Here is a 57,671-nt window from a genome sequence, read left to right as displayed (position 1 = left end):
GCGGGGTTCTGATGTTGTGACAAAGAAGGTTAACTACTACTATGAAACGCCATTAATTAAGATGATTAGGAGAACCTGTGACGTCGGTATTTATCCGTAATTTTACCTTTGCTGCATTACCCGCCGCCGGTCTGAATGATCAACCCTTGTTTCACGGGCTTCTGGCTAAATGTGATTTTGATGTGAATGAATATCGGGATGAGTTGTTTACCGTATATGGCATCGCGTTTCCGGGCAGTTTACAAAAAGCGGTTGCTAAACGGCGTGCTGAATATCTGGCCGGGCGTTTTGTTGCCAGGCAAGTTCTCAATATGTTGGAAGTGCGTGATTATCCGCTGACGAATGGCATCGATCGCGCGCCACTGTGGCCGACCGGTTTGATCGGCAGCATCAGCCATAATAATCAACGCGCTTTGTGCACCGCACAAATAATAACACCCGCTGCTGAGCCTTTAGAATCCCAGCGCCGATTGCATGGTATTGGTCTGGATATCGAAAGCTTAATTCCTGTAGAAAGAGCCGCCAACTTGTGGCCGGGTATTCTCAATGAAAAAGAATATCAGCATTTACAAGATGGCCCATTACCTTTTAATCACTTGCTAACATTGGCTTTTTCCGCGAAAGAAAGCTTATTTAAAGCGATATACCCACAGCTTGGACGTTATTTTGATTTTCTTGAAGCTCAATTACTGAGTTACTCGCTGGACACGGGGCGTTTTGAATTACAATTATTACGAGAGTTAAGTGGAGATTTTCCCGCAGGGCGCTGTTTTACTGGCTGTTTCACATTAAATGATAGCGATATACAAACACTTATTGCTTACTAATCCTGAGAAACTTGCTGTCACTGAAAAAGAGCTAGCTCTTTTTCATAAGGTATCCTCCCATTTAGGCCCTCAATTTAAAGCTCAACAATAGGTATTTATACCTAAATAATGGGTAGTGCTACGAATTTACTCTTCATATAAACATGATTACCATTCACATGGCTAGATACTTAAATAGCCTAATGCCACAAATCGTTTGGTAAATAAATATAAATAAAACTTCAGTATAAATCGTAAATAAACAAAATATGTAAGGAATACATATAATGAATAGAAATTGCACTTTCGCTATTATCACAGGATTGCTATTAGCCACTTCAAATGTTGTATTTGCCAATAGTATTGAACAAGAAGGTTATTATGGTTCAATCAAAGTATTGAGAACATTCCAGGATGCTAAAAATATGGACACCAGCAGCCGTCCTGGAATTGGTTCATTTGTCTCTGGCCAAGATAGCGATAATTTTTACAATGGTTCAATAGCGGCCGGTTATCAATTTGGTAATGGTTGGCGTACTGAAGGTGAATATGTAGCCAAAAAAAAATCTACTTACACCAGTGGTTCTACTCGCTTCCCAACCAGTTTTAATCATCAATATATCAATGCCGAGCGGTTAATGCTAAATGGCTATCGTGATATTGCGCTAAGTCATGGTTTCGCTTTATATGGCACATTGGGTATCGGTGTTGCAAAAATTAGCTCAGATGGATGGCAAGGTAATCCTACCCGTCAATACGCGAGTAGCACACAGAACAATCTGACCTATACAATTGGCACCGGTGTTAGTTATTCACCTATAGAATCACTGATTTTAGACCTTGGCTATCGCTATACTGATATGGGGGATGTTCAAAGTGGTTTCAATCAGTTTGCAAATGCCAGAGCATTACAAGATGAACAGATGAAAGCACGTTTGGTTTCCAGCGAATTTTTATTGGGTATACGTTACATATTTTAACCTTTCCTATCCCTGCTTTCGCGGGGATTTTATCCCTAATACTAATCAAATTGATATCAAAAATGGGGTAATAGACAGTTATTAAGGTCAAACGACCAGCTTGGTGAAATGGCGTTACTCATGTCAATCCCAATGGTTTTTTCCATAGCGAAGAATACATTTAGTTTGACCACAAAAACGATTCTCAGCAAGGGCCAGGGCCATTAGGCGCGCCTAAACGCCGAGTTTATACATGACTTCAATAGATTGAAGGATAGCTCCTAATCTGCTGTTATCGGCCTTGTCATTATTTTAAATTATTTTTAGTTGGAAAATTTAATGGGAATAGACTAAATATTTAGCTACCAAAAATATTTATTGATAGGACATCATGAAATATATAGTGCTATTGGTTTTCATCTTGTGTGTAGCCTATGTGCATTTCCGTGGGAAAGTGCGTTATAGATTTTGGCGTCAGCTCTCAGACCATTCGACATTTGTTTCTCCGATCAATGTCTTCATGTATTTATTCTCACGCGTTCCCACCACGCCCTATTTAAAGCAGGATCTTTTCCCCGAACTGACCGTGTTGCGAGATAACTGGTTAAAAATTCGGGAAGAAGGTCAGGCGTTAATGGAAATCCAGCAAATCAAAGCATCAGATAAATATAATGATGCTGGTTTTAATTCTTTTTTTAAAACGGGTTGGAAGCGCTTTTACTTGAAATGGTATGAAGACAGCCACCCATCGGCAATGACATTGTGCCCACACACCACCACATTATTAAAAGGATTGCCATCGGTGAAAGCGGCGATGTTTGCTGAGTTGCCGGACGGCAGCCGTTTACCTCGCCACCGTGATCCTTATGCAGGTTCTTTGCGTTACCACCTTGGCTTAATAACGCCGAATGATGACCGCTGCTTTATTGATGTTGATGGCACCACTTATAGCTGGCGTGACGGTGAAGGAATATTGTTTGATGAAACCTATATTCACTATGCCGAAAATCACAGTGGACAAAACCGGCTCATTTTATTTTGTGATATTGAACGCCCGATGCGCTATCGCTGGGCACAATGGATTAACCATTGGTTGGGCCGTCATTTAATGAGTGCCGCCACGGCCCCCAATGAAGAAGGGGATAGAACCGGTGGTGTCAACCGAGCGTTCAAATATATCTATGCGGTACGAAAGGTGGGTAAACGCTTAAAAGCCTGGAACCGCACAATTTATTATCTGATTAAATGGATTTTATTTGGTGGTATTGCTGCACTGATTTTTTATGCGCTGTAATACTGTTTATGTGCTGTAGCACTTTTTACACGCGGTAGTACTTTCCTGCAAAACAAGCTAATCATCAAATAGCCCACTGAGGTTTCCTCCAGTGGGCTATTTATTTTATGTCGCCACACAAATAATTAATCTAGTTAACACTATGATTTAAAAGTAAATATATAAATTTCATATTCCAGCGTATATTGATGGCAACCGTGTTATTGACCACCACATTCGGTGTCCTGGCCAATGAATTTGTGATGGCATCTCGAGACAGTAACTATGGCGAAGCGATGCAATATGCTGCTGATCAATATCAGAAATCACATCCAGACACTAAGATAACGCTGGTTAAGCACCCGCCAGCCGGTGTCGGACATGGCGAAACAAGCGCTGCGGTTACCCGAAAAAATGGTGTGCGGCAGCGGATAGCGGGCACTTTGTCATTAACCTTAAACGGGCTTTTCTCATTCAAAACGGGCAGGTATTAAGGGTTTTGACCCACTCTTTGCTGATGGGATGAATAAAATGTAGCTCACTGGCATGCAGCATCAGCCGCGGTGTTTGCTCGGTGCCTGGTAGCAGGCGACCGCCATATAAGTCGCAGCCCCAAATAGGGTGGCCCAACTGCTGGCAGTGGATGCGGAGTTGATGGGTACGCCCGGTCTCCGGGGTTAGCTGTACCCGTGTCAATGGCAGTAATCTATTGTTTTCCAACTTATTGTCTTCCAACTCGTGATAAAAACGCTCAATGACCTGATAGTGGGAACGGGCGGGTTTGCCGTTGATTGGGCAAATCGACATCAGTGGGAACAGTGCTGGGTCTTTGGCAATCGCCGCGTCTATGATTCCTTCGTTGTCGTCCAGATGTCCACAAAGCAGTGCGCTGTACACCTTGGTTACGGTGCGCTGACTGAACTGCTGGCAGAGGGCAGCATTAATAGCTTTATTGCGGGCAATCACCATCAGCCCGGAAGTCCCAAAATCAAGGCGATGAACCAGAGTACAGCCGGGGAATATTTGTACCAGCCGATGATGCACCGAGTCGAGATTTTGTGGGTTTTTCCCCGAAAGGCTGAGCAGCCCAGCAGGTTTATTGATCAGCACCAAATGCTCGTCCTGATAGAGAATCTCTATCTTGTCATGGCACGGTGGGGCAATAAAGGTATCGTAAATCATAGACATCAGGTTGCCCGAAGGGGAAGTGGGGTGGGATAATAACCAACTTTCAGCTGGCTGGCGAATCTGGCCGCCGATTGCTATAACCGCCCACCAACAGCTAAATAGCAAAAAGCCCGCTTAGTTTCCTAAGCGGGCTTTTCTAATATGGCTCCTCTGACTGGACTCGAACCAGTGACATACGGATTAACAGTCCGCCGTTCTACCGACTGAACTACAGAGGAATCGTGTGAACGGGGCGCATGATATCTAGCATGCCCGATACTGTCAACGCTAAATTGGTACATTTGGCTCGACTGCTCAGCATCTGAGCAAGACAGAGAGAGATAATGGCTAAATCAGGTGAATTCGCCATTTTATGCCTTTATGGTTTAAGGCGTTGAGCCAATAACTAATTCAGTGGATGCAAGATCTCGGCGTTTTTATTATCGTTTTCCCACCGTTTTAGTCTGGCCAGCGGGTCTTGACGATAAAAAGTACAGAAATGCTGGTAAACCGCCGGGAAACGGTTTTCCAATAGCTCAGGTGCACTGAAAAAATATTCGGATAACACCGCAAAACATTCAGCAGGATCACTGGCGGCGTATGCATCCATACTGGCAGCGTCGACACCCACCATATCTATCTCATCTTGAATATTATCCATCGCCTGATGTAGGTCATATTCCCACGCCGCAACATCACGCATGGCAATCGGTGGCACGCCGTTTGAGTGACCGCCATTGCGCATGTCCAGTTTGTGGGCCGCCTCATGAATAACCAAATTAAAACCTGACAAATCAAACGAGTCCTGAATATCTTGCCAATTCAGTACAATCGGCCCCTGTTCCCAACTCTGACCGGACTGCACTGTTTGCCCGGTGTGGACCAAGCCCGCATCATCTTGCCAGTCGTCATCAACCACAAAAGGGGACGGATAAATCAGCACTTCATGGAAACCGTCTAGCCATTTAGCCCCCAACTCCATCACTGGCAGGGCGAATAACAGTGTTAAGCGAGCCTGCATCAACGGCGTTAATACTAACCCTTGCAGTGGTAGCAGGCGTTTTTGTTGCAGCAAATGGCTGGCGACAGAAATCAGCCGCTGTTGCTCCTCGTCATTTAAAGGTGCCAATAGAGGGATATTCAGCGCTTCACGCCACTGTGCAAGCATCTCCGCTTGCGGTTGATTTGCTTTCCACAGCCACTTAATCATCAGGTTGCTCACAAAGTGATAATTCGAACGTCTAAAGCAGGGAAGTGTTGTTGTAAACATGCCGTAAAAAGGGGCATGAACGCAACCGTTTCATGAAGAGATACCCGAGCACTTGAAAGGCCCGCCTCGCAAACTGATGAAGATATCCGTTTTCTGAGGGGCAAAACGCCTCATGCTCTTTCATTATTCAAGCACTTATAGAAAAAAAATTCAGCGATCTTTATCACAGTAAGTTGGCAAAGCAAGGCGATAAATAATACATCCGGCTTGCTCATTGCTTGCTGGTAATCGTTTGCTGATATTCACCCCACAAATCAATACCAGCGCAAATGACCCTATCAGTGTAGCTCTACGCCATTGTGATCAGGTTGATTTTATTGGCGGCCGCTATACCGCAGATGCTTTAGCTGGCAAGGCAACTGGTTGCTGCTTAAGTTGACCACTACAGTTCTGCATAGCCGGGGCGCGGGGATAGAGTGAGGTTATCGACGGATGCCACCAGACACTCATTGAAATGAGTATCAAATAGCATTGATTTAACTTTTGAAATCCCTACGTCAATTCCTAGATAATAATCCATTGGGCATTACCATTATTAAAAATCATAACATTCTGAGTGTAAGGGAGTGAACAGTCAGTAACATACTGATTACATATGCTTTTTATTAAATTGAAAAATTAAAATTTAACTTTATATGGCGATGAGGTGAGTCGCGGAAATGATTTTCTGTGCAAAATCACTCTCGCTATAAAAAGAGAAATGACTATTTGCAGTCAGCAATAAACCGGTAAAGTGGAATTATTATTTATAATAATTGAGTATTAAACTGCTGGTTAATATATTTTTCCATCAGGGGGCCAAATGAAATATAAAATTAAAATAGAGTCATGAAAAAAATAACTGTTATTTATTTAATTGATTTTTATTGTTTTTTTATTTTTCTTTGCAATGATTTACTCGATATATTCTCTCATTTTTTCGTGATTAAAAGTAGATTAAGAGAGTTTATTCGCCAAAATCACGCCATGATTAACCATCGTGTAAGACCTTTCCTACACCAAGTCAGCTTGCAGTCTTATATACAAGGAATGTCTTAAAACGTTTAATAGCTGCATAAACTTTGATTTCATTTTTTTATTTTGGTCAACCCAATAAAAAGTTAATTCAACCCTCAGGCATCAGCCTATAAATTTTGGGTATCGCAACGCGATAAACATTATATCAGGACTATTTAAATGAAAAAGCAACTGGCTAGAATTACTGTACTGTCTTCTTTAATTTTTGGTATTAATGCCGCCAATGCAGAAGCACCGACTGCAGAATTAAAAGTAGTCGGTACGTTGACTGTGCCAAGCTGCACCATTTCACCTCCGGATGAGGGTGTTTACGATTTTGGCAACCTGTCTTCATCTTTAGTTAAATCAGGTACTGCGACTACGGCCCTGACGCCGATGACTAAAACCTGGACAATAAGCTGTGATGCGGAAACTTACCTGAACTTTACACCAGTGGATAACCGCACGGCATCTGCCAGTGTTGCGGGAACAACTAACTTCGGTATGGGTAACGTGAATAACACCGGTAAAATCGGTTATTACACTGCACAGATGAAGAGTGCCACTGTTGATGGCAAAACATCCAACGTCTTCTCATCCGCGACCTCAACTTTCGTTGTAGCAACAACGGCTCCGTTGACAACAGGTCTGCGCACCGGTTGGTCATCTGCTGCTAACACCCAGAGCACCGGTAAAGTGTTTACTGCTGATATTACTGTTAGCCCGATTTTGGCGGGTACCACGACGATGGGTGGCCCGATTACTGAAGATGCAGAAATCGACGGTTCATTGACGATGAACTTTGCATTCGGTATCTAAATAACCTGTTCGTCACGGTATAAATTGAGGGCAGATTTTTATTTCTGCTCTCAATTTTGTCTTAAGAGCATAGTTATGGATAAGTGTGACAATATTCATATATTGGAAGGACTCATCATTTTATGAAAATGCATACTTTCAATTTAGTTCTTTTCACCTCATTAATTCTATCTGCCACCGTACAGGCGGCCCCGCCTTCTGCAGAATTAAAAGTGACAGGAAAGATTGGTATTCCAACCTGTACTATTAATGCACCTGATGGCGGTATTTATAATGTCGGTGAGATTTCATCAAGCCAGATAAAAAGTGGTACAGCAGTGACAGTATTACCATCGATCACAAAAACTTGGACAGTTACTTGTGATAGTGTGACATATCTGAGCTTAAACGCGATTGATAACCGCAAAGCTTCTGTGAGCGATAACACCGGTATTCACAATTTCGGTTTAGGTTTTGTGAATGGTAGCGGGAAACTGGGTTTTTATAAAACCACGATGAGCAATGCTACTGTCGATGGAGTGAGCAGCTTACTCTATTTTATTGATGCTAATAACATATTGCAGGGTGGACATACTTTAGAGACGCTCACCAATAATTTCCGCTTTGGCTGGTCTGAAAATGCGACTACAGCAAAAGCAGGTAAAGTATTCAGTGCCGATTTTACGGTAACACCGACATTGGCTGGCTCAACAAGCATGGGTGGGGCTATCACTGAAAATATCAATATTGATGGTTCTGCGACCATGAATTTTTCTTTTAGTATTTAATTCATAAAAATCCTATACATCAGACTGTTTTCAATTTTTAATAGCTGCTGTACTTTTTATTGCGTAAAGCAATATGTTCTATTAGCCCACCCGTTTTCCTTATTTTTAGGACACCATTGTGTTTGCGCGTTGTGTTGCATTTTCATTTACAGCACTCCTCTTATCCCTCTTTCCTGTAGCGGTTTTCTCCGCAACAAAAGAGGGCGCGGTGACATTTGATATAAAAACACTAGAAAATTTGGGGTATTCAGCGGAGTTAGCGGATTTTTTCAGCAAAAAAGATAAGTTTTTACCCGGTCAGCATGATGTCACCATCATTGTGAATGCCAATAAAACCTATCATATTGAAGTTACCTTCGACAGTGAGGGGAATTTGTGTGTAGATCGAAAGTTGCTGATTGCATTGAAGCTCCGCTACAAAGACAGTGGCGACAGTTGTGAAAATATTGAAGCCTTATGGCCTGGTGTGGCTATAAAACTATTTCCCGGCCAATTCCGGGTGGAAATGACGTTGCCTCAAGAGGCATTTGATCCTGAGATGGAAGGCAGTGATTACCAAAGTGGCGGTCATGCATTATTACTGAACTATAATTTGTTCGGTCAGCGAATTGAGAGCAATAGCGATAATCTTAATTTATTCCAAGGGCAGTTTCAGCCGGGAATTAACTTTAATAACTGGGTACTGCGTAACCGGGGCTCCTATACCTATAATCAAGGAGTAGGCCATTACGATAATCAGGAAACCTACGCATTACGCGCGGTGGAATCATTGAAATCAGTGGTGCAGTTAGGTGAGTTTGGTTTGGTCGGTGACACATATTCCGGCTTACCGATCGCCGGTGCCCAGATATATTCCGATAATGCTCAATTAAATAATACGCAGTTAGTGGTTCCCATTGAAGGTATTGCTAATACCAACGCCACTATTGAAATTCGCCAGCGTGGACGGGTTATTTACCGCACCGTCGTACCTCCAGGCCCATTTTCGTTATCTAATATCAGCAATTTTTCCAGTGGGGTGGTTACGGATGTTGATGTTATTGAGGAAGATGGTACCCAGCAGCATTTTACAGTATCGAATGCGCTGGATCCTAACATTGAACAGCAGGCGACGACCTACCAACTGGGATTAGGCCGTTATCGCGATAGTCTGAATGACAGTGAGAGCAAGTCGCCACTATTGGTATCGGGTGAGATGTCTTTTAACCCGATGAGCGCATTGCGTATGACTTCTGCTGGGCTGCTTTCCCCTGATTATCAAAATATCAATGTACAAAATCTTTATAGTGGGCTGGAGAATGCCTGGTTTTCGGCAGCGGCAAGTTACTCTAATACTAAAGATGTCGGGCAAGGTTACCAGTTTACCTTACAAAATCAGGTCTCCATTAATGGCAATTTGAGTGCTTCATTGTCGACAGTATATGACTCATCGAGTTATTGGTCGCCAGATAATGCCCTGAGCAGTGGCAATAATCTGAATTATCTAGTGTACGGCAAACTGAAAAACTCCACGTCGGCAGCGATGACATGGGCGCATCCTCGCTGGGGCGCTTTTTCCTATGTTTTGTCTAATAATATGTATTATCAGGCGGCTGATAGCGTTTCACATACATTCTCAGCAAGTGAACAATTTGGCCGGGTGACCACGACGCTAAGTTTTCAATCCACTTCACAGGGGCAAAATGCGCTATATGTGGGTATCACTATGCCATTGGGCAACGGATCGCTCAGTGGTCGGATGCAGCGTAATAATGGCAATATGACCTTAGGTAGCACCTATCAAGGCCGCTGGGGAGACAACAAAGGTTACCAAGTGGGTATAACTGGCAGTGATAGTCAGCGGCGCATTAATGGGGCCATGAATATGAATTCGGCGTATACACAATTGGCGGGCGGGGTTTCTCAGGCAACCAACAATAGCCGCTCAGCTTATATTTCTGCCAATGGTTCAATGGCTTATGCCAATAGCACTTTTGCCACTTCTTCGTCAGCAATTGGTGATACTTTTGCGGTAGTGAATATACCGAGTCAGTCCAATTTGCGTATTTCGTCGCCCAGCAGTGGCACATCGATTACTGATTATGCCGGGACGGCATTATTGCCCTCAGTAATGCCCTATACGGCATCAAAAGCACAAATAAGCACTAAAACATTGCCATTGAATATTCGCCTTAACAGTACTAGTGCAGATTTGAAGATGACACGAGGCACAGTCGCTACCCGTAATTTTGAAGCAACAGAAACTCGTCAGTTGTTGCTGAGTATTCGTGATAGCGACGGTGAAATGTTGCCAGTGGGGGCCAATGTGCTTGATGAAAAGGGTAACTTCCTGGGAACCATTATTGGTGATGGCAACTTTATGTTGGAAAACAAAGCGATTGGTGCAACGTTACGTGTTAAAGCCACCAATCGTAATGAATGTGTGGTGAGTTATGTTGAGCCGGATAAGTTTGATCCGGATGCATTATATGAAGTTACTGACGCTGTATGTCATTAATTTTAAATGCTTAACAACAAGCAGGTGCTCAGTAAATATTTTTTTGACATAGGATCTATTATGAAAAATACGATGGTTAGTCATGACAGTATGAGTGCAATGACTGCTTATACTCATATTCTCAAACGTGTTAAATCGTTTTTTATGTTCAATTTACTGGTGTTGTTAAGCTGCTGGAGTTTGGCATCTAATGCATCTTTCAAATTAGAAAGCACCACGGTCATTTTAAAGGAAAGTGATAGCCGCACCAGTTTCACTATTGAAAACACCTCGGCGAACCCGATCTTGCTGGTGACCAAATTGTTTGACTTAGATGGTAAGAATCTGAGTAAGCAAATTTTGATTTCTCCGCCGGTAACACGTATTGATGCCGGGCAAAGTCAGCAAGTTAACTTTGTATTAAAGAAAGGCACGGTACTGGATTCAGAAGTATTGTTAAAAGCTTCATTTGAAGGTGTAGAACAGGTACCGGGTAACGCAACAGTGATGCCAATTCGTCAAGAAATTGGTTTTCTCATTCAGCCAAATGCTGTGCCACAGATTAAAACCCCTTGGCAGGAATTGGTTATCTCTACATCCGGCAACAACTTGATTATTAAGAACCCGAGTAAACATGTAGTCCGCCTTGGCCCGCAGGTGTTTTTAGTGCCGAGCAATGAAGTTGTTCCCTTGGGCAGCCCTTATATTATGCCGGGTGTCACCAAGCAATTCGCGATTAAGTCGTCACCTACATCAGTTAAAGTTACCCCACTGAGCCGCTATGGTTTTGTGCAACCGGAAGTAGCTGTTCCTGTTTCGCGCTAATCAGGATGAGTGAGTTCGTCAATGCGAAAGGCGGCCGATAATGGCTGCTTTTTAATTTTAAGGGCGGCCAGTGTACTCAATAGCCGCACTGAATGTAAGAAAATTCCTACAAATCAATTAGATGTATCTCGCTCTATTTGTTTTTCCTGTTGGTCTCTTGGGTCACAGGTGATACCTTTCTAGAATCATTTGGTGTGGAATCATTCAAATAACCACCCATTAGGCTATTGCTGACTTTCTCAGGTCAATGCACAGGTGTATTTATGACGCTTTATGATATTAAACCGCGGTTTCAGGCGCTACTTCGCCCATGTTTGACTCGGTTATATCGGCAAGGAGTGACGGCGAATCAAGTGACTTTATTGACTCTGATAGCTTCACTGATAGTCGGCATTTCATTAACCATCTATCCCACGCGAATGATGTTTCTCCTGCTTCCCCTATTTCTGTTTTTCCGCATGGCGCTGAATGCTATTGATGGCATGTTGGCGCGAGAGTTCAATCAACAGTCGCGTTTAGGCGCTTTACTGAATGAGATTGGCGATGTTGTTTCGGATATTGCACTTTATCTGCCCTTTGCTTTGCTCCCTTATGCACGCCCTGAGCTAGTAATATTAGCGGTATTCTTGGCCTTATTAACTGAGTTCTGCGGTGTGATGGCACAAACATTGGGCCGCCCACGGGGATATCAGGGGCCGCTGGGAAAAAGTGACCGGGCGCTATTATTCGGTGCGTATGGGCTAGCCGTTGCCGTGTGGCCAAATGCTTTGCTGTATTCCGGATGGTTATTTGCTTTTGCATCAGTTTTATTGTTGTGGACATGTATCAATCGCTGCCGGGCAGCGCTAAGGCTAGAGGCATAATATGAACTCAACGCTAACTTTCAGTCTGGTGGTTATTTTTGCTTTATTAACCCTGGCCAGTTTAATTATTGGGGGGTTGATACTGCGCTATCCGCAAAAAGATTGGCTGGAACTGCGTCAGCGTATTACTAGCTGGTGGCTGATTATTATTGTTTTTGCCGTGGCGATGATTAGCCCCAAATGGCTGTCACTGGTTATCTTTGGTTTTATCAGTTTTCTGGCATTAAAAGAGTTCCTGACTCTTATTTCTACCCGCCGTTCTGACAATATTCCTTTGCTATGGATGTATCTCGCTATTCCTATTCATTATCTGTGGATTGGTATGGGATGGTACGGCATGTTCGTTATTTTTATTCCGATTTATGCATTCCTGTTTCTACCGGTACGCATGGTGCTGATTGGTGATACCAAAGGTTTTTTACATGCGGCATCGAATATGCATTGGGGTTTAATGACCACCGTATTTGCCCTCAGCCATGTGGCATTTTTACTGGTATTACCGGGTGGTATTGGTGGGCAGGGGGCGCTATTAGTGGTGTTCTTGGTGGCGTTGACCGAACTGAATGATATTGCTCAATATTTATGGGGAAAATCATTCGGCCGCATCAAAGTGACACCCACGGTCAGCCCAAATAAAACCCTGGCTGGTTTACTGGGTGGGACAGCAACAACCATGGTATTAGCAGGTATTCTGGGGTCACTATTAACGCCGATGAATCTCACTTTCTCACTATTTGCCGGATTATTGATTGGGTTAACCGGTTTCTGTGGCGATGTAGTGATGTCGGCGGTTAAGCGTGATCTTGGAGTGAAAGATTCGGGCAAATTATTGCCCGGTCATGGCGGTATTCTCGACCGTCTGGACTCTCTCATTTATACCGCGCCGCTGTTCTTCCATTTCATCCATTACTTTTATTATTAAGGGCTGGTCGTGAACCGACTATTACGCTGGATTTTTACATTATGCGTGGCGTATCCGGTAGTGCTGGTATGGCTGGGGGTTTCTGTCTGGCAGCGAAAACAATTGCCCCTCAAAGGGCCAGCTATTGTAGTGGCAAATCATAATAGCCATCTGGATATATTGACGCTGTTTACCTTATTCCCACTCTCAACTTTGTCGCAGGTTCATCCGGTGGCTGCTGCCGATTACTTTTTACGTCATCGTGCTATTGCCTGGTTCGCGATTAAAGTGATTGGCATTATTCCGGTAACGCGTGGTGGCGCAGGTAAGGGCAGTGACCCGTTGGCAGGATGTATTGAGGCGCTAGCCAATAATAAAATTGTCATTCTATTTCCTGAAGGGACGCGCGGTGAGCCAGAGAAATTTTCTGAGTTTAAATCGGGTCTGTGGTATTTGAGCCGACAATTCCCTACCACCCCGATAACCCCAGTATATATGCAGGGTTTAGGGCGGGCGATGGGTAAAGGACAGCGTATTCCAGTGCCATTCTTTATTGATATTTATGTTGATAAACCTTTGTATTTCCATGATGACAAACAGATATTCCGAACCGAATTACAGCAGCGGTTTATCACTTTGCAACAGCTCGCTACAAGGAAAATACCGTGACTCAAGGACATCGTGTTGCTCAGGAACTGACCTTCACCACCAGTGACAAGACGGCATTATTCTACCGTTGCTGGCCCGCGCAGAATGGCCCGGCAAAACGTGTGATAGTGCTGTTTCATCGTGGTCATGAACACTCGGGGCGCTTACAGCATATTGTTGATGAATTGATGCTGCCGGATGTGACATTTTATGCTTGGGATGCGCGTGGGCATGGTCAGTCACCGGGGGACCGAGGATACAGCCCAAGTTTGGCGCGTTCGGTGCAAGATGTTGATGAATTCGTCCGTTTTGCTGCTGTTGATAGCCAAGTGCCGATGCAGGATATTATGGTGGTTGCTCAAAGTGTTGGGGCGGTGCTGGTCTCGACCTGGGTACATGATTATGCGCCCAAAATTCGCGGTATGATTTTAGCCTCACCGGCGTTTAAGGTAAAATTGTATGTGCCGTTTGCTCGCCCAGGATTAACTCTGATGCACCGGCTTCGCGGGCTGTTTTACGTTAAATCCTATGTTAAAGGTAAATTCCTGACCCATGATGCATCGCGAGTGGCCAGTTTTGATAACGACCCGCTGGTTAGTCGCCCGATTGCCGTCAATATCCTGTTGGATCTTTACCGTGCCGCCGAGCGCATTGTGCAAGATGCCGCGGCCATAACCCTACCAACACAATTGCTGATTTCCGGCGATGACTTTGTCGTTCACCGTGCGCCGCAGCAGAAATTTTATCAGCGACTCAGCAGCTCGGTGAAAGAACAGCATATATTGCCCGGCTTTTATCACGATACTTTGGGCGAGCAAGACCGGCAACTGGCCTTCGATAAGATGCGAGTCTTTATTGAACGGCTCTATGGCGAAAAATTGCCTCAGCATAGTTACCGCTATGAAGACCGCTGGAGCGTCAGTGCCGATTGCTATCGTGCGCTGCAAGTGCCGCTGAAACCTTACTCTGCCGAAGGGCTGTACTATAGCGCATTGCGTTATGGCATGAAGACGTTGGGCAGCAGTGCTACCGGAGTGCGTTTGGGATTTGAAACCGGTTTTGACTCGGGCAGTACGCTGGATTATGTCTATCGCAACCAGCCGGAGGGCAAAAATAAGCTGGGGCAGTATATTGATAAACAATACCTTAATAGTATTGGTTGGCGCGGCATTCGCATGCGCAAAGTGCATTTGCAGCAAAGCATTCAAATGGCACTTCAGCAGTTGCGCGATAAAAACATGCCGCTGCGCATTGTGGATATTGCGGCAGGTCATGGCCGCTATGTGTTGGATGCGCTGACTGACCAGCATGATGTTGAGCAAATTCTACTGCGAGATTATAGCGAGCTGAATGTGGATAAAGGGCAAGCCATGATTGCAGAGCGTAATTTGACCGCGGTTGCGCGTTTTGAAAAAGGCGATGCTTTCGATCGAGATTCATTGGCAAGTTTGGCCCCAAATCCGACACTGGCTATTGTTTCCGGTTTATATGAGTTATTCCCCCAAAATGACATAATTGAGGCGTCATTGGCGGGGCTGGCGGCGGCGGTTCCTGCCGGAGGCGTATTGATTTACACCGGCCAACCTTGGCATCCGCAACTTAAAATGATTGCCCGTGCATTGACCAGCCATCAAGGTGGACAACCTTGGGTTATGCGAGTCCGCAGTCAGGGCGAGATGGATGCTCTGGTTGAGCAGGCCGGCTTTGATAAATGTCATCAACTGATTGATGAGTGGGGTATTTTCACGGTCTCTCTGGCGGTGCGCCGTGCTGATGACTGAGGGGGATAGTACGGTAACACGCAAGCAACTCTGGCGGCGTGCTGTGCTGTGGCTGTTGTTGCTGGCTCCACTGTTTTTTATCAGCTACGGCCAGACCAATCAGTTTACTGCCAGCCGCTCCGGGGTAAGTAGTGTGGTGTATGGTTGGGAGCACCATATTCCTTTTTTGCCATGGACGATTGTGCCCTATTGGAGTATTGACCTGCTCTATGGTCTATCATTATTTATCTGCACTTCGTTGCGCGAACAGACTCGCCATGCACTCAGGTTAATCATGGCATCGCTGGTGGCGTGCCTGGGCTTCCTGCTGTTTCCACTCAAATTCAGCTTTATTCGCCCAGTCACTGATGGGCCTTTCGGCTGGTTATTTCAGCAACTCGAACTGTTTGATTTGCCTTACAATCAGGCACCGTCATTGCACATCATGCTGGCCTGGTTGCTGTGGCTGCGCTTTTGGCCACATTGCCAAGGGATATTGCGTTGGCTGATAACCGGCTGGTTTGCATTGATTGCAGTATCTGTCCTGACTACCTGGCAACACCATGTCATTGATATTGCAACGGGATTAGCAGCGGGAGTGATTGTCAGTTATCTGATCCCGATAAAAAGCCATTGGTGCTGGCAACGACCCAGTCGCTCATCCCTGAAACTGGCACTTTGGTACGGTAGCGCCGCCTTATTAGTGGGAGGGCTAGGACTAGGGTTACAAGGTGGGGGTTATGTGCTGGTGTGGCCTGCACTTTCTTTGCTCGCGGTGACGGCGGGTTATTGTGGTTGGGGGATTGGGGTGTTCCAAAAAGAGGCCGATGGCAGACTATCGCCGTCAGCACGGCTGCTATTATGGCCTTATCGATTGGGGGCCTGGCTGTCGATGTATGCGTTCACCCGCCCCTTGCCGCAAGCGGTACCTGTGGCTGATGGTGTTTTTATCGGCAGTTATCCACGAGCACAGCTATTACAGGCAAGCACATTGGATGTCACAGCAGAATTTAGTCGCAGCGATTATAGCCGCAATAAACCTTATATATGCTGCCCATTGATGGATTTAATGGTGCCCAATCAGCAGCAACTGGCTCTGGCGGTCACAAAACTTAATCAATTACATCAGCAACATGGCACAGTTTTGGTGCATTGCGCGCTGGGAATGTCTCGCAGCGCGCTGGTGATTGCCGCATGGTTACTTGATCAAGGGCGAGTTGCTACACCGCAAGCAGCGGCTGAATTATTACGGCAAGTTCGCCCACAAGTGGTATTGCAGCCTCAGCATTTGCAGGCTCTTGCGCAAAGAAGGAAAATTACATGTTAAATCACCCGGTGGCTGGGCAGGTTCTGACAATTCATCTTGCCAGTTGGCGTTATCTTGCTGCGTTGACTGTGCCGCCGATAATCTTTGCCCTGTGGGGTGCCGATAGTATTGTCGCGGGATTGTTACTGCTGTTGGCGGGTGTGACACATTATTATTGTTGGCGCTTATGGCTTGATGAGCGCCTATTTACATTGCTCTATGCCCACGAGCCACAAACGGCAGATTTTGATGCTGCATTGGCACAGTTGTGGGGGAAAAAAACGACGGATGGGCGCTCGTTAGACTCGCGCTGGCTAGGGGCGGCTAAATTGTTGCGGCGTGCGATGGTCAGCAGTTTATTATTGTGGTTGCTAATGGTTGTTGCACCCGTGACTGACTTGATAGCCGTGCAGTGAGAAATTATTATTGGCAAAGATAATAAAACGGCGCAGTATCAGCGCCGTTTTATTAATCAGGGAACAGAAAGGTCTAAGGGGCTTTTTTCTTGCCAAAAATCTTCAGTAAAGCGCCAACGGCACAACCAATCACTACACCTAAAATGACCCATTCAGTAAATGACATATTCAGACCCTTTTATTCGTTTGGCCTGATTATATAAACTATTCCCTACTTGTCCATGCTTGGGCAACTCAACATTGATAGCTCCACGGCCTTACAGCTTCGCTAACATCTCTCGGGTGACCAGTACAATTCCACTTTCCGAACGATAAAAACGACGAGCATCTTCATCCGCGTTTTCACCAATCACCATGCCTTCGGGGATAACACTGGCACGGTCTACGACACAGCGATGTAGCCGGCAAGAACGCCCCACATTGACGTCGGGCAGTAATACACAAGAATCGATATTACAGAATGAATTGACTCGTACTCGAGAAAATAACACCGAGTTGACCACGACTGAGCCGGAGATAAAACAGCCGCCTGACACCAACGTATTCATGGTCATACCATGGCTGCCAGAGCGATCTTGTACAAATTTTGCCGGTGGCAATGGCTCGGCATAGGTGCGTATCGGCCAATGTGAATCATACATATCTAATTCTGGCGTGATAGCCGCTTGGTCGAGGTTTGCTTGCCAATAGGCATCTAATGTCCCGACATCACGCCAATAATAAGGGGCGTCGGGTGAAGTGGAAACACAAGATAATGAGAACGGATGTGCCCAAACATGGCCCTGTTCGGTGATTTTAGGCAGAATATCTTTACCAAAGTCATGGCTGCTGTTTTCGTCCGCGTGATCGCTCTCAAGTAGACCAAACAGAAATTCGGCGTTAAACACATAAATTCCCATACTGGCCAGACTGCTATTAGGCTTTCCGGGCAGAGTGGGAGGGTCTTCAGGTTTCTCCCAAAACATTTTCACTTGTAACTCTTCGGAGACCTCCATCACACCGAAGGCCGTTGCTTCCGCCTTGGGCACTTCGATACAGGCCACGGTGCAGGCTGCACCACTTTCTACGTGATCGAGCAGCATGCGAGAATAATCCATCTTATAAATATGATCTCCCGCTAAAATCACTACATATTCAGCATGATAGCGGCGAATAATATCTAAATTCTGGAAAACCGCATCTGCGGTGCCGGTATACCAGTGCTCCCGCCCCTGGCGTTGTTGCGCGGGCAATAAGTCCACAAACTCATTCATCTCTTCACTGAGAAATGACCAACCATGCTGGATATGTTGCACCAAAGTATGGGACTGATACTGCGTTATCACGCCGATGCGACGAATACCTGAATTAAGGCAATTTGATAGTGCGAAGTCGATAATGCGGTATTTTCCGCCGAAATGAACAGCGGGCTTTGCTCGGACAGACGTAAGATCTTTAAGACGTGAACCGCGACCACCTGCAAGAATCAGGGCTACGGCTTTATTGGGAAGTTGTCTGGCCGACATGACTCTATCGATATCACCTGCTTTCCGCATGTCAGATTCCTTATCATTTGTATGTATAGCCGCTGGATTATGGGCTATATCCATCAATCCTAATGTGCCAAATACTGCCCGGATAATGACCGGATTTATGCCTCCTTTAAGTATAAGTATCGTCAATAACATAATCGGCTAATTATCGTTATAACAATGAGAAGCGAATCAAATTTAGCGTGTTCAGGTTGAAATTTTACGTCAACTCACTTCATGGATGGAGTGGCATTGCTTTCTACATTGTTAGGTTTGTGATCCTCGACCATACTCGATAGGGCAAAAGTATTCGTAGTTTTAATAAGGATATAAAATTATGACAATAGCAAAAGAATATCTGTGGTTGTCGGCACTCACTTTGGCGCTGAGTAGTTCTACGCTGAGTGCTGCACCGCTTGCAGCACAACCGACCGGTTACACTTTGGAGCGCGTGGTGATTTTGAGCCGCCACGGTGTTCGTTCCCCGACGAAACAAACACAGTTAATGAATGATGTTACACCTGACAAATGGCCTCAATGGCCAGTAAAAGCGGGCTATTTAACGCCGCGAGGAGCAGAGTTAGTCACCTTAATGGGCGGTTTTTATGGTGAGTATTTCCGCAGCCATGGGCTGTTGCCAGCGGGGTGCCCGGCAGACGGGGCCGTCTATGTGCAGGCTGATATTGACCAACGCACCCGCTTAACCGGACAGGCATTTCTGGACGGTATCGCCCCGGATTGCGGCCTGAAAGTACATTATCAAGCTGATTTGAAAAAAGTTGACCCGTTATTCCACACTGTCGAGGCGGGGGTCTGTAAATTGGACCCAACGAAAACTTATCAGGCTGTTGAAGAACGACTGGGTGGGCCATTAAGTGAGCTGAGTCAGCGCTATGCCAAGCCCTTTGCCCTGATGGGCGAGGTGCTGAATTTTACAGCTTCACCTTATTGTCAGTCATTGCAACAAAACAGAAAAAGCTGTGATTTCGCGACTTTTGCAGCAAATGAAATCAAAGTAAATAAAGAAGGGACAAAAGTTTCATTGAGTGGGCCACTGGCGCTATCGTCGACATTGGGTGAAATTTTCCTGTTACAAAATTCGCAGGCCATGCCCGATGTCGCCTGGCACCGTCTCAGCGGTGAAGAAAATTGGGTTTCATTATTGTCACTGCATAATGCACAGTTCAATTTGATGGCCAAAACCCCTTATATCGCCCGGCATAAAGGAACTCCGCTATTGCAGCAAATTGATACGGCATTAGTGTTGCAACGTGATGCTCAGGGACAAACCTTGCCGCTATCACCGCAAACCAAATTGCTGTTTCTCGGAGGACATGACACCAATATCGCCAACATTGCCGGTATGTTAGGAGCTAATTGGCAATTACCGCAGCAGCCCGATAACACCCCGCCAGGTGGCGGACTTGTTTTTGAATTATGGCAGAATCCGGATAACCATCAACACTATGTGGCCGTGAAAATGTTCTATCAAACGATGGAGCAGTTGCGCAATGCTGATAAGTTAGACTTGAAGAATAACCCGGCAAGAATTGTTCCGATTGCCATTGAAGGCTGTGAGAACGAGGGTGATAACAAACTTTGTCAGCTTGAGACTTTCCAAAAGAAAGTCGCCCAAGTGATCGAGCCTGTATGTCATATTTAGGCTGAAATTATTCGGAGTTAATGCGTATTGTCGAATAAGTCAAAAGACCACAGTGTAATAGGGTTTTGTAATGTGGGTTTATTATCTGTGGTTATTAACAGTGATTTATTATGATTAATGCTATATAAATAAAAGCCGGGGCTATCTATTAAATATAGATAAGCCCCAGAAGCAAGTGATAGCATCAATAAGACAAGTGTTCAATTAGCGGAAGCATTACAATTTAAGCATTATTAACCTAGTCTGACTAAATCGAAAGGCACATGGCGTTCACCGGTATGTAGCAGCTCTACAACCCGCTCGCGCTCAGCTTGTATAGGTGCCAAACCCTCGGCATGAATAGCCTTTGCTACGTCAATTTCTCCTGTTTGTGCGACCATGACACGTTTGCCTGGAATAATTTGGTTTCTATTTCTGTCATAGACCTTAACCATATTAACCTCCAATAGTTATCTGATAAGGTTCAATAGGTATCGGGTGTAAATTTCACACCTAAAATAAAACCAATATCTAAGATATAAACCTATTGTTAACATAAAACCGAACAGCTAAATAACTTTTACCTATGGACTTCGCTCAATAAGGTCAATTTGTTTGCCTCAGTTAAGCTATTATGGAGTTGGCTTACATACTGTGAAAAATGATATTTATTTTTTTAGTAGAGATCAAGTCGTATAAGCATTTTTTTATCATGTATAGGCTGGAATAAAAAACCCGCATTGTCAGCGGATTTTATGTAGGCAGTATTCAATCGCCAGCAATGTGCTATATCAGTGACTTTTGCGTTAAAGATTCCAGTATTTTTAGTGGGGATTGTTGGGGGTTCTTCATCCCCTCAACCGGTAACAGGAAAGTTTGTTCCAACATGAATTGCCCGCCCATCGCCGCGTGAGGCGTTTGATCTGAAAAACAGATCCAGCTACAACCCGCTGGGAAATCAATAGCTTGCTGCAAACCATTTTTTTGGTAATCAGAGTCTGACTTCATTTTATCGTGCAGTTGAAGCATTAAATGATCGTAATGACTGCGGCGGTGCTTGGTTATCCCGATTTTATGCTGCAACCAACTACTGACAGGGGAATAACTGTCGAGTTGCGGTAAATAGCGACTGGCTAATTGCGAAAAATCTTCCCCTATACGCCATGAGCGTGGCTCATTATGAGGGTTGATATTGGTGAAGATTCGGATGATTCGCTCACCATAATTAGGCCGTGAAGGGAAAGCATCCACATGTAAGCGGCTATCATCTTTACGCCAAGATGTTTTATCACGCCAGGCAGTAACCGGGTGCAAACGTAGGCTATTAGTTGGACTGTGTAGGGCAGAGATATAATCCGGCAGTAATTGATTCACCAGGCTGAGGCAATTCTGATAATAACGTTCGAGCAATTGACGGGTTAGTGTCACTTTGCTTTCATCAGTGACGCCGGTTAGTGTCCCCTCCAACGGCTTAAAGCTGATATTTTTACGTTTTACATCCACCAAGGCGGGGTCAAGCAGTTGCATTTCCTGTTCACTCAGCTCAAATGCCAAATGAGGCAGAAAAAGCACTTTACCTTGCTCCAGCGCCTCGACGGCACTGGAGTTTTGCGCGTTATCTTGACCCCAACGGGTATAGGGGAGCGTAAGAATCGATGAATCTGACGCGTTGCTTTGATTATTACTCATCAGCTATTCGCTTATATATATTAATTATGTCAAGAATAACTTTTAATTATAGATAAAATGAGGGCTAGGGTACAGATTTCAAATTTTACTTTCCTTGATCAACTGCACTAAGGGTGGAAAGCGTCGTATTATTGGGGATGACTTAACAATTGAGGTCTGAATTTCGGCGTGTTCTGACCAACGGTCAATAATCGTATCCAATTGCTCCATTGAATGAATATATAAACGACTAATGAAGCAGTCGTCGCCGGTCACTTTGTCACACTCAACACATTCAGGTGTTTCCTGAATCATTTCTTCAGTTATCCGTAGCATTCCTGCCCGCGGTTTGACACGTACAATAGCCTGCAAGCTATACCCGAATGCCTGTTGATTCAAATCTAGTGTGTAACTGCGGATAATATGACGTTCTTCGAGACGTCGTAAACGTTCAGAGGTACTGGGGGAGGAGAGGTTGACTTGTTGTGATAGGTCCTTCAAAGATATCCGTGCATTTTTTGCTAAAATAGTAATCAATTGCTCATCAATCTTGTCCATGCCTATCCACCTTTTATGATTCGAAACAATAGGATCATTATAGGTGTCATTTTAATATGTTCGCGGAATTTTCCTAATAAATATAATGAGTTTGATGAGAAAAAGGAGTGTTTGTTCGTGTTAGTCGCATCAACAAAGGCTTGGACAATATTGCCTATTGAAGCAGTAGTGCTCGCCGCCACTGATTTGTCTTTGAGAAAGTAGATTTGATACACAAAAGTATATCCTCTACCGGGGTCGGCAGTGGGCAAAGCCATGTTAGATCGTCGTGATTAATACCGGATAGCCGAGGTACTGGCCAACGATGCAGTTTGATTCGGCTCATTGGTACGCATAGATTTTTTTTTGCAAATAGGCTAAGTCATAGACATCATAAAAGTCTATTTCACCTTTATTACTAATAATATGTTTAAAGCGGATTTTAAAATCATCGCTGATATCCTTGCTATTTAATATTTCATCAATTGCCTGCGTTGATAGCGCACGGCTAAAGAACCATTCACCGTTATAGCAAACGCGTAAATCAAGAATACCAATATCGTCGAATTTAAATACGGGTTTGATTTCCATCATGAGAACAGCAGACATCAAGGCAAAGAAAACAGTGAAGGCAATCATATAACCCGTGCCAAAGTAGGGTGTTAAGTACATTAAAATTAAGACAAAAAAGTATGATATTAGCATCGCAAGGCAAAGGTAGGGGTGCTTGTAGACAAAATCTCTGTTAAATTTTAATCGACCATCTCTTTTTTCTTTCTGATTTATTCTTGCGATGTCGTCGGTTAATATTTTTTTAATTATGTCCATAATGATGACCTTGTAATTAATAACTAATAAAGTTAAACCATAATGGTTTGTTATATTTTAACATGAAAAGTTAAATTTAATGTATATCAGTTTAAGGAATTAGTTAGCAAAACTGTTATAGTTAAATAGGCAATTGAGTAGATATATTATTCATTCATCAGATGAAAACAATCGTTTTTTCTGAAATTTCACCTGATGAAATTTCATAGTGAAGCTAATTATAGCGCTGAACAGCCATCAGTGGTCAGGACAATTTTACCGATATGCGTGCTGCTTTCCATTAATTCATGGGCTTTAGCGGCTTCTTTCAGTGGAAATGTCTTAAATATCAGTGGTTTTACTTGACCATTACACAGCAATGGCCAAACGTGTTGCTCCAGTTCTTTAGCGATGAGCGCTTTTTCTGCCACAGTACGCGAGCGCAATGTGGATCCTGTGTGTGTTAGACGTTTTAGCAACATTAGCATCAAATTCAAGTCCTTGGCATTCCCATTTTGAGTGCCAATCTGCACGATGCGACCATTCATTGCGGCAGCTTCATAATTACGTGCGACATAATCACCAGCAATTAAATCGACAATAACATCGACACCTTTCCCTGCGGTGACTCGTTTAGCCTCGGCAACAAAATCGTCAGTGTGATAATTAATAGCAATATCTGCACCTAGTGCCAAACACGCCTGACGTTTCTCTTCTGACCCCACAGTGACGATAACTATTTTTGCGCCAAATGCTTTGCTCAACATTATTGCTGTAGTCCCAATACCTGAAGAGCCACCGTGAATTAAGACAGTTTCACCAGCGGTAAAATGATCCCGTTGGAAGAGGTTAGTCCATACGGTAAAGAAAGTTTCGGGTAACGCTGCCGCTTCAATTTCAGTGAGGTTAGGTGGAATAGGTAAAGCATTGGTTTCATGTATTACGCAATATTGGGCATAACCACCACCCGCGATTAACCCACACACTTTGTCTCCAATTTTAAATCGTGAGACATCAGCCGCAACCGCAACCACGACACCTGCGACCTCTAATCCTGGAATATCGGAGGCGCCCGCTGGTGGTGCATATTGTCCACGGCGTTGCATGACATCAGGGCGGTTAACTCCGGCAGCTGAAATCTTAACCAGTATTTCACCTGCAGCTGGCATAGGTGTCGGGCGATCGACGGGGACTAAGACTTTAGGGCCACCAGGTTGAGTAATCTCGATCGTGACCATGTTCGTTGGGAGATTAGTTAACAATGTCATAATATTCCTCTTGTAACATGAAGATACTGAGTCAGAAGCTATGCCTATGATTGAGTGATTATCTTAGCCCCGTAACGTAAATAATTCATGGAATGAATGTGCTTAACTTATGACACATATGCAAAAGACAAAATCATCAAAGGGGAGCAGAAGATAAAAAAGCGCCCAATAGGGTGGGCGCATAAATTTACAAAGGAGTACTACATGTATGACTCATTGCATGGCAATAATCGGGACTAAGAGATGTTTGGAACATAATGATATTAGTGGTGTTTCTCTTGGTTCTATATAGGTATTAATCCGAAATTATGCATTAACCCAGTGAAAATATCAGCTTCTCGTCTCCTGTTATATCTCACTTTTGTATTGCCAGCAGACCTGGTATTGATAAGTTTCACATGTCAGTAAGTTATCGATATGGACGCTGGGGCTCCATGAATCATCACCACCAACGCCCATATGGAAACCATCAATATTAAGCCAGGTACCTGGTTCTGGCTTAAGTAAATACTGATGGCTGGTCATCATGAGTTGCTGTGTGCTGTAACGACTGATACCAAAATGGAACGGCCCCGTTAATTGCCAATTTCCATAATTCAATGCATTAGTTTTGCAACGTAATCCATTTTCACTTGGGAATATGTAGGGGGTGTGCATCTGTTCAAGGGGTTGCGACCAGTGACCATATTGTGCCGAGAGTTGGCGGTCAGGATAGTTTTCGTGTGGTCCTAATCCCAACCAACTAACATTTTCAGAAATATCAGATAATTGGCAACACATACCGATTCTGGCCGGTGGGGGGAGCAATGTGGCAACTTGAACTCGGACATCAATGGTCATACGGCCTTGTTTATCAAAGCGATATAACCAATGAGTATGTAATAATTGTTCTTGGGCAAACTCATAGATATATTCAGCGCTGATTTGTATAGTCTGAGACAAGATATCCGCTTGTAAGGATAAACAACGTTGTTCCAGTTGATACATTCCTGCTTTTTTCCAGCGCTCAACCCAAGCATTAGGATCAATTTGTGTTGCTTCACTAATACCAATATCGTTATCCAGCGGTGCGCGGACAAATTGATCACGCAATGGAGTGAGCAATCTATTTTTCCCATCGACCCACCATTGTTCCATCAATCCGGTTTGGCAGCTAAATAGCCAGCGCTGCTGTTGATGAATCACAGTAATATATTCCGCATCTTGGTGCAGTTGGAGGCAATCAGACTCAGCTAAGCTAGCTAAGGAATTTTGGGGAACAGAGAGTGAATGCGGTAAACGCCATTGACGCCATGCACTACGATGATGCTTTGGTGACCAAGAAGTCTCTTTTACTTGCCTGACTTCAACATTTAGCCATAAATCACCTGGCTCACTGATGGTCGGTAATTGATCTGCCAATGTAAGGTATTGTGTGCTTTCAGGCGATAAATCTAGTGGGAGATTACCCTCCAAAACTGATTCTCCCTTTAACTCGATACGCCAATACAGGTGCTCGTTATCGCTGTTTTTGAACAGATATTCACTGGTAATGCTGACTACCAACGGTGTTGTGCTAAGCAACCCGAATTGGAAAAATTGCTGCGCGCATTGTGCTTCATACAGACTTGGGTGGGGGGTACGGTCAGGAAAAACTAATCCATTCATACAGAATTGTCGGTCATTGGGGCTGTCGCCAAAGTCACCACCATAAGCCCAATAAGACTGACCATTTTCATCATTACGGCTGAGGCTTTGGTCTACCCAATCCCAAATAAACCCCCCCTGTAGCCGAGGGTATTGGCGAAATGCTTGCCAATAGCGGGAAAACCCACCAAAACTGTTGCCCATTGCATGGGCATATTCGCACAAAATCAACGGACGAGATTCGTTTGGTAGACCAATCCATTTTTTTATCGCCCATTTAGGTACTGCTGGGAAAGGTTGGTCTTCATCCACTCGAGCATACATTGGGCAAATAATATCAGTAGCTTGGGTATTTGCACCGCCACCTTCATATTGTACTGGGCGAGTGGGGTCATTGGTTTTTATCCAGCGATAAAGTGCATCGTGGCTAGCGCCGTGACCTGATTCATTGCCCAATGACCAGATAATAATGCAAGGGTGGTTACGGTCGCGCTGAACCATCCGGGTAACTCGTTCGCTGAAAGCAGAAAACCACTGTGGATCGTCTGCCAACCGCCCCATAGGCTGCATTCCATGTGTTTCGATATTGGCTTCATCGACAACATATAAACCGTAGCGATCGCACAGGCGATACCACAGTGGGTGATTGGGGTAATGTGAACACCTTACGGCATTAAAGTTATGCTGTTTCATTAAAATGATATCTTGCAGCATACTTTCTTCATCTATAGCTTGACCTGTTTGGGGGTGATGCTCATGGCGATTCACCCCACGAATTAGTACCGCTTTACCATTAATCTTGAGTAGCCCTTGATGAATGGCCACTTGGCGGAAACCGACATCATAAGCTTCCGCTTCGATAAGTTTTTGCTGGTTATCAAGTAGCGAGATGACGGCTCGATAGAGCGTAGGTTGTTCAGCACTCCATAATAAGGGTTGCTCTACCCGTAGGTTTAGGAGAGTGCGATCAGCATAATTCCCTCTTTCATCAATTGCTTGAGTACCTAGAGGTTGTTGCAAACTGGTAACTAACGTATCCGCCAACCAAAGTTGCACCCGGATTTGATAGGCTTCGATCACTTGCGTGTTATTGATATCAATCAATGGAATATTAACTGCCGCCATCACATCTAAATGGGCGGAGCTGAATTCGGGCGATAAATGCGTTGTGATATGAACATCCCGCAAATGAATATCAGGCTTGTGTAGTAGGCTGACATCACGAAAAATCCCGCTCATGCGCCACATATCCTGATCTTCCAGATAGCTACCATCACTCCAACGCAATACAAGAACGGCGATGCGGTTATTGTTTGCTTGCAAATAAGGAGTGAGATCGAATTCGGCGGGCAGGCGACTGTCTTGGGAATACCCAACCCACTGGCCGTTACACCACAGATAGAATGCGGAACTCACGCCATCAAAAATAATGCGGGTTTGCCCTGACGAGAGCCAATCGGGATCTAAGGTAAAATTATAAGAATAACAGCCTGTCGGGTTGTCCTGTGGCACTCGCGGTGGGTCAACGGGAATTGGGTATCGCACATTGGTATAAATCGGGGTGTCGTAACCATGGAGTTGCCAATTTGAAGGGACTGGTATTGACGCTGATCCTGGGAAGTCTTGCTCAGCCCATTCATCGGGTACTGATTCAGGCCGCGTAAAATAACTAAATGTCCACTGCCCATTCAGTAATTGCCGCTGTGGGGAATCATTATCATCTTGAGCGGCACTGATATTTCTCCAACTGTAAAATGGAGGGTGCGCTTCAAGGCGGTTGTACTGTGTTATTTGTGGGTTTTCCCAATCTCGGCGAGATAAAATCTGTGATAAGGCTGGTTTAACCCGCTGTTTAACTTCTTGCTGTACCGTCATCATTTCAGCCTTATCTTTTGCGAAATTGAGCTTGTTTTGTTAGCACTACTTTGAACAGTAATTAAATGTTATGCGCTCACAATTTTGATGCGTTCAAGATGAATTCAGCCGAAAGTAAAGTAAATAGCTGTGAGTTAAATAGTCGAGAACGATCGCATTTATTCGTTTTTGTACCGTGCAGGATTAAAAGAGGCTGTAGTCTGGCGTATTATCAGTTCAGTCTCTAATGACAACGATTGAGAGGGCGGCTCAATCGTATGGTGTAGCCTGACTATCAGTCGGGAAACACTTTCTTCCCCTAATAATCTGAAGTTTTGTCTTATGGTGGTCAGTGGAGGCTGGAAATAGGCGCTGTCCGCAGTATCGTCATAACCAATGACAGAGACCTCTTTCGGCACCTCGATATTGTATTCGTGCAGAGCGCGCAGTACGCCTAGCGCCATTTGGTCATTAGCGACCAGGATGGCGCTAAATGGAGTATTACCGGCGATAAGCTTCTGTGTCGCCTGATAACCACTTTGTGCATTCCATTCTCCGTGATAAACCGCTTGTGGTGAAAGTGAGGCGTTATTCAATGCCTGCAACCACCCCTGGTGGCGCAATTGGGCTGAAATAGCATCTTTGGGGCCGGAGATAAGCACTATTTGCTGATGGCCCAATGCGATGATGTAGTTTGCACCCTGAATTGCGCCTACTTTGGGATCAAATAAGACGCTGAAAGCCCCAGAACGGGGGTCAACATCAAGAAAAAGAACCGGCGTATCTGCACATTGTTCAGTAATTTCATGACTGCGTTTTGTCTTCAAAGGAACATTGACTAAAATCCCATCAACTCGTTGAGCCAGTAACTCGTTTATAGCTTGTTGGCAGGCATGTTCACTATGGTCATCGACCATGGCAATGACCACGTTATACCCCAGTTGGCGGGCTTTTCTTTTTATTGCGGCAGCTATTTGCGAAGGAGCATGTAAAGAAAGGTCAGAGGTCGCTAGCCCGAGAGTCAGGCTATGCTTGCCTGCTAATTGCTGTGCTACCCGGTTAGGAATATAGTTCAGCTCAGCTATAGCCAATTCAACTTTATTCCGGGTTTTTAGCGAGACATGAGGGGCTTGGTTTAAAACACGGGATACCGTTTGATAAGAAACACCCGCCTGGCGTGCGACATCATCTAAAGTGGCAGACTTGTGCTTCATGTATTTCTCTCAAAAATAGGTGAGTGTTTATGATAGCAAATTCAAGGGATAAACTTTCAGCCCAAGTAACAAACATGATTAAAACAAAGCATCAAGAGTATAATAAATAGCTTTTTTGGTCTTATTTTAGTCATGCACACAAGAATCTTCCGCTTGCTTGCTAAAAAGAGTTGCTATTAAAAGCCGGTCATGAGTTAATGCGTCTCGGCCTGTGGTACAGACCTATTTATGCACGACATCTTGAGTAAAGTGGTTCATATTTAAAGCGTTATCGTTGATAGCTCTTCACTGACGAATTTCCTTCATAGTGCCTCCATAAGTAACGACTGATAACCGGCTATAACACGCCCATGGTGGCAAAATTTTTTAATAAAGGAAATACACATGTCTAACATGATGAAAGGTCAAGTAAAGTGGTTCAACGAGTCTAAAGGCTTCGGTTTCATCACTCCAGCTGATGGCAGCAAAGACGTGTTCGTGCACTTCTCTGCAATCCAAGATCAAGGCTTCAAGACCCTGGCTGAAGGCCAGAATGTACAGTTCTCTATCGAGAACGGTGCTAAAGGTCCGTCTGCAGCAAACGTAACTGCAATCTAATTGGCCTTTGGCTGATTATAAAAAAACCCGCTAAGGCGGGTTTTTTACTTTCTAGTATGAAGCAAACTGCCTTATTCACTCTTACTTTCCTCCCGCCTGCTGATTTCTTCTACATACTCTCGGTACGAACATCGTCCACTCTCATTTTTCTGCTTAAATATATTCATCAAAAGCATACACTTGATTGTGCGTAAACCTTATCATTCTCACCTAATTTTGTACTACACTAGCAGCATTGACTTAATCAAAGGTAATATCATGAAAGTAAATGATCGGGTGACAGTAAAAACCGATGGTGGCCCACGCCGTGAGGGGGTTGTTTTAGAGGTGGAACAGTTCAGCGAGGGTGTTATGTATCTGGTTTCACTGGAAGATTACCCCGCAGGTGTTTGGTTCTTTAATGAAATTGATAGCCATGATGGCACCTTTGTTGAGCCACTTCATCAATAGCGTTTGCAACCATTTTATCTGCCTGACGCACAGTAAGTGACAATAAAAAACCGGAGGAAGGTGAGAGCCTTACCTCCGGTTATGCTATCAGCTTTTGCAATCATAGCTCGGCTGAATTGTCGTTAGCGATAACTCAGAAAGTTTCCCAATTCAGCGAGTCATCGGCAGACTTTTTATTTCCGCCAGTTTTATTCTGTCCCCCTGATGAAGGCGTTGGTGTTTTAAGAGAGGGAGTTGAACTGCGACCATTTAAATGGAAGACTGCAACCGCCTGGGTCAGTATCTCGGCCTGTTGCTCTAAAGAAGCCGCAGCTGCTGACGCTTCCTGCACTAAAGAGGCGTTCTGCTGTGTTACGTTGTCCATCTCGGATACCGCTTGCGCAACCTGACTGATGCCGCGGCTTTGTTCATCAGAAGCTGATGCAATCTCGCCCATAATATCAGTCACATGCGTGACGGCCATGACGATCTCTTTCATTGTCTTACCCGCATCAGAGACCAGAATTGAGCCATCACCAATAAGATCAACCGAGACTTCAATCAACGATTCTATCTCTTTTGCTGCGTCAGCGCTGCGCTGCGCCAAATGGCGAACCTCGCTGGCGACGACTGCAAATCCACGGCCTTGTTCACCTGCTCGGGCCGCTTCTACCGCAGCATTCAACGCCAGAATGTTGGTTTGGAAAGCAATGCTATTAATGACGTTAGTAATTTCAGCAATTTTCATTGAGCTGAGGGATATTTTATCCATCGTGTCGATAACATCATTCACGATATCGCCACCTTGGGCTGCTTTACCTGATGCATTCGCAGCCAGTTGGCTGGCATGGTGGGCATTTTCCGCATTTTGTTTAACCGTTGCAGTCAGTTGCTCCATGCTAGCTGCTGTCTCTTCAAGTGAAGCGGCTTGTTGCTCCGTTCGTGCTGAAAGATCCGTATTGCCCAGTGCGATTTCGCTGGAGCCTTGATATATAGATTCGGCACTGCTGCGTACGGCCTCAACCGTGGAAGCTAACGAATCTTGCATTTGTTGAATATTATGACCTAACACACCGATTTCATTGCGGCCAAATGCCACGGGGCTTTGTGTTAAATCCCCTTGAGCAATACGTTGAATACGCACTACCAACCAGTTAATCGGCTTGATAATGACCTTGCTGATCACTAAAAAAGCGATTATTGTCAGTAAAATAGCCAGAATAAAGGCACCACCCATCAGTATGTAACCGAGGTGCGCTTCTTGCTGAGCCGACTGATTAATTTGGTTGGCGAGTTCTGTACGATATTTAAATGCTTTTAGCAGCGGCTCGTTATAGGCGTCATCTAACGGATTAAGTTTTTCTGCCTCTAACGAGATAACTTCTTCAAAATGCCCCTCTTTAGTCGCTTCCAGCATGAGTTTCATGCCATCGTCGCGATATTGTTCATAAGCTTTTTTCAGTGGGCTATCTAAGGCGATATCAGTTTCGGATTTAGTGGGGCGGTTATAGTAGAGATCAAACATCTGTTGCGACTGAGTAATAAGATGTTCTGCATTCTTCAAGCCCTGTTGATAACCCGTGGCATCACCAATACGTGCCGATGATGCTGCTTGAATCAGAATAAGTCGTGCAGTACGCAAGTGGTTTGAGCTGTTAGAGAGCCCTAGGCGTATATCCAGTTCTTGAGTCGCTTCTTCAAGCGATTGGTTACTTTGTTTCAAGAAGTAGCCAGATGTACCAATTGCCGCTGCAAATAAAAGCAATATTCCCGCCAAAATGGCGATAAACAAAGTAACCAGACGCATATTATTAACAAACAATACTTTCGTCTCTTTATTATGTTCTGGCGTTATTTTTAAATCCAATGGCTTATGCGTACTTCCACGTTTCATTGTCAGTTCCGTTTCTATAGTCGATCGAGGAAAGGTCCTTGCCTGATATACTCATACATTCGAAGTTGCCGCTTTGTCAGCTGTCTGACGGTAACATCAATAATTGGAGCACTGGCATCGCTACTTAAAATTAATCCACCCCTATATCTAAAATAATCTCAACACTCCTTTAAGAACCTATCGGCAACAGACCTAAAATAGTTAGGGTTATAAATGAGATCGCGCTCTCATTTTTGGTGAAAGGTTCATTGCATTTATGTAATAACGTCAAGGACTTGATAGGTGTCCCTGGTTCAATGCCTTGCTGTACTTGCTAGGTTAGGAATGTTAATGGAGTTCACCGCGTAGGTATTTTGCCTCGAGGCGATATCGTCGTTCTCCAATAAATTATTTTGGGTAGTTTGGGGTAATCTTCGGTTGTTGTTTTCTGGGGAGGTCTTATTTATAGCAATAGGATATCCAGCAGTGAAATAGGATTAATTTACGTCTTATATTTTCGCTATTATCCTTATTATTTTAATTGTTCTTAATCGGTTTAAGTTTTGTTTAGAAATATAACCTTTACATGATTATCACAGACAACTATACTCTTGAAAAATTTCGGTGGAGAAACTAATGGATACGCAAAGTAGTAGTCAAATAAGCAAGGCAAGCTAACTTATCTCCCGACCGATTTGTTGCTTGCCGAAACATGGCGGGCAGCACCTTCTCTGTATTTCCTGAGCTGTGCATACCCAATAATGATTCTACTCGATGGATAATCATCGAGGATATTAATTCGGGTTTTTTTATGGTATTTAATAGCCACTCACTCTTTCCTCCTGGCGCTAACACCGGTTACTGCTGATTTACCCTTGGGTATATATCAGCACAATTACCTGTGTGCTAAATAGCACATGATTATTCTACCAATGATTAATTCATGGAGAGAATCATGGCATTAACTCCTTTTGTCATAAATTTATTACTGGCAATGTGCCTGGGCGCATTAATTGGTGCCGAAAGGCAATGGCGTCAACGTATGGCTGGTTTACGGACTAATGCATTAGTTGCGACTGGTGCGGCGGTATTTATTCTCAGCTCTTATGCCACCTCTCCTGATAGTCCGGGCCGTATTGCTGCTCAAGTGGTTTCAGGAATTGGTTTCTTGGGGGCTGGCGTTATTATGCGCGAAGGCATGAATATTCGGGGCTTAAATACGGCGGCTACCTTGTGGTGTTCCGCTGGAATTGGCGTGCTTTGCGGCCTGGGATTGTATTGGAATGCTGTTGCTGCAACCGCCGTTATTTTATGTGCCAATATATTGTTACGCGAGGCAGCGCAACGCATTAATATGCAACCTCAACAACAAGCTGTTGATTTAGAAGTGCGTTACCGCATTCACGTGACATGTGGTACGGAAGATGAAGTATTGGTTCGCACTCTGATTTTACAGGCATTGAATGGTATGGCATTACGATTGCAATCATTATGCAGTGCCGATATCGCCAAGCCCGGTCAGCTAGAAGTTTGTGCTGAAATAATGGCGACGCCAGCAGCACAAAAAGAAATTGAAAGCATTGTTTGCCGAGTCAGTCTGGAGCGGAGTGTCAGTGCTATTCATTGGCGTATTGCATCAGAATTGCCAGCATAAGTTGGGAAGTTAATCTAATTTCAAATTAGTAGTCAATAATACTGACCCATGTGGTAGTAAGGAGTTGTTATGGACGATCACCCCGGAGTTAACTTAATTAGCTGCTGCTGATTAAATATAAATATAAAATTGGCAGCGCAATAATAGTTCAGCACATTTATCTCTCAATAATAGAGCGGGTAAATTCTGTGCATTTAGAATTAAAAGAGAAGCGTTATGACCAAATTTAAAAAGACAGGTACAAGCCGTAGCAATAATAATAAAAAACCTTTTACTATTGCATTAGAGGCTAAAAACAGCTTGGATCAAACATTATCTAAGTTAAATGCTAACTTGAATGGGCTAACAGAGGAAGATGCCAAAGAGCGGCTGGAATTATACGGGATTAATGAAGTTGCGCATGAGAAAGCACCGCCAGCTCTGATTCAATTACTGGCTGCATTTAATAACCCATTTATTTTTGTTTTAATGATTTTGGCTGCAATCAGCTTTGTAACCGATTATTGGTTACCGCTACAACGTGGCGAGGAAACAGATCTTGTCGGTGTCAGCATTATTGTGACCATGGTTTTAATCAGTGGATTACTGCGTTTTTGGCAGGAATACCGCACCAATAAAGCCGCAGAAACGCTGAAATCAATGGTGCGTACCACGGCCACGGTATTGCGTCGCAGTAGCCATAGTGCCCAGCCGAAAAAACAGGAAATAGCTATTAAACAGTTGGTACCGGGCGATATTATTTTATTATCTGCCGGGGATATGATTCCAGCTGATTTGCGCCTGATTAAATCCAGAGATTTATTTATCAGTCAGGCAATTCTGACCGGTGAAGCTATACCCATTGAGAAATATGATGCAATGGGGTCAATTGCACCGAAATCAGTGGAAGCAGATGCCAGTAGCGAAAGTGAATTACTTGAGTTATCTAATATTTGTTTGATGGGGACGAACGTTGCCAGTGGAACGGCCATGGCCGTGGTTGTCGCCACCGGCGGGTATACTTATTTCGGGTCACTTGCGAAATCCATTGTGGGCAATCGCGCTCAAACTGCTTTTGACCGAGGGGTTAATAGTGTTAGTTGGTTATTAATTCGCTTTATGTTGGTGATGGTGCCGATCGTATTGCTGATCAATGGTTTTACAAAAGGGGATTGGAGTGAGGCGGCGCTGTTTGCTTTGGCAGTGGCGGTTGGATTAACGCCTGAAATGTTGCCGATGATCGTCAGCTCTAACTTGGCTAAAGGTGCAATAGCGATGTCGCGGCGAAAAGTTGTCGTCAAGCGATTGAATGCAATACAAAACTTTGGTGCGATGGATGTGCTGTGTACCGATAAAACAGGGACATTAACGCAAGACCGAATTATTCTTGAACACCATTTAAATGTTCTTGGCAGCAATGACAGTAAAATATTACAACTGGCATGGCTTAACAGTTTTCATCAAAGCGGCATGCGCAATCTGATGGATCAGGCGGTTATTAAATTCAGCCGTGGCAAGCCAGAAATTGATGCTTTACGCAGCTTCAATAAAGTTGATGAATTACCCTTTGATTTCATTCGCCGTCGTTTATCGATTGTGGTGAAAGATGATCAGCAACATCAAAAACTGATCTGCAAAGGTGCAGTAGAAGAAATGCTAAGTATCTGTACTTCAGTGCGCGAAGGCGATGAAATCTATCCGCTTGATGAAGCCCGCCGCGCCTCATTGTTGGCATTAGCCACGCAATATAATGAAGACGGCTTTCGTGTTTTACTACTGGCAACCCGCGAATTAGGCACCGAAGTCAGCGAGGTCCCTTTAAGTATTGCCGACGAACGTGAGTTGGTTGTGCAAGGATTACTGACCTTCCTTGATCCGCCAAAAGAAAGTGCCGAGGCCGCGATTGCCGCATTGCGGGAAAATGGTGTTGCGGTAAAAGTATTAACCGGCGATAACCCGATTATTACCGCTAAAATCTGTCGCGATGTTGGGTTGGAACCCGGAGAGCCACTGAGTGGTCTTGATATTGAGCATATGGATGATGAAACACTGGCGCGTGAAGTGGAATTGCGCACGGTGTTCACCAAACTGACTCCGCTGCAAAAGTCTCGTGTGCTGAAAATGCTGCAAAGCAATGGTCATACTGTTGGTTTCCTCGGGGATGGTATTAATGATGCTCCGGCATTGCGCGATGCTGATGTGGGAATCTCGGTTGATACCGGCACCGATATCGCCAAAGAGTCAGCTGATATCATTTTGCTCGAAAAGAATTTAATGGTATTGGAAGAGGGTATTATTAAAGGGCGCGAAACTTTCGGGAATATTATCAAGTATTTGAACATGACCGCCAGCTCTAACTTCGGTAACGTTTTCTCTGTATTGGTTGCCAGTGCTTTTATTCCATTCTTGCCGATGCTGGCCATTCATTTACTGCTGCAAAACCTGATGTATGACATCTCCCAGCTCTCTCTGCCGTGGGATAAAATGGATAAAGAGTTTTTGCGCAAACCGCGTAAGTGGGATGCTAAAAATATTGGCCGCTTTATGCTGTGGATTGGGCCGACTTCGTCGATCTTTGATATCACAACTTTTGCGCTAATGTGGTTTGTTTTCGCGGCCAACAGTGTCGAGCATCAGGCTTTGTTCCAGTCAGGTTGGTTTATTGAAGGTTTGTTGTCGCAAACATTAGTTGTTCATATGTTGCGTACGCAGAAAATTCCGTTTATTCAAAGCACCGCTGCATTGCCAGTGCTATTAACTACTGGGGTTATCATGGCGATAGGTATTTATATTCCATTCTCACCATTAGGAACATTAGTCGGACTACAACCACTGCCATGGCAATATTTCCCATGGTTGGCAGGAACATTGATCAGTTATTGTGTTGTTGCGCAACTGATGAAACAGTTTTATATCCGCCGCTTCGGCAAATGGTTCTAACAGAATTTATGGATACTTAAGATAAAGAAATCCGGGGCCTATAGGCCCCGGAACTATAATGACTATTCATTACCCACGCGAATCACTAGCTTGTCAAAGTTCTTACCTTGTAATAACCCAATAAAGGCTTGTGGTGCATTCCAACCCATCAACAAAATCTTCGCGAAATTTGATTTTTCCTTGCTCCACCCAAGGGGGTATTTGCAGTAGGAAATCATTAAAACTCCCACCGGGAAGTTTGGATGTTGCGACACTTCAATCCGCGAGACGGCACCCCAGCCACCCCATCTCCAGCATTAACCAGAGCTGCATATAACGGTGCATCACTCATTCGTTTTTATCAAAGAGGGACTATCAGCACATCTACCATGCTGGTATTAATCAGGCGAGAAGCTGAGCAGGAAAATTTATTCATTAGCCTTGTGCTGTGATTGCCGCATATCACTAGGTCAATATGTTGTTGCTGACAAAAATAAGCCATGCTGTCAGCGAACTCACCATGAACCACCGTTCGGTCCTCGATGGGATAATCAGCATTGATAGCTAATTCATCCATAAATAACTGAGCTTCCTCTTGTAAAACGGACCGTAAATCACCCAGCATGGGGGCCGCGTAGCTATTGTACATTTCGGGTTCTGTTGTCAGCGTAATCAATGAAACCCGGCCGTTATAAGGCCGCACGATAGAAACGGCTTTATCTACCAACTGTTGGCTATCGGGTGAAAGGGCCACTGCGACCAGTACATTACTGTATCCCATTATTAAGATCCCATAAGCGCGACTGTAGGATAAAGATTAGGGGATCATATACTTAAGAAATGAGATTTAAATCACATTTGGCAGTAGCTAATAAAAAAGTCTCTTTTAACATGCAGTTAAATAAAAACAATCATAAAGAATGATATCTAAGACTTATGATTTAAAAATAATTAATTAATTCTATTTACATTCCAAGAACAATTTCCTTATTAAAATAATGGATATCATCCTAGGTTGAAAATATTTTTTTTGATAAAAATACGTGAAGGGGAGTAACAGTGAAACATATGGTTACCTCTGTTACCTTTTTTAATACAGGTTTTAGGCCCTTTTAACGTAAATAGACAGATAGGTTAATAAATAAACGATGAAAGGCACTTTTTAACACGGCATAAATATTCGTTAAACCAATATGGTTTTGGATAGTTACCTATAGAGGTGCCGAACTATAAAGTGACTTGTCAGATCTTAGTTCTGATGATTTGCCATTATGACGGATTTATATCCTGCCATTTCGTTTTGGAAGTGTTTTTGTTCGAACCGATCTAAAAGTACTAAGAATTGGCCCTATATCCTTAGTTTTTTAGCTATTTTTTTACTTTTGGCTATTTTTCGAACACTGTTCAGGTCAAAAAACAACCAAAAAAAGAGAGGTTTTTCTTTTTTATATTTTATTTTTGTGACCCTTGTCACATTGCATTTAAAATAAATCGCTAGTCACATTGTATGTGCTAGCGATTCGGGAGTAGAGTTGGGCCTGTTTAGGAATATTCCTAATAATTTGTAAGAAAATTCACATGTCGAAGGTGCAATATCAGAGCAGTAAGCAACACAAAATCAAACTGTCAGGCAGATGACATGTTATTTCATACAAAACGGTATTTTTTGTCATGTAGCACCAGTAAGCTTCTATTACTTTTAGTTCTATAGGTTTTAATTAACTGTATAACGGGAAGGATCCCAGGTCTTGGGTGAAGAATTCTATCATCCAACTTATGTTTTAAAGCATAATCAGTCGGGATGTATAAAATGAGTACGTCTGAATTACTCAAACATATTTATGATATTAATTTGTCATATTTGCTCTTAGCACAGCGGTTAATTAACGATGAGAAAGCCTCAGCGATGTTTCGCTTGGGTATTACGGATACTATGGCCGATGCACTAGCGCAGTTAACATTACCGCAGATGGTTAAATTAGCTGAGACTAACCAATTGGTCTGTCATTTCCGTTTCAGTGATCACAATACAATTCATCATCTGACGAAAGAATCTCGTGTGGATGACTTGCAGCAAATCCATACAGGAATTTTATTGTCGAGTCATTTACTCCACGAGCTATCGTTAAAAGACGGTAGTGCGCCTAAGAAAAGAGCATGACCGATGGTTGAGAAAAGTATTGTTCAGGAAGCAAAAGACATTCATTTAGCTATGGAGTTGATAACTTTAGGCGCGCGTTTGCAGATGTTAGAAAGCGAAACGCAACTCAGTCGAGGGCGTTTAATTAAGCTTTATAAAGAGCTGAGAGGCAGTCCTCCGCCTAAAGGTATGTTGCCGTTTTCGACCGATTGGTTTATGACCTGGGAACAGAATATCCATTCATCGATGTTTTATAACGCTTATAGTTTTTTGCTAAAAAGTGGTCAATGCACCGGTGTTGAGGCCGTCATTAAGGCTTATCGTCTTTATCTCGAACAGTGTCCAGATCAGTCCGGAATACCGCCATTATTGGCATTAACTCGAGCCTGGACCTTGGTTCGGTTCGTCGATAGTGGCATGTTGCAGCTTTCTGGCTGTAACTGCTGTGGTGGGACTTTTATCACCCATGCACATCAACCGCGAAACAGCTTTGTTTGCAGTCTCTGCCAGCCACCTTCCCGCGCAGTAAAAAAACGTAAACTTTCTCCGCAATCTGCCGATATAACTTCACAACTGCTGGATGAGCAGGTTAGTCGCGCAGTTTGAGTTTCTTTGAGTTGTCAGAATTTTGGGTGACAGCAGCGGTATGGATACCGTCCCTGTCGCCTGTTATTGGCAACTTATAGCACTCAAAGGGTGCTAACGCCTCACCTTCCACCCACACACTTTGCTAAGGATATCGCGTGTTAGTTATTTTGGGTTATATCGTGGTCTTAGGGGCGGTTTTTGGCGGCTACATCATTGTCGGTGGTCACCTGGGTGCATTATATCAACCCGCTGAATTTTTAATTATCGGCGGAGCGGGTATTGGCGCATTTATTGTGGGCAACAACGGTAAAGCGATAAAAGCCACGCTGAAGGCCATGCCAAAACTGATGCGCCGCTCTAAATATAACAAAGTCCTCTATATGGATTTAATGGCGCTGTTGTACCGCTTACTCGCCAAATCCCGCCAACAGGGCATGCTCTCGCTAGAGCGGGATATAGAAAGTCCCTTGGAAAGTGAAATTTTCTCTAATTATCCAAGGATTTTGGCCGATAAGCTATTGGTGGAATTCATTACCGACTATTTGCGGTTAATTGTCAGTGGGAACATGAACGCTTTTGAAATCGAAGCTTTGATGGATGAAGAAATAGAAACTCACGAGCAAGAATGTGAAGTGCCTGCAGGTAGTCTGGCGATGGTCGGGGATTCTTTACCTGCATTCGGTATTGTTGCCGCGGTGATGGGGGTGGTGCATGCCTTGGCATCCGCAGACCGACCTGCCGCAGAGCTTGGGGCGTTAATTGCCCATGCGATGGTAGGGACATTCCTGGGTATTTTGTTGGCGTATGGATTTATTTCGCCATTGGCGACATTGCTACGTCAACAGAGCGCAGAAACCACCAAAATGATGCAGTGCATCAAGGTGACTTTGCTTTCCAGTTTGAACGGATATGCCCCGCAAATTGCCGTGGAATTTGGTCGTAAAACACTTTACACCACGGAACGGCCATCGTTCATTGAGCTGGAAGAGCATGTGCGCAGAGTGAAAGCTCCGGCACAGCAAGCGACAGAAGAGGACGCATGAAGCATCAGAACCACCCCGTTATTCTGGTCAAAAAGCGCAAAGCTAAACATGCTCAAGCCCATCATGGCGGATCATGGAAAATTGCTTATGCGGACTTTATGACAGCAATGATGGCCTTCTTTCTGGTGATGTGGTTGCTGTCGGTTTCCAGCCCGCAAGAGCTGACACAAATTGCAGAGTATTTTCGTACGCCATTGAAAGTCGCACTGACCCATGGTGAGAAAAGCAGTGATAGCACCAGCCCGATTCCCGGCGGCGGTGATGACCCGACCCAGCAAGTGGGTGAAGTGCGTAAGCACATTGATTCCGAAGAACGTCGCAAAGAAGAGTATCGGCTTAATAAATTACGGGAAAAACTGGATCAATTAATTGAGTCCGATCCGAGGCTCAGAGCTTTGCGGCCACATCTGTTGATCAACATGATGGATGAAGGGCTGAGAATTCAGATTATTGATAGTCAAAACCGACCAATGTTCAAAATGGGGAGCGCCCAGGTTGAGCCGTATATGCGCGATATTTTACGTGCTATAGCACCAATCTTGAATGACATCCCCAACAAGGTCAGTTTGTCTGGGCACACCGATGACTTGCCCTACGCCACGGGCGAACGTGGGTACAGTAACTGGGAACTGTCGGCCGATCGTGCCAATGCCTCACGGCGTGAATTATTGGCTGGTGGATTGGATGAGGGCAAAGTATTACGCGTGGTGGGCATGGCGTCGACAATGCGCCTAAAAGAGCAAGCATCAGATGACCCTGTTAACCGCCGCATTAGTATCTTGGTGCTGAATAAACAAACTCAACATGATATTGAGCATGAGAATTTAGATAACAGAGCGCTTGATATAGAAAAAGCTGAAAGCTTAAAACAGATTGATTCCACTGGCACGACGCCTGCGGTGACTGCACCTAATACTGTTGCGCCACCACCCGTGACCACGGGGGCAGCGCTACCTACTGAACAACCTGGCACCACAGGAAAAGCAGCAATAGCGGTTTCAACAAGCACGGTTTCGACAAACACGGTTTCGGCAACAACCGCTTCGTCAGCGGCAACGGCTGAGCCGGTGAAAGCGCAAGTACCGCCAGCAACAGCATCACAAACACAACAATCGAGCACGGAGAATGTTACTCAAGTTGCCCGCGGGCCAACGACATCGTTGCCAGCGGCACCTGCAAGTAATGCACCGGTCTCTCCGACAAGCCGCGACGCACAGTAGAGGTGACACCGTGAGCATGGATATTACCGCGTTTTATCAAACTTTCTTTGATGAAGCAGATGAACTGCTGGCAGACATGGAACAGCACCTGTTATTGCTGGACCCGTTGGCACCAGATAATGAACAACTTAATGCTATTTTCCGTGCTGCTCACTCGATTAAGGGCGGTGCCGCAACATTTGGTTTTTCGGTATTACAAGAAACAACCCATTTGTTGGAAAACCTGTTGGATGGTGCCCGTCGCGACGAAATGCGTTTGAGCACTGATATCATCAACCTGTTTTTGGAAACGAAAGATATTATGCAGGAACAGTTGGACGCCTACAAAACCTCTCAAGAACCTAATGCAGAAAGCTTTGAGTATATTTGTCATGCATTACGCCAACTGGCACTCGAAGCTTTAGAACAGCAAACCACTAATCATGTTGCGACAGCGGCCTCAAGTGCTGAAACCAAGGCCAGCAGCAAGTCTCCGGCGTTGGTTCAGGGGGGAATGCGTATTCGGCTGTCTGGTTTGAAAGAACAAGAAATTCCGTTGATGCTGGAAGAATTGGGCAATCTTGGCGATGTTAAAGATACCGAGCAAGGGACAGATAGTCTTGAAGCGACTCTGATTACATCAGTCAGTGAAGATGATATCAGCGCCGTGCTGTGTTTTGTATTGGAACCAGAGCAGATTAGCTTTGTACCGGCCGAATCAGTGCAAGAGCCGGTGGTTGAGGTGGCTGTCGCTGCCCCGATTGCTGCGCAAGTGCTGCCAGTTGCCGCCGCCCCGATTGCAGAAGCCAAGAATATATCTAAGGTCGAAGCTACCAGTGCCGAGCATGTGAAACCTAAAGCAAAAGCCAGTGAGTCAACCAGCATCCGCGTGGCGGTTGAGAAAGTTGACCAACTGATTAACCTGGTGGGAGAACTGGTTATCACGCAATCTATGCTGGCTCAGCGCTCCAGTACATTAGACCCGGTGATTAATGGCGATTTGCTCAATAGCATGGGGCAGTTGGAGCGTAATGCGCGCGACTTGCAAGAGTCAGTGATGTCGATTCGTATGATGCCGATGGAATATGTCTTCAGCCGCTTCCCGCGGTTGGTGCGCGATTTAGCCAGTAAGCTGAATAAGCAAGTTGAACTCACACTGCTTGGCAGTTCGACTGAACTGGATAAAAGTCTGATTGAACGCATTATCGATCCCTTAACCCATCTGGTGCGTAACAGTTTGGACCACGGTATTGAAGATCCTGCAACCCGCATCGCGGCGGGTAAAGCTCCGGTAGGCAATTTGACACTGTCCGCAGAACATCAAGGCGGCAATATTTGTATTGAAGTTCTTGATGATGGAGCAGGGCTTAACCGGCAGAAAATTCTGGCGAAAGCTCAGTCTCAAGGTATGGCTGTTAATGAGCATATGACTGATGAAGATGTCGGGATGTTGATTTTCGCGCCTGGATTTTCGACTGCTGAGCAGGTGACCGATGTTTCCGGTCGTGGTGTTGGGATGGATGTAGTTAAGCGAAATATTCAGGAAATGGGCGGCCATGTGCAAGTCAGTTTCCAGGCGGGCAAAGGCACTTCTATCCGTATCTTGCTGCCATTGACGCTGGCTATCCTTGATGGCATGTCTGTCAAAGTCAGTGATGAAGTGTTTATTTTGCCATTGAATGCTGTAATGGAATCACTGCAACCATTGGCTGAGGATTTACATCCACTGGCTGGTGGTGAACGCGTATTGCAAGTGCGTGGTGAGTATTTACCGCTGGTGGAATTGTTCCGTGTATTTGATGTTGAAAATGCAAAAACTGAAGCCACCCAAGGCATTGTTGTGATTCTGCAAAGTGCCGGTCGCCGTTATGCCCTGCTGGTAGACCAATTGATTGGCCAGCATCAGGTGGTTGTGAAGAATCTGGAAAGTAATTATCGGAAGGTCCCAGGTATTTCTGCCGCCACCATATTGGGTGATGGCAGTGTGGCCCTTATTGTTGATGTGTCGGCATTGCAGGCCTTAAACCGGGAAAAACGTGTCACGGCCGATGATGTTGCCGTCGCGTAATAGAGCCTTGAAAAAAAACATAAATTCAACCTATTGATTGAAGGGTAAAAACATGGCAGGACTAGCAACCGTCACGAAGCTGGCTGGCGAAACGGTAGGACAAGAGTTCCTGATTTTTACGCTGGGTGCTGAAGAGTACGGCATTGATATTCTGAAAGTCCAAGAGATCCGCGGTTATGATCAAGTGACCCGCATCGCTAACACCCCGGCTTTCATTAAAGGTGTCACTAACTTACGCGGCGTTATAGTTCCTATTATTGATTTACGGGTTAAATTTGCCCAACAGGGTGTCACCTATAACGAAAATACCGTGGTGATCGTGCTGAATTTTGGTCAGCGGGTCGTCGGTATTGTGGTTGATGGCGTATCTGATGTGCTGTCATTGACCGCTGAGCAAATCCGCCCAGCTCCTGAGTTCGCGGTGACGCTGGCGACTGAGTATCTGACCGGTTTAGGCTCACTGGGTGAGCGGATGCTGATTTTGGTTGATATTGAGAAGTTGCTGAGCAGTGAAGAGATGTCATTGCTTGATTCAGTGGCGAAAGGGTAAGTTTTTATTGCTTATTCATTTGATTATCAGAGTAGCCATTACGGCTACTCTGCATATTCATTTATATCAACACTCAACCGGTATCAAGCCAAAATTTTACCGGATTAACGCCAGTATCTCCCCGTAACTCCAGCAGCTCCCCGGTAAAATAATCCCTCTTCCCGGTAAAGTTCCCTCTTACAGTGCCGATAACACAGTTAACTAAACATTTATGTTTTGGCGTACCCGTATTTAGATATACCTATATTTTGACGTACTTATGAAGGGATAACATGTTCAAGCGTATGAAAGTGGTCACCAGCCTGCTGCTGGTGTTAGTGCTATTTGGTGCCTTACAACTGGTTTCCGGCGGGCTTTTCTTCAACTCATTGAAAAATGACAAAGAAAACTTTGAGGTTTTACAAGTTATCCGTCAGCAACAATCAGTATTGAATGAAAGCTGGGTAAATCTGTTGCAAACACGTAATACGCTGAACCGTGCCGGCATCCGCTATATGATGGATGTGAATCATACCGGCAGTGGCCCAACAGTGAATGACCTTTTGGCTTCAGCTAAAGGCACATTGGGCATGGCGGCGGATCGTTTTAAAAGTTACGAACAAATTCCGCTGGATAGCCAACAAGATGTTGAATCAGCTAAAAAACTAAAACAAACCTATGACCAATACTTCGGTGCATTGACCGAGCTTATCCAATTAATGGAGTCAGGTAAGATCAATGAGTTTTTTGACCAACCCACCTCCAGTTTCCAAAATGCTTTTGAGCAGGATTACAACACTTATCTGACCCAAAACGATCGTCTATATGCATCCGCAGTAGAAGACAGCAACCGCTCTTTCACTTACGCGATGAGTGTCATTATTTTCGTGCTGATTGCGGTATTTGCTGTAATTGTCATTGTTTGGTTGGGTATGCAGCACATCTTGATTAACCCGCTGAAACACTTGATTGAGCATATCAAACATATTGCTAATGGTGATTTAACTCAGAATATTGAGGTGCAGAGCCGCAATGAAATGGGCACCTTGGCCGCTAGTTTGAAACATATGCAATCTGAATTGATTACCACCGTCAGCGATGTACGTTTAGGTGCTGATGCTATTTACAGCGGTGCATCAGAAATTGCTGCCGGTAACAATGATTTGTCAGCACGTACCGAGCAACAGGCCGCATCACTGGAAGAAACCGCTGCCAGCATGGAGCAGCTTACTGCCACGGTGAAACAGAATGCTGAAAATGCTCGTCAGGCTAGCCAACTGGCATTGAGTGCTTCAGAAACTGCGCAAAAAGGCGGAAAAGTGGTCGCTAGTGTGGTGCAAACCATGCATGAGATCGCCGGTAGCTCGCAGAAAATTGCAGATATCACCAGCGTCATTGATGGCATCGCGTTCCAAACCAATATTCTGGCATTGAATGCTGCGGTTGAAGCTGCCCGTGCCGGTGAGCAAGGCCGTGGTTTTGCCGTTGTAGCTGGTGAAGTGCGCAATTTGGCTCAGCGCAGTGCGCAAGCAGCCAAAGAAATTAAAGGGTTGATTGAAGATTCAGTTAACCGTGTCGACATGGGTTCTGTGCTGGTTGAAAGTGCCGGTGAAACCATGGGCGATATCGTGAATGCGGTGACCCGCGTCACTGACATCATGGGCGAAATCGCTTCCGCCTCTGATGAGCAAAGCCGAGGTATTGATCAAGTAGGTCAGGCGGTGACAGAAATGGACCGTGTGACACAACAAAACGCCTCTTTGGTGGAGGAATCTGCTTCCGCCGCCGCCGCACTGGAAGAACAAGCCAGTATGTTAACCCAATCCATGTCCGTATTTGTCCTGCATATGGATAACGATAGTAGCAAAAAAGATGTGAAAAAAACTAAGCAGCCGACACAGGATAAGAGCGGTACTGCTAAAAAAACACTGGGAAGTGACCTGCAAGATAATTGGGAAACTTTCTAGTCCAGTCCCTACACAAAACATATACCCTAAATAATTCAAGTTGCAGGAAGGCGGCAACTAAGAAAATCCCCAGGAGCTTACATAAGTAAGTGACGGGGGTGAAAAATCTGCATGAAGTAGATTTGAACGCTGCTTGCAGCGGTCTCGCAGAGGCGAGGCCCAAGGATGGGCCGAGTAGCGAAGGCAGCCAACGTACATGCAGCTTGAAGTATGACGGGGATAAATAAAGCCGGCCAACGAGCCGGCTGAGAAGAGGTTACGATGTTTGGCCGAATCCGGATTTCTACCAGCTTTTTCCTGTTACTGATATTGATTTGCTCTATACAGTTAATTTCAAGTGGTCTGTCATTTACTGCTTTTCGTTCAGACTATCAAAATTTAAATCGAGTGGATCTCAGTAGCCAGCAGCGGGATGCATTAAGCCTCAGTTGGGTATCCTTACTTCAGGCGCGTAATACCTTAAACCGGGCGGCGACTCGCTCGGCTCTCAAAGTCCCTCAGGAGCAAGTCAACGCGCTAATGGGTAATGCGCGTAGTTCATTACAAAAAGCGGATCTGTATTTTAATCAGTTTTTGGCAGTACCTCGTCTTGATGAGAGTGATACCGGTGGTGAGTTGCTAGACGCGACAAAAAACAGTTATCAGAATTTACGTGTTTCCTTACGGCAATTAATCGATTTCCTGGAAGCCGGCAATTTACAGAGTTTTATGGATCAGCCCACTCAGAAAACCCAAGATCTGTTTGAGGCCGATTTTATTCAGTATTTGCAGTATGCCAATGAAGCGGTTGCAGATGCTGGCAGCGAGAACCAACAGGCTTATCACCTCTCCATGTGGATATTTGGTGGGGCGATTCTGATGGTGATCGTGATGACGATTTCTTCACTTATCTGGTTACGAACCATGTTCGTCACGCCATTGAAGATTATGCGCGCTCATTTTGACCGGATTGCTCAGGGTGATTTATCCGGTCAGATTACTGTCGCTGGCCGCAATGAAATCAGCCAGATGTTTGCCAGTTTACGCACCATGCAACAGTCGCTTATCACGACGGTTAGCCATGTTCGCGATGGGACAGAATCCATGTTAACCGGGATTCAGGAAATATCTGCCGGTAACAATGATTTGTCTGCAAGAACCGAACAGCAGGCCGCTTCATTGGAGCAAACTGCGGCCAGTATGGAGCAATTGACGGCGACAGTGAAACAGAATGCCGATAATGCCCGTCAGGCAACACAACTGGCGCAAGAAGCATCGGGGACGGCAGCCAAAGGTGGTGAGTTAACCGGCAGTGTTGTGAAAACAATGCATGATATTTCCACCAGTTCGCAGAAAATTGGCGCAATTACCAGCGTTATCGATGGCATTGCCTTCCAAACTAATATTCTGGCACTGAATGCTGCGGTTGAAGCGGCTCGGGCCGGTGAACAAGGGCGTGGGTTTGCTGTTGTGGCCGGTGAAGTACGCAATTTAGCCCAGCGCAGTGCGCAAGCAGCAAAAGAAATCAAAGGGTTAATCGATGAATCGGTTAGCCGAGTTCGCCAGGGCTCCACACTGGTCGAAAATGCGGGTACCACCATGGAAGAGATTGTTCGCTCAGTGACTCGGGTGACCGACATTATGGGTGAAATCGCTTCCGCTTCGGATGAGCAAAGCCGAGGTATTGAGCAGGTTTCACTCGCGGTAACACAGATGGATCAGGTCACTCAGCAAAACGCCGCATTAGTAGAAGAGGCTGCGGCTGCGGCTAATGCACTGGAAGAGCAAGCAGGTATGCTCTCTGATGCAGTGTCTGTTTTTCGTTTGGAGCAGGATAGCGACGGCGGGGAGGGGCAAGTGGCAGCAAGCAGTGGTAAGCAATTTGTTGTGAAAACAGCGGCTGCAAAGGAAACCCCAGATTGTCAAACGGTGTAATAAAGACGGCATGGTGGGGTGAGACCGAATGAAACCATCACCCCAAGAGTCTGGGTCTCCCCTGACCCAGATGATTCAACGGCTCCCGCTCTCGGATGTTCACTTCCGACGCATTTGCCAACTTATTTACCAACGGGCTGGGATTGTCCTGGCCTCCCACAAACGGGAAATGGTCTATAACCGCCTGGTGAGGCGGTTAAGATTGCTGGGAATTGATGATTTTGGTCAATATTTGGCTTTGCTGGAGACCGATCCTAACAGTGCAGAGTGGCAGGCATTTGTTAATGCTCTGACCACTAACCTCACGGCATTTTTCCGTGAAGCGCACCATTTCCCGATTCTGGCAGAGCATGCTCGCCAGCGGTCAGGGAATTATTCGGTTTGGAGTACCGCGGCCTCGACCGGTGAAGAACCTTACTCCATCGCCATGACACTTTGTGATGTATTGGGGAATCGGTCGGGTTCTTGCCAAATATTGGCCAGTGATATTGATACACAAGTTCTGGAGAAAGCTACCAGCGGTGTGTACCGCCAAGATGAATTGCGTTCATTGTCGGCACAACAAATGCAGCGCTATTTTCTGCGTGGCACCGGCCCTCATCAGGGCATGGTTAGAGTGCGGCCGGAGCTTGCCAATATGATTCAGTTTCAGCAGTTGAATCTGTTAGCACCCGAATGGGCATTACCGGGGCAATTTGACGCTATTTTTTGTCGTAACGTGATGATTTATTTTGATAAAGAAACGCAGGAGCGCATTTTGCGTCGCTTTGTCCCTTTGCTAAAACCCGGCGGTTTGATGTTTGCAGGCCACTCGGAGAATTTCAGCCAAATTAGTCGGGAATTCTATTTGCGCGGGCAGACCGTTTATGGGCTGACCAAGGAGAGGTGATGAGTAAAATCAGAGTATTGTGCGTTGATGATTCCGCGTTGATGCGCCAGTTAATGACGGAGATTATTAACAGTCACCCAGACATGGAAATGGTTGCCGCGGCACCCGATCCGTTGGTTGCCCGTGATTTAATTAAAAAATTTAATCCGCAGGTATTAACACTCGATGTTGAAATGCCGCGAATGGATGGTTTGGATTTTCTTGAAAAACTGATGCGTCTGCGGCCAATGCCGGTGGTGATGGTGTCGTCATTAACCGGGAAAAACTCCGAGATAACTATGCGGGCGCTGGAGTTAGGGGCAATTGATTTTGTCACTAAACCTCAGCTGGGTATTCGCGAAGGGATGCTGGCTTACAGTGAATTAATTGCGGAGAAAATCCGCACGGCGGCTAAAGCTCGGTTACCCCAGCGTGGCCCAGAAAATGCCCCTGTGATGCTGACTCATACGCCGTTGCTCAGTAGCGAAAAGCTCATTGCGATCGGCGCTTCGACGGGGGGAACAGAAGCTATCCGTACGGTATTGCAACCGTTGCCACCGACCAGCCCGGCCTTGTTGATAACACAGCATATGCCACCAGGCTTTACCCGTTCATTTGCCGAGCGGCTCAATAAATTGTGCCAAATTACGGTGAAAGAAGCAGAAGACGGTGAACGGGTATTGCCCGGACACGCCTATATTGCGCCCGGTGATCGGCACATGGAACTGGCACGAAGTGGGGCAAACTATCAGGTGCGTATCCATGACGGGCCTGCGGTTAATCGCCACCGTCCCTCGGTCGATGTGCTTTTCCGTTCAGTAGCGCAGTATGCCGGGCGCAATGCGGTCGGTGTGATCCTAACGGGAATGGGCAATGACGGTGCGGCGGGTTTATTGGAAATGCATCGCGCAGGGGCTTATACCATTGCACAAAACGAAGCCAGTTGTGTGGTCTTCGGCATGCCGCGTGAAGCTATTGGGATGGGCGGCGTTAATGAAATCTTGGAGTTGAATCAGATAAGTCAGCGCATGTTGGCACAGATAAGCAGCGGCCAAGCCCTGCGAATCTAGTAGAAATTTTCCGGTGGAAATCGGGCGTTGGTATTTAATCGCTCAGCGGTGAGCAACAAACTTTAGGAGTTGGTATGGCGGATAAGAATCTCAGATTTTTAGTGGTAGACGATTTTTCGACCATGCGTCGTATTGTCAGAAACCTGCTGAAAGAACTGGGTTTTAACAATGTGGAAGAAGCCGAAGATGGCGTAGACGCATTGAATAAATTACGAACGGGTGGTTTTGATTTTGTGGTTTCTGACTGGAACATGCCGAATATGGATGGTTTGGACCTGCTAAAAACTATCCGTGGTGATGGTGCTCTTGGTTCTCTGCCAGTTCTGATGGTAACTGCCGAAGCTAAAAAAGAGAATATCATCGCAGCAGCGCAAGCCGGTGCCAGTGGTTATGTAGTGAAACCTTTCACTGCCGCTACCTTGGAAGAGAAACTCAATAAGATCTTTGAAAAATTGGGTATGTAAGGAGGCGAGATGAGTAACCATCAAATGCCCGCAACAGATGCGGCATCAGCCAGTGATATAATAAGCCGTATTGGTCAATTGACGCGGATGTTACGTGACAGTCTGCGCGAATTGGGTCTTGATCAAGCTATTGCTCAAGCCGCAGAAGCTATTCCAGATGCTCGTGACCGTCTGGACTATGTGGTTCATATGACGGCACAGGCCGCTGAAAGAGCATTGAACTGTGTTGAAGCAGCACAGCCGCGCCAGAATGAGTTGGAGTCGTCAGCTAAGGCGCTCAAAGTTCGTTGGGATGAATGGTTTGCTAATCCCATCGAGCTGTCAGATGCCCGCGACTTGGTGACAGATACTCGCGCATATCTGGATGTCGTGCCGCAACACACTTCATTTACCAATGCGCAATTATTGGAAATCATGATGGCGCAGGATTTCCAAGATCTGACCGGCCAGGTTATCAAGCGCATGATGGATGTGGTGCAAGAGATTGAGAAACAGTTGCTAATGGTATTGATGGAGAACATTCCAGATATGCCGTCAAAACCGCAAAAACCAGCTGACAGTTTACTCAATGGGCCGCAAATGGATAAAAATGGTGCGGGCGTTATTGCCAGTCAGGATCAAGTTGATGACCTGCTCGATAGCTTAGGTTTTTAAGCTGACTGACGACCCTAAATGCAGATGAGGGCTCCCTCATCTGCTTTATTTACTTTCGCAATAATGTTGTTTGAGGTTACTTCCGGCGGAGTGGCTCATTTCTTCCATTCTTTGGCCAGTATCACCGCTCTCTCGGCATTGACTCGCCCATAGCCGTACCATTTACTGTGGCCATTTTCATCATATTCCCCGTATTCTTCATCTATTTTGTCACAGCTGTAACGGATTATGTCTTTGACGTCATAATGTTTCAGTGAGGGATTCACCGAGAGAATTAATGCGGCCACGCCAGCAGCACCAGGGCAGGCACTTGAGGTGCCCCCAAATATAGCGGTGTAATTACCAAAAATATCTCCAGTGAATACATCGCCAGAACTATAGCCGTCTTCAAGACGTATATCAGTGGTCCAGATACCCTTGGTGAGAGGATATGGATGGCGCATGTGAGGTGCAGGGATGTCGCCGCTGGGGAAGGAGCACCAGAGTGACTGACCATAATCGCTATAAACGGTACGTTTACTCCGGTCATTGCAGGCAGCGACGGCAATCACTTGTTCATGGCTAGCGTAACCATCATTTTCGATGGGCTCATTGCCGTTTCCAGCCGCAAAAAAGATAACGCAACCTTTACCTTTGCGCCCCTTTTTTACTGCATAATCAATGGCTTTTCGGGTAAGTGCTGGCATCTCGGCGACTACATTATGCTCTGGGGCATCTGGGTCTAACCACAGGCCATCTGCTGGCCCCCAACTGCAAGAGATAACATCCGCGCCATGCCTTGCGGCCCAGACAAAGGCGAAAGCTTCGCTCTGTGAACCTAACCCCCCAGTTTGCCGTATTGGCATCAGTTTAGCTTCAGGGGCTACGCCGGAAGCACCATAGTGGCCATCGGCACAGGCGACTCCAGCACAAGCGGTACCATGGTTGTCACCGGGTTCTGGTGAGGGATCTTCACTTATCCCCTCGAAGTTACCTATATCCCCATATTTCAGGTTACAAGGATGGACAATTTTACCTTCACGCCAAAACTCTGGATGACCAAGATCGAACCCATCATCAATGACAGCAATGGTTGTACCCTTGCCTAAGGTGATTTTATGGGCGTTTTCAACATTCGCGCTGGCGTCTACCTCAACTTCAGTATGTACGATGGTTTTCTTTAAATGCCACTGATTAGGATGAATGGTTTTAGATTTTTTATGATGAATTAATTCCGGATGACAGTGTTCAATATCCTCACGATTTAAAATGTTTTCGGCAATAGTAAAAGTATCTTCACCGGTATTTTCTGGTGTGGAAACAAAGTAAGCATTGTTAAGAAAGGATATTTTATTCTTAATGATTAGATTATATTCATTGATTGTTTTTTCACATTCATCCTCGGTTAAATAATCTTTGAACTGAATAAAAAAATTTTCAGTGTAAATAACTGGATTTTTATTTTCTTCATTAATGAATGCATTCCCTGCGAATCTAACCTCTTTATTATTGGCGATACTTTCCTTTATCTCGCTAATGTTACTTTCTGAAGTTTTTATGCTGACGACATAGGTGTTGGCCGTGAAGATATTAAAAATAACCTCATATTGTATGCCACTGTTGTTAATGACATTGGTCATTATGTTGGCAAAGTTAGCATCCTGATGCATTCTTATTATGAGGATATTAGCGGATTTTATTAGGCTGATTTTTTTGCGCTTATTATTAAGAACATCATATGTAACGTCAAATCGTTTCATTTTAATTTCCTTTTAATATGTCCGGCTAATTAATAAAATAGGGCTAATCCGGTTTTTGTGCTGCACTTATAGTTTTTTCAGATGTAAATATTAAATTAATGCTAGCCTGATATTTATATAACACTGAATGTCTATTTTTTCTTAAAAATAATTTAATTATCGGCTTGATTTAATCATCGGGGTAGGGTGACATTTCAACAAATAATATCATAAACTATGGGCGTTTTCGGTTATCAAAATTTGACTACAACTAGCCAGCTAACAGACAGTCGCAGCTATTCTAATGCATTCATCCGGCAAATAACCCCTCAATTATCACGTTGTTCAAGCCATAGACTTACTGAATTTTTGTCATCCTAGACAGCAATTTTGATATTTAGTCATTTCCCTGATTTGGGAACGCTTACGCTAAACAGGAAAACCTGCTGTGGCTGAAGATAGCGATGCAGAAAAAAGTGAGGAACCCACATCCCATAAGCTGGAGAAGGCCCGCGAAAAAGGCCAGATCCCGCGTTCGCGCGAACTGACTTCAATGCTGATGCTTGGGGCCGGTTTGTCTATTCTGTGGATTTCGGGGGAATCGATGGCACGCCAACTGGCCGCCATGATTACCCAAGGGCTGCATTTTGATCACGGTATCATCAGTGATGATAAGCAAATGCTGCGGCAAATTGGCATGTTACTGCGCCAAACTCTAATAGCGATGATACCCATTTTTGCCGGATTGGTGATAGTGGCGCTGGCAGTTCCGATGCTGTTGGGCGGCGTGCTGTTTAGCGGCGAATCAATCAAGTTTGACCTAATGCGGATGAGCCCAATTGCGGGCTTAAAACGGATGTTTTCCTCTCAGGCATTGGCTGAACTACTGAAAGCCATTTTGAAAGCCACCTTGGTCGGCTGGGTGACCGGAATATTCCTGTGGCATAACTGGCCAGATATGATGCGGTTAATGGCCGCACCACCGGTGGCGGCTTTAGGTGATGCGCTCCACTTGATTATTTTTTGTGGATTGGTGGTGGTTTTAGGCCTCACTCCGATGGTCGCGTTTGATGTGTTTTTCCAAATAACCAACCATATTAAAAAATTGCGTATGACCAAACAGGAAATACGTGATGAATTCAAAGATCAAGAGGGTGACCCGCATGTGAAAGGGCGCATTCGTCAACAACAACGGGCGATGGCCCGCCGACGGATGATGGCTGATGTGCATAAGGCCGATGTAATAGTGACTAACCCAACTCACTATGCCGTCGCATTGCAGTACAACGAAGCAAAAATGAGTGCGCCCAAGGTTTTGGCGAAAGGAGCGGGGGCGGTTGCATTGCGTATTCGTGAATTGGGCGCTGAACATCGGATTCCTTTGTTAGAAGCGCCACCACTGGCCAGGGCTTTGTTCCGGCACAGTGATGTGGGCCAACATATTCCAGCCACCCTTTATGCCGCGGTGGCAGAAGTCCTTGCCTGGGTGTATCAGCTGAAACGCTGGAAGCGGGAAGGTGGGCTAATCCCGAAAAAACCTGAACATCTGCCGGTACCGGAAGGTCTGGATTTTGCAACAGAGAGTGAGACTGACTAATGGCTAATTTGGCCGCCCTGCTTCGTTTACCGGGCAACTTCAAAGATACCCAGTGGCAAATTCTTGCCGGGCCAATCTTAATCTTAATGATCTTGTCGATGATGGTGTTGCCGCTGCCGCCTTTCATCCTTGATTTGTTGTTTACCTTCAACATTGCGCTGTCGATTATGGTGTTGCTGGTTGCCATGTTTACCCAGCGCACTTTGGATTTCGCGGCCTTCCCGACTATTCTGCTGTTCTCGACGTTATTGCGCTTATCCCTAAACGTTGCTTCCACCCGTATCATTCTGATGGACGGTCACACCGGTGCAGCGGCGGCGGGACGTGTCGTTGAAGCCTTTGGCCATTTTCTGGTGGGTGGCAACTTTGCCATCGGTATCGTGGTCTTTGTCATTTTGGTTATCATCAACTTTATGGTTATCACCAAAGGGGCCGGGCGTATTGCCGAGGTTGGCGCGCGTTTTGTCCTTGATGGTATGCCCGGTAAACAGATGGCCATCGACGCCGACTTAAATGCCGGTTTGATTGGTGAAGACGAAGCGAAAAAGCGCCGTTCTGATGTTACACAGGAAGCGGATTTTTATGGCTCAATGGACGGGGCCAGTAAATTTGTTCGTGGTGATGCGGTCGCAGGGCTACTGATCATGGTGATTAACGTGGTCGGCGGCCTATTAGTGGGCGTGCTTCAGCACAACATGGCCGTGGGCCATGCCGCCGAAACCTATACATTATTGACCATCGGTGATGGCTTAGTGGCGCAGATCCCGGCGTTGGTTATCTCCACGGCGGCGGGTGTTATTGTCACCCGCGTGAGCACTGATCAGGATGTTGGCCAGCAAATGGTCACCCAGTTGTTCAACAACCCACGGGTGATGGTTTTGAGTGCAGCGGTATTGGGTTTACTGGGTATGGTGCCCGGAATGCCTAACTTTGTATTCCTGCTGTTTACTGCTGCGTTGTTAGCATTAGCCTGGCGTTTGCGCGGTAAACAATCTCAGCAACCGGCAGCGGCAGAAGCGCCAGTGGTACAAGATAATCAGCCAACCGCTGAAGCCACTTGGTCCGATGTCCAGTTGGAAGATCCATTGGGTATGGAAGTCGGTTACCGCCTGATTCCGATGGTCGATTTCCAGCAGAATGGTGAGTTACTCGGCCGAATTCGCAGTATTCGTAAAAAGTTTGCTCAAGAAATGGGCTATCTGCCGCCGGTGGTTCATATCAGAGATAATCTGGAACTCCCGCCCGCTAGTTATCGGATATTAATGAAAGGGGTCGAAATTGGCAGTGGTGAAGCCCATCCGGGCCGCTGGCTGGCGATCAACCCCGGTAATGCTGTCGGGACATTGCCCGGTGAAGCAACCCATGATCCAGCCTTTGGTTTGGCGGCGGTATGGATTGAAAGTGCATTACGCGAACAAGCGCAAATTCAGGGCTTTACTGTGGTCGAGGCCAGTACAGTTGTTGCCACGCACTTGAATCATTTGATTAGCCAATATGCGAGCGATTTGTTCGGACGTCAGGAAACACAGCAACTGCTGGACAGGGTTTCACAAGAAATGCCGAAGCTGACAGAAGATTTTATCCCAGGTGTGGTGACCTTAACCACGCTGCATAAAGTGCTGCAAAATCTTTTAATGGAGCGGGTCTCCATTCGCGATATGCGCACTATTATTGAGACACTTGCCGAGCATGCGCCAAATCAAACTGATCCTTATGAGTTAACTGCTGTGGTGCGCGTTGCGCTGGGGCGCTCAATTGCCCAGCAATGGTTCCCCGGAACCGGCGAAATTCAGGTTATTGGGCTGGATGCCGCATTAGAGCGCTTGTTATTGCAGGCACTTCAAGGTGGCAGCGGCTTAGAACCGGGTCTGGCTGACCGTCTGTTAGAACAATCCAAACAAGCACTGCAACGTCAGGAAATGCTAGGCGCACCGCCAGTATTACTGGTTAACCACGCGCTCCGTGCATTATTAGCGCGTTTCTTGCGCCGTAGCCTACCGCAGATGGTGGTGCTGTCTAATCTGGAGATTGGCGATAATCGCCAGATCCGTATGACTTCAACCATAGGAGCCGCTTGATGCTAACTCGTCTTTTCCCACTGATTCTGGGTGGTGTGCTTTCGCTGAGTATGTTGCCGCTGAATGCTGCGGCTTCAGGTACGTGGGTGGCAGATGATATTGGCATTACACAGAGTTTTCGCGGAGTGGCTATTTCCGCCAAACCGCTGCAATCACCGGTTGCACTGGCTCAAGAAAATGCGCGAATTGTGTCGGTAGGTTGGCGCTACCAATTAATGTCGGCAGCACCAGATGGTTTACAAGTTAAGTTGTGTACGCCGACCCGCTGTATGCCTCTTGAAGGAGGCAGCGGGCAAAGCCGCGGGCTGGCGGGGGAAGCGGCTGCTACTCAACTGACTTTTGTGTACTTTATTGCAGGAAAAGGGCGGGTAAATCCGCCACTTCAAGTGATTAGCAACCAAGTGATAGTCAATTATCGCTAAAATCCTATCGGAGAAAAGCAACCGTAGCACATTGGGATTGGCAAGGGAGGCCTGCTATTGAGCTCCTCGGCTTGAGCTGTTGAATGTGCTGACATCGCCATAACGGTGACAAAAACCAAGCTAAACAATAAACTTGCACGCTGTTTTTCCATGTCTCCTCCTTTAAACTAAGCCAGTATTTGCCTAGTAATGTCAGAGTAACGCATCGCGGAAAAAGAGAAAAAATCCTTTTTTATGCAGGCTGTAATAACGTCAGATAAGATTGAAAATAAAGGCTAACGCAGAGGGTTCACGCAGACCTAAACCCCGCTGTGCGCTGAGGGATCCCCACTAATTCAGCGCTAATAAACCAACACCATACTTCGGTAGGTTTTGGCGAGGTGATTAAGAACTGCATCCAGTGCTGTTCGCGTTAAAATTAGCGGAGAGTGTCGCAAGATATTCTCCGCTAATGTCAGATAAGATATAACCCGTCGTGACTTAAGGCTGTTAGCCTGATACCTCAGATGTAACCCTTTATTT

At 45.3% G+C, this 57,671-nt stretch carries 47 protein-coding genes, 1 tRNA gene and 3 pseudogenes; 34 read left to right on the top strand and 17 right to left on the bottom strand.

What is annotated here, in order from left to right; all coding sequences use genetic code 11:
- Window positions 1–77 precede the first annotated feature (77 nt).
- The 4 genes from OVO64_RS10340 (at window position 78) to OVO64_RS10325 (ending at window position 3,532) form a co-directional block, all read left to right on the top strand.
- Window positions 78–827: a 4'-phosphopantetheinyl transferase family protein gene (locus tag OVO64_RS10340; protein ID WP_038633897.1), complete on the top strand. Its 750-nt coding sequence runs from the start codon at window positions 78–80 to the stop codon at window positions 825–827.
- 266 nt (window positions 828–1,093) lie between these two features.
- Window positions 1,094–1,786: an outer membrane protein gene (locus OVO64_RS10335; RefSeq protein WP_038633893.1), complete on the top strand. Its 693-nt coding sequence runs from the start codon at window positions 1,094–1,096 to the stop codon at window positions 1,784–1,786.
- 370 nt (window positions 1,787–2,156) lie between these two features.
- A complete protein-coding gene (lpxO, locus tag OVO64_RS10330; protein WP_038633890.1) occupies window positions 2,157–3,059 on the top strand; it encodes a lipid A hydroxylase LpxO in 903 nt (300 codons plus the stop codon).
- A 188-nt stretch (window positions 3,060–3,247) separates the two neighbouring features.
- A complete protein-coding gene (locus OVO64_RS10325; protein ID WP_267248753.1) occupies window positions 3,248–3,532 on the top strand; it encodes a hypothetical protein in 285 nt (94 codons plus the stop codon).
- Here OVO64_RS10325 and OVO64_RS10320 read toward each other — a convergent pair.
- The 4 genes from OVO64_RS10320 to OVO64_RS10305 form a co-directional block, all read right to left on the bottom strand.
- On the bottom strand, window positions 3,513–4,226 hold the full coding sequence (locus tag OVO64_RS10320; RefSeq protein ID WP_267248752.1) for an RluA family pseudouridine synthase: 714 nt from the start codon (window positions 4,224–4,226) through the stop codon (window positions 3,513–3,515). The genes OVO64_RS10325 and OVO64_RS10320 overlap by 20 nt on opposite strands.
- Window positions 4,227–4,368: 142 nt before the next feature.
- Window positions 4,369–4,444 (bottom strand) — tRNA-Asn (locus OVO64_RS10315).
- 167 nt (window positions 4,445–4,611) lie between these two features.
- On the bottom strand, window positions 4,612–5,415 hold the full coding sequence (mtfA, locus tag OVO64_RS10310) for a DgsA anti-repressor MtfA (protein WP_038633886.1): 804 nt from the start codon (window positions 5,413–5,415) through the stop codon (window positions 4,612–4,614).
- Between the two features lie 442 nt (window positions 5,416–5,857).
- Window positions 5,858–5,995: a hypothetical protein gene (locus OVO64_RS10305; protein WP_162928736.1), complete on the bottom strand. Its 138-nt coding sequence runs from the start codon at window positions 5,993–5,995 to the stop codon at window positions 5,858–5,860.
- A 656-nt stretch (window positions 5,996–6,651) separates the two neighbouring features.
- Between OVO64_RS10305 and OVO64_RS10300 the strand changes: the two genes are divergently transcribed.
- The 10 genes from OVO64_RS10300 to OVO64_RS10255 all read left to right on the top strand — a co-directional run bounded on the left by OVO64_RS10300 (window position 6,652) and on the right by OVO64_RS10255 (window position 17,252).
- The gene (locus OVO64_RS10300) at window positions 6,652–7,290 is read left to right on the top strand and encodes a DUF1120 domain-containing protein (protein ID WP_038633881.1); all 639 of its coding nucleotides are present in this window, start codon (window positions 6,652–6,654) and stop codon (window positions 7,288–7,290) included.
- 128 nt (window positions 7,291–7,418) lie between these two features.
- Window positions 7,419–8,057, top strand: coding sequence for a DUF1120 domain-containing protein (locus tag OVO64_RS10295; protein ID WP_373919224.1), 639 nt, complete (start codon window positions 7,419–7,421; stop codon window positions 8,055–8,057).
- A 118-nt stretch (window positions 8,058–8,175) separates the two neighbouring features.
- Window positions 8,176–10,554 carry a fimbria/pilus outer membrane usher protein gene (locus OVO64_RS10290; protein WP_038633874.1) on the top strand — a complete coding sequence of 793 codons (2,379 nt, stop codon included), beginning with the start codon at window positions 8,176–8,178 and terminating at the stop codon, window positions 10,552–10,554.
- Window positions 10,555–10,626: 72 nt separating this feature from the next.
- Complete coding sequence (locus OVO64_RS10285) at window positions 10,627–11,358, top strand: fimbria/pilus chaperone family protein (RefSeq protein WP_390613932.1); 732 nt, start codon at window positions 10,627–10,629, stop codon at window positions 11,356–11,358.
- Window positions 11,359–11,621: 263 nt separating this feature from the next.
- Complete coding sequence (locus tag OVO64_RS10280; RefSeq protein WP_038633868.1) at window positions 11,622–12,221, top strand: CDP-alcohol phosphatidyltransferase family protein; 600 nt, start codon at window positions 11,622–11,624, stop codon at window positions 12,219–12,221.
- A gap of 1 nt (window position 12,222) precedes the next feature.
- Window positions 12,223–13,143, top strand: coding sequence for a phosphatidate cytidylyltransferase (locus OVO64_RS10275; protein ID WP_050291798.1), 921 nt, complete (start codon window positions 12,223–12,225; stop codon window positions 13,141–13,143).
- A 9-nt stretch (window positions 13,144–13,152) separates the two neighbouring features.
- The gene (locus tag OVO64_RS10270; protein ID WP_038633862.1) at window positions 13,153–13,791 is read left to right on the top strand and encodes a lysophospholipid acyltransferase family protein; all 639 of its coding nucleotides are present in this window, start codon (window positions 13,153–13,155) and stop codon (window positions 13,789–13,791) included.
- Complete coding sequence (locus OVO64_RS10265; RefSeq protein WP_038633859.1) at window positions 13,788–15,551, top strand: bifunctional alpha/beta hydrolase/class I SAM-dependent methyltransferase; 1,764 nt, start codon at window positions 13,788–13,790, stop codon at window positions 15,549–15,551. The genes OVO64_RS10270 and OVO64_RS10265 overlap by 4 nt, the downstream gene beginning before the upstream one ends.
- Window positions 15,544–16,857: a phosphatase PAP2/dual specificity phosphatase family protein gene (locus OVO64_RS10260; RefSeq protein WP_038639593.1), complete on the top strand. Its 1,314-nt coding sequence runs from the start codon at window positions 15,544–15,546 to the stop codon at window positions 16,855–16,857. The genes OVO64_RS10265 and OVO64_RS10260 overlap by 8 nt, the downstream gene beginning before the upstream one ends.
- A complete protein-coding gene (locus tag OVO64_RS10255) occupies window positions 16,851–17,252 on the top strand; it encodes a hypothetical protein (RefSeq protein WP_072089133.1) in 402 nt (133 codons plus the stop codon). The genes OVO64_RS10260 and OVO64_RS10255 overlap by 7 nt, the downstream gene beginning before the upstream one ends.
- Window positions 17,253–17,509: 257 nt before the next feature.
- Here OVO64_RS10255 and glgC read toward each other — a convergent pair whose 3' ends face one another.
- Window positions 17,510–18,787 carry a glucose-1-phosphate adenylyltransferase gene (glgC, locus tag OVO64_RS10250; protein ID WP_038633853.1) on the bottom strand — a complete coding sequence of 426 codons (1,278 nt, stop codon included), beginning with the start codon at window positions 18,785–18,787 and terminating at the stop codon, window positions 17,510–17,512.
- Between the two features lie 313 nt (window positions 18,788–19,100).
- Here glgC and OVO64_RS10245 point away from each other — a divergent pair, with 313 nt between their 5' ends.
- Window positions 19,101–20,426: an AppA family phytase/histidine-type acid phosphatase gene (locus OVO64_RS10245; RefSeq protein ID WP_145509543.1), complete on the top strand. Its 1,326-nt coding sequence runs from the start codon at window positions 19,101–19,103 to the stop codon at window positions 20,424–20,426.
- A gap of 233 nt (window positions 20,427–20,659) precedes the next feature.
- On the opposite strand, the gene ydfZ is transcribed toward OVO64_RS10245, so the two are convergent.
- The 7 genes and pseudogenes from ydfZ to OVO64_RS10210 all read right to left on the bottom strand — a co-directional run bounded on the left by ydfZ (window position 20,660) and on the right by OVO64_RS10210 (window position 29,379).
- The gene (gene ydfZ / locus OVO64_RS10240) at window positions 20,660–20,860 is read right to left on the bottom strand and encodes a putative selenium delivery protein YdfZ (RefSeq protein WP_038633846.1); all 201 of its coding nucleotides are present in this window, start codon (window positions 20,858–20,860) and stop codon (window positions 20,660–20,662) included.
- Between the two features lie 331 nt (window positions 20,861–21,191).
- Window positions 21,192–22,094: a Kdo hydroxylase family protein gene (locus OVO64_RS10235; protein WP_038633843.1), complete on the bottom strand. Its 903-nt coding sequence runs from the start codon at window positions 22,092–22,094 to the stop codon at window positions 21,192–21,194.
- Window positions 22,095–22,172: 78 nt separating this feature from the next.
- Window positions 22,173–22,631 (bottom strand): Lrp/AsnC family transcriptional regulator, encoded by a 459-nt coding sequence (locus OVO64_RS10230; protein WP_038633840.1) that lies wholly within the window; start codon window positions 22,629–22,631, stop codon window positions 22,173–22,175.
- Window positions 22,632–22,903: 272 nt separating this feature from the next.
- A pseudogene (locus tag OVO64_RS10225) lies at window positions 22,904–23,438 on the bottom strand (YlaC family protein).
- A 218-nt stretch (window positions 23,439–23,656) separates the two neighbouring features.
- Window positions 23,657–24,685, bottom strand: coding sequence for an NAD(P)H-quinone oxidoreductase (locus OVO64_RS10220; RefSeq protein ID WP_038633835.1), 1,029 nt, complete (start codon window positions 24,683–24,685; stop codon window positions 23,657–23,659).
- 348 nt (window positions 24,686–25,033) lie between these two features.
- Entirely contained in the window at window positions 25,034–28,186 is a 3,153-nt protein-coding gene (locus tag OVO64_RS10215; protein ID WP_267248787.1) for a beta-galactosidase, read from the bottom strand.
- 158 nt (window positions 28,187–28,344) lie between these two features.
- Entirely contained in the window at window positions 28,345–29,379 is a 1,035-nt protein-coding gene (locus OVO64_RS10210; protein WP_038633830.1) for a LacI family DNA-binding transcriptional regulator, read from the bottom strand.
- 384 nt (window positions 29,380–29,763) lie between these two features.
- Here OVO64_RS10210 and cspE point away from each other — a divergent pair, with 384 nt between their 5' ends.
- Complete coding sequence (cspE, locus tag OVO64_RS10205; protein ID WP_002210893.1) at window positions 29,764–29,976, top strand: transcription antiterminator/RNA stability regulator CspE; 213 nt, start codon at window positions 29,764–29,766, stop codon at window positions 29,974–29,976.
- A 258-nt stretch (window positions 29,977–30,234) separates the two neighbouring features.
- Complete coding sequence (dsrB, locus tag OVO64_RS10200) at window positions 30,235–30,426, top strand: protein DsrB (RefSeq protein ID WP_004708108.1); 192 nt, start codon at window positions 30,235–30,237, stop codon at window positions 30,424–30,426.
- 133 nt (window positions 30,427–30,559) lie between these two features.
- Here the strand turns inward: dsrB and OVO64_RS10195 are convergent, their stop codons facing one another.
- Window positions 30,560–32,299 (bottom strand): methyl-accepting chemotaxis protein, encoded by a 1,740-nt coding sequence (locus OVO64_RS10195; protein WP_038633826.1) that lies wholly within the window; start codon window positions 32,297–32,299, stop codon window positions 30,560–30,562.
- Window positions 32,300–33,233: 934 nt separating this feature from the next.
- Between OVO64_RS10195 and OVO64_RS10190 the strand changes: the two genes are divergently transcribed.
- Entirely contained in the window at window positions 33,234–33,932 is a 699-nt protein-coding gene (locus tag OVO64_RS10190; protein WP_004392115.1) for an MgtC family protein, read from the top strand.
- Between the two features lie 216 nt (window positions 33,933–34,148).
- Entirely contained in the window at window positions 34,149–36,851 is a 2,703-nt protein-coding gene (gene mgtA / locus OVO64_RS10185) for a magnesium-translocating P-type ATPase (protein ID WP_267248751.1), read from the top strand.
- A 62-nt stretch (window positions 36,852–36,913) separates the two neighbouring features.
- On the opposite strand, the pseudogene OVO64_RS10180 reads toward mgtA, so the two are convergent.
- Window positions 36,914–37,073, bottom strand: a pseudogene (locus OVO64_RS10180) (NADP-dependent oxidoreductase); the annotation flags it as partial.
- A 118-nt stretch (window positions 37,074–37,191) separates the two neighbouring features.
- Window positions 37,192–37,611, bottom strand: a complete 420-nt coding sequence (gene uspC, locus OVO64_RS10175; protein ID WP_267248750.1) for a universal stress protein UspC — start codon at window positions 37,609–37,611, stop codon at window positions 37,192–37,194.
- A 1,029-nt stretch (window positions 37,612–38,640) separates the two neighbouring features.
- Here uspC and flhD point away from each other — a divergent pair.
- The 12 genes from flhD (at window position 38,641) to cheZ (ending at window position 51,334) form a co-directional block, all read left to right on the top strand.
- Complete coding sequence (flhD, locus tag OVO64_RS10170) at window positions 38,641–38,991, top strand: flagellar transcriptional regulator FlhD (RefSeq protein ID WP_038633816.1); 351 nt, start codon at window positions 38,641–38,643, stop codon at window positions 38,989–38,991.
- Between the two features lie 3 nt (window positions 38,992–38,994).
- Complete coding sequence (gene flhC, locus OVO64_RS10165; RefSeq protein ID WP_038633814.1) at window positions 38,995–39,576, top strand: flagellar transcriptional regulator FlhC; 582 nt, start codon at window positions 38,995–38,997, stop codon at window positions 39,574–39,576.
- A 137-nt stretch (window positions 39,577–39,713) separates the two neighbouring features.
- Window positions 39,714–40,601 carry a flagellar motor stator protein MotA gene (motA, locus tag OVO64_RS10160; protein WP_038633811.1) on the top strand — a complete coding sequence of 296 codons (888 nt, stop codon included), beginning with the start codon at window positions 39,714–39,716 and terminating at the stop codon, window positions 40,599–40,601.
- Window positions 40,598–41,821: a flagellar motor protein MotB gene (gene motB, locus OVO64_RS10155; RefSeq protein WP_038633808.1), complete on the top strand. Its 1,224-nt coding sequence runs from the start codon at window positions 40,598–40,600 to the stop codon at window positions 41,819–41,821. Before motA ends, motB begins: the two co-directional genes overlap by 4 nt.
- 16 nt (window positions 41,822–41,837) lie before the next feature.
- Window positions 41,838–43,868: a chemotaxis protein CheA gene (gene cheA, locus OVO64_RS10150; RefSeq protein WP_186377402.1), complete on the top strand. Its 2,031-nt coding sequence runs from the start codon at window positions 41,838–41,840 to the stop codon at window positions 43,866–43,868.
- 52 nt (window positions 43,869–43,920) lie between these two features.
- Window positions 43,921–44,418, top strand: coding sequence for a chemotaxis protein CheW (cheW, locus tag OVO64_RS10145; protein ID WP_038633803.1), 498 nt, complete (start codon window positions 43,921–43,923; stop codon window positions 44,416–44,418).
- Window positions 44,419–44,690: 272 nt separating this feature from the next.
- Complete coding sequence (locus OVO64_RS10140; protein ID WP_038633801.1) at window positions 44,691–46,364, top strand: methyl-accepting chemotaxis protein; 1,674 nt, start codon at window positions 44,691–44,693, stop codon at window positions 46,362–46,364.
- A gap of 261 nt (window positions 46,365–46,625) precedes the next feature.
- Window positions 46,626–48,278, top strand: coding sequence for a methyl-accepting chemotaxis protein (locus tag OVO64_RS10135; RefSeq protein ID WP_038633799.1), 1,653 nt, complete (start codon window positions 46,626–46,628; stop codon window positions 48,276–48,278).
- A 28-nt stretch (window positions 48,279–48,306) separates the two neighbouring features.
- Window positions 48,307–49,167, top strand: a complete 861-nt coding sequence (cheR, locus tag OVO64_RS10130; RefSeq protein ID WP_038633796.1) for a protein-glutamate O-methyltransferase CheR — start codon at window positions 48,307–48,309, stop codon at window positions 49,165–49,167.
- On the top strand, window positions 49,167–50,216 hold the full coding sequence (locus OVO64_RS10125) for a protein-glutamate methylesterase/protein-glutamine glutaminase (RefSeq protein ID WP_038633794.1): 1,050 nt from the start codon (window positions 49,167–49,169) through the stop codon (window positions 50,214–50,216). Before cheR ends, OVO64_RS10125 begins: the two co-directional genes overlap by 1 nt.
- A gap of 74 nt (window positions 50,217–50,290) precedes the next feature.
- Window positions 50,291–50,680, top strand: coding sequence for a chemotaxis response regulator CheY (gene cheY / locus OVO64_RS10120; RefSeq protein WP_032820649.1), 390 nt, complete (start codon window positions 50,291–50,293; stop codon window positions 50,678–50,680).
- 9 nt (window positions 50,681–50,689) lie between these two features.
- Window positions 50,690–51,334: a protein phosphatase CheZ gene (cheZ, locus tag OVO64_RS10115; RefSeq protein WP_038633791.1), complete on the top strand. Its 645-nt coding sequence runs from the start codon at window positions 50,690–50,692 to the stop codon at window positions 51,332–51,334.
- Window positions 51,335–51,429: 95 nt separating this feature from the next.
- Here cheZ and OVO64_RS10110 read toward each other — a convergent pair whose 3' ends face one another.
- Window positions 51,430–53,073: a S8 family peptidase gene (locus tag OVO64_RS10110; RefSeq protein ID WP_267248749.1), complete on the bottom strand. Its 1,644-nt coding sequence runs from the start codon at window positions 53,071–53,073 to the stop codon at window positions 51,430–51,432.
- Between the two features lie 427 nt (window positions 53,074–53,500).
- Here OVO64_RS10110 and flhB point away from each other — a divergent pair, with 427 nt between their 5' ends.
- From flhB to OVO64_RS10095, 3 genes are read left to right on the top strand one after another with little or no spacing between them, the layout of a single operon-like run.
- Window positions 53,501–54,649 (top strand): flagellar biosynthesis protein FlhB, encoded by a 1,149-nt coding sequence (flhB, locus tag OVO64_RS10105; RefSeq protein ID WP_038633785.1) that lies wholly within the window; start codon window positions 53,501–53,503, stop codon window positions 54,647–54,649.
- Window positions 54,649–56,727: a flagellar biosynthesis protein FlhA gene (flhA, locus tag OVO64_RS10100; RefSeq protein ID WP_038633782.1), complete on the top strand. Its 2,079-nt coding sequence runs from the start codon at window positions 54,649–54,651 to the stop codon at window positions 56,725–56,727. Before flhB ends, flhA begins: the two co-directional genes overlap by 1 nt.
- A complete protein-coding gene (locus tag OVO64_RS10095; RefSeq protein WP_032820654.1) occupies window positions 56,727–57,149 on the top strand; it encodes a flagellar protein FlhE in 423 nt (140 codons plus the stop codon). Before flhA ends, OVO64_RS10095 begins: the two co-directional genes overlap by 1 nt.
- Window positions 57,150–57,490: 341 nt before the next feature.
- Here the strand turns inward: OVO64_RS10095 and OVO64_RS10090 are convergent.
- A pseudogene (locus OVO64_RS10090) lies at window positions 57,491–57,671 on the bottom strand (IS4/IS5 family transposase); the annotation flags it as partial.

The sequence above is a fragment of the Yersinia sp. Marseille-Q5920 genome (genome assembly GCF_946902935.1).
GTDB classification, from domain to species: Bacteria; Pseudomonadota; Gammaproteobacteria; order Enterobacterales; family Enterobacteriaceae; genus Yersinia; species Yersinia rochesterensis.
Note: the sequence above shows the minus strand (reverse complement) of the source record. Positions and strands in the feature narration are given on the sequence as shown.

Bases quoted from the DNA above. Each gene is read 5' to 3' on its own strand.
- OVO64_RS10335 (WP_038633893.1), top strand. From the start codon at position 1,094: ATGAATAGAAATTGCACTTTCGCTATTATCACAGGATTGCTATTAGCC.
- lpxO (WP_038633890.1), top strand. From the start codon at position 2,157: ATGAAATATATAGTGCTATTGGTTTTCATCTTGTGTGTAGCCTATGTG.
- OVO64_RS10325 (WP_267248753.1), top strand. From the start codon at position 3,248: ATGGCAACCGTGTTATTGACCACCACATTCGGTGTCCTGGCCAATGAA.
- OVO64_RS10320 (WP_267248752.1), bottom strand. From the start codon at position 4,226: ATGTCTATGATTTACGATACCTTTATTGCCCCACCGTGCCATGACAAG.
- mtfA (WP_038633886.1), bottom strand. From the start codon at position 5,415: ATGATTAAGTGGCTGTGGAAAGCAAATCAACCGCAAGCGGAGATGCTT.
- OVO64_RS10305 (WP_162928736.1), bottom strand. From the start codon at position 5,995: ATGGATTATTATCTAGGAATTGACGTAGGGATTTCAAAAGTTAAATCA.
- OVO64_RS10300 (WP_038633881.1), top strand. From the start codon at position 6,652: ATGAAAAAGCAACTGGCTAGAATTACTGTACTGTCTTCTTTAATTTTT.
- OVO64_RS10295 (WP_373919224.1), top strand. From the start codon at position 7,419: ATGCATACTTTCAATTTAGTTCTTTTCACCTCATTAATTCTATCTGCC.
- OVO64_RS10285 (WP_390613932.1), top strand. From the start codon at position 10,627: ATGGTTAGTCATGACAGTATGAGTGCAATGACTGCTTATACTCATATT.
- OVO64_RS10280 (WP_038633868.1), top strand. From the start codon at position 11,622: ATGACGCTTTATGATATTAAACCGCGGTTTCAGGCGCTACTTCGCCCA.
- OVO64_RS10275 (WP_050291798.1), top strand. From the start codon at position 12,223: ATGAACTCAACGCTAACTTTCAGTCTGGTGGTTATTTTTGCTTTATTA.
- OVO64_RS10260 (WP_038639593.1), top strand. From the start codon at position 15,544: ATGACTGAGGGGGATAGTACGGTAACACGCAAGCAACTCTGGCGGCGT.
- OVO64_RS10255 (WP_072089133.1), top strand. From the start codon at position 16,851: ATGTTAAATCACCCGGTGGCTGGGCAGGTTCTGACAATTCATCTTGCC.
- glgC (WP_038633853.1), bottom strand. From the start codon at position 18,787: ATGCGGAAAGCAGGTGATATCGATAGAGTCATGTCGGCCAGACAACTT.
- OVO64_RS10245 (WP_145509543.1), top strand. From the start codon at position 19,101: ATGACAATAGCAAAAGAATATCTGTGGTTGTCGGCACTCACTTTGGCG.
- ydfZ (WP_038633846.1), bottom strand. From the start codon at position 20,860: ATGGTTAAGGTCTATGACAGAAATAGAAACCAAATTATTCCAGGCAAA.
- OVO64_RS10235 (WP_038633843.1), bottom strand. From the start codon at position 22,094: ATGAGTAATAATCAAAGCAACGCGTCAGATTCATCGATTCTTACGCTC.
- OVO64_RS10230 (WP_038633840.1), bottom strand. From the start codon at position 22,631: ATGGACAAGATTGATGAGCAATTGATTACTATTTTAGCAAAAAATGCA.
- OVO64_RS10220 (WP_038633835.1), bottom strand. From the start codon at position 24,685: ATGACATTGTTAACTAATCTCCCAACGAACATGGTCACGATCGAGATT.
- OVO64_RS10215 (WP_267248787.1), bottom strand. From the start codon at position 28,186: ATGACGGTACAGCAAGAAGTTAAACAGCGGGTTAAACCAGCCTTATCA.
- OVO64_RS10210 (WP_038633830.1), bottom strand. From the start codon at position 29,379: ATGAAGCACAAGTCTGCCACTTTAGATGATGTCGCACGCCAGGCGGGT.
- cspE (WP_002210893.1), top strand. From the start codon at position 29,764: ATGTCTAACATGATGAAAGGTCAAGTAAAGTGGTTCAACGAGTCTAAA.
- dsrB (WP_004708108.1), top strand. From the start codon at position 30,235: ATGAAAGTAAATGATCGGGTGACAGTAAAAACCGATGGTGGCCCACGC.
- OVO64_RS10195 (WP_038633826.1), bottom strand. From the start codon at position 32,299: ATGAAACGTGGAAGTACGCATAAGCCATTGGATTTAAAAATAACGCCA.
- OVO64_RS10190 (WP_004392115.1), top strand. From the start codon at position 33,234: ATGGCATTAACTCCTTTTGTCATAAATTTATTACTGGCAATGTGCCTG.
- mgtA (WP_267248751.1), top strand. From the start codon at position 34,149: ATGACCAAATTTAAAAAGACAGGTACAAGCCGTAGCAATAATAATAAA.
- uspC (WP_267248750.1), bottom strand. From the start codon at position 37,611: ATGGGATACAGTAATGTACTGGTCGCAGTGGCCCTTTCACCCGATAGC.
- flhD (WP_038633816.1), top strand. From the start codon at position 38,641: ATGAGTACGTCTGAATTACTCAAACATATTTATGATATTAATTTGTCA.
- flhC (WP_038633814.1), top strand. From the start codon at position 38,995: ATGGTTGAGAAAAGTATTGTTCAGGAAGCAAAAGACATTCATTTAGCT.
- motB (WP_038633808.1), top strand. From the start codon at position 40,598: ATGAAGCATCAGAACCACCCCGTTATTCTGGTCAAAAAGCGCAAAGCT.
- cheA (WP_186377402.1), top strand. From the start codon at position 41,838: ATGGATATTACCGCGTTTTATCAAACTTTCTTTGATGAAGCAGATGAA.
- cheW (WP_038633803.1), top strand. From the start codon at position 43,921: ATGGCAGGACTAGCAACCGTCACGAAGCTGGCTGGCGAAACGGTAGGA.
- OVO64_RS10140 (WP_038633801.1), top strand. From the start codon at position 44,691: ATGTTCAAGCGTATGAAAGTGGTCACCAGCCTGCTGCTGGTGTTAGTG.
- OVO64_RS10135 (WP_038633799.1), top strand. From the start codon at position 46,626: ATGTTTGGCCGAATCCGGATTTCTACCAGCTTTTTCCTGTTACTGATA.
- cheR (WP_038633796.1), top strand. From the start codon at position 48,307: ATGAAACCATCACCCCAAGAGTCTGGGTCTCCCCTGACCCAGATGATT.
- OVO64_RS10125 (WP_038633794.1), top strand. From the start codon at position 49,167: ATGAGTAAAATCAGAGTATTGTGCGTTGATGATTCCGCGTTGATGCGC.
- cheY (WP_032820649.1), top strand. From the start codon at position 50,291: ATGGCGGATAAGAATCTCAGATTTTTAGTGGTAGACGATTTTTCGACC.
- cheZ (WP_038633791.1), top strand. From the start codon at position 50,690: ATGAGTAACCATCAAATGCCCGCAACAGATGCGGCATCAGCCAGTGAT.
- OVO64_RS10110 (WP_267248749.1), bottom strand. From the start codon at position 53,073: ATGAAACGATTTGACGTTACATATGATGTTCTTAATAATAAGCGCAAA.
- flhA (WP_038633782.1), top strand. From the start codon at position 54,649: ATGGCTAATTTGGCCGCCCTGCTTCGTTTACCGGGCAACTTCAAAGAT.
- OVO64_RS10095 (WP_032820654.1), top strand. From the start codon at position 56,727: ATGCTAACTCGTCTTTTCCCACTGATTCTGGGTGGTGTGCTTTCGCTG.